This window comes from Conyzicola sp., from assembly GCF_057073975.1.
Genome location: NZ_JBXMIS010000138.1, coordinates 1 through 53293, shown reverse-complemented (window position 1 = coordinate 53293; position 53293 = coordinate 1). Strand labels below are relative to the sequence as shown.

Below are 53293 nucleotides of genomic sequence, written 5' to 3'. Positions count from 1 at the left end.
CCCCCCCCCCGCTCCACCTCGAGGGTCGGGTCGGCGACCGGGCTCACTCCGCGTCCTTCCGCTCTACGCCGGCGAAGACGAGCGGGTAGTTGTCGAGGGTGGTCCAGCGGTTGGCCGGCCAGCTGATGAGCAGCGCGCGGCCCACGACGTTGTCGATGGGCACGAAGCCGCCGCTCGGGTCGTTGCGGTGGAACGCCGAGTCGGCCGACTGGTAGCGGTTGTCGCCCATGACCCAGAGGTAGCCGTCTGGCACGGTGACCTCGAAGTCGTCGCGCGTCGCCTTCGTCGTGTCGGGCGGCAGGTGCGTGTACGGCTCGTCGATCGGCACGCCGTTGATGGTGAGCTGGCCGAAGTCGTTGCAGCAGACGATGGTGTCGCCGGGGAGTCCGATGACGCGCTTGATGAGGTGGTCGTTGCTGTCGGGGGCACTCAGCCCCACGAAGGCGAGCACGGCATCCACACCCTCGATGAGCGGGCCGCGGTCTGGCTCTGGGGTCGGGGTCAGCCACCCGCCCGGGTCGCGGAACACGACGACGTCGCCATGCTGGATCGGCGTCACCTCCGGCACGAGCTGGTTGACGATGATGCGGTCGTTGATCAGCAGCGTCGTCTCCATCGACGACGAGGGAATGTAGAACGAGCGAATGAGGAAGGTCTTGATGAGGAAGGAGATGAGCAGCGCGGCAACGAAAATGACGAGGATGTCGCGAATGAACAGCCGCACGCTGCGGGTCCGGCGCTCCCGGTCGGTCATCGCGGGCGGCACATCGCGGTGACCGCGAAGCCCGAGACGCGACCGCACCGTGTCGGCGCGCTCGCCACTGGATGAGCCGGAGCGCTCCGGCTGTACTTCGCTTGTCATTAAACCCCTGAGCTCCCTGCCAAGTGTATTCGGCAGGGAGCTCAGGTACGGGTGAAACGCGAGGCTTAGAAGTCGCGCTTCTCCTTGATCTTGGCCTTCTTGCCGCGAAGGTCGCGGAGGAAGTAGAGCTTGGCGCGACGCACGTCACCGCGGGTGACGACCTCGATGTGGTCGATGACCGGGGAGTGCACCGGGAAGGTGCGCTCGACGCCGACCTGGAAGCTGACCTTGCGAACGCAGAAGGTCTCGCGAACGCCCTCGCCGGAGCGGCCGATGACGATGCCCTGGAACACCTGGATACGCGAGCGCGTGCCTTCGATGATGTTGACGTGCACCTTGACGGTGTCGCCGGCGCGGAAGTCTGGGATGTTGTCGCGAAGCGACGCCTTGTCGAGATCGTCAAGGATGTGCATGGTGATTCGCTCTCTGTAACCGCCACAGGTCGATCACGGGTATAGGTCGTTCAAAGAATGGGAAGGCTTCTCACGAGACCCGGTTCCCCTGTGGCAGAACCGTGCAGAAGCACAAGGGGCAATTATGCCAGAAAGCGGCGGCTAGCGCGAACGCTCGTCGGTGCGCTGCTGATCGGCACGCTCCTGGTCAGCACGCTCCTGGTCAGCACCGACGGCGGGTGGGGGCACGACGATGATGCGGCCGGCATCGCCGGGAGTGCGCATGCGGGCCGACTCCGGGGTGAGGGCGAGGTCGTCGACGAAACCGCGCACACGTCGGCGGGTCTCGTCGGTGAGCTCCCACAGGGCAACCCAGAACAGCGCGACGATCAGAACGACGACCAGCGCGGCGATCACGGGAAACGCAAACAGGCCGTAGACGAGAAGGGATGCCCAGAGCGCCAGCAGGAGTGCGGCATCCAGCCAGGAGACGGCCCTGGCCACCCGCACCGACTTTCGCGCAGAGACGAGAGCAGCGATCACTGCGAGCGAGACGAACAGGACGGGGCAGAGCACGAGGTAGACGAGGAACTCCCACCCGATGCCGTCGGCGAGCACGCCGCGGCCGATGAGCACCCAGCCGGGCAGCACAACGGTCAGCGCGAACTGCGCGATGTAGACGGCACGCCTGATCAGCATGCCTGCAAGGCTAGTCTCGTTGGGTGATAGAACTCCGTACGCCCGCTGAGATCGAGGAGATGAGGCAGCCCGGCCGTTTCGTCGCGAGTGTGCTCGAGGCAACCCGCGCGGCCGCCTCTGTCGGCACCAACCTGCTCGAGCTCGACCGCATTGCTCACGCGATGATCCGCGAGGCCGGCGCAGAGAGCTGCTACATCGACTACCACCCCTCATTCGGCGCCTCCCCGTTCGGCAAGGTGCTGTGCACCTCGGTGAACGACGCCGCCCTGCATGGGCTCCCCTACGACTACGCGCTGCAGGACGGTGATCTCATCACCCTCGACTTCGCGGCATCGGTCGGCGGCTGGGTCGCCGACTCCGCCGTCTCGTTCGTCGTCGGCACCCCGCGCGACGAGGACCTCGCGCTCATCGCCACGGTCGAGGCAGCGCTCGAGGCTGGCATCGCCGCCGCGGTCGTCGGCAACCGCATGGGCGACGTCTCCGCTGCCATCGGCACAGTCGCGCGTGCGGCGGGCTTCGGCGTCAACACCGACTTCGGCGGCCACAGCGTCGGCCGCACGATGCACGGCGACCTCCACGTGCCCAACGACGGCACGGCGGGCCGCGGCTTTCCCCTCAAGCCCGGACTCGTCTTCGCGATCGAGCCGTGGCTCATGCACGGCACCGACCGCATCTACACCGACAACGACGGCTGGACGCTGCGCAGCGCCAACGGCGAGCGCGCCGCCCACGCAGAGCACACGGTCGCGATCACCGACGACGGACCCGTCATCCTCACCGCTCGCGGCTAGCGGTTTCGCACCGCCGCGGCGACGAGGGCGCCCGCGACCGAGAGGACCGCGGCACCGGCGAAGACCCAGCTGAAGCCATTCGCTAGCGCCTCCACCGGCGCGGATCCCGCGGCGACGAGCGACTCGGTGCGTGCGGCGGCGATCGTTGCGAGCGCCGCGAGCCCGACGGCGCCGCCGATCTGCTGGGAGGTGTTGATGAGGCCGCTGGCGAGTCCGGCATCCGACTCGTCGACGTCGGTCACGGCCAGCTGGGTGCCGGCGATGAACGCGCCGACCATGGCGACACCGATGAGGATGGTGGGGCCGAGCAGGTGCTGAACGAAGCCCGCGTCGGCAGGGGCGAGCGCGAGCCAGCCGAGCGCTGCGGCGAGCAGGAGCAGCGAGCCAACGAGTGTGCGGCGGGCGCCGAAGCGCTGCATCACCGTCGGCACGACGGCGGCGAAGAGCACGAGGGAGCCGGCGAGCGGCAGCTGCGACAACCCGGCGGCGAGAGCGTCATAGCCGAGCACCGCCTGGAGGTACACCGACAGCGCGAAGAACAGCGCGACGGTCGCTCCTCCGATGAGCACCAACGCGAGGTTGCCGGCGAGAAGGGAACGGTTTCGGAAGATCGCGAACGGAACGAGCGGCGAGGCGGAGCGGCGCTCGATGACGGCGAAGGCGCAGAGCAGCACGGTCGCGGCTGCCAGCAGCGCGAGGGTGGAGGGGTGGCCGAAGCCGAGCTCCTGCGCCTGTGCGAGGCCGAAGACGAGGGATGCGAGACCGGCGGTCACGGTGATGGCGCCCGGGGCATCCAGCTTCTGTGCCACGCGATTCGGATCGCGCGTGATGAGCAGCGGAATAGCGACGAGCACGAGGATGCCGACCGGCACGTTCACGAGGAACACCGCCTGCCAGCCGAACGCCGCGGTCAGCACTCCCCCGAGTAGCACCCCGGCCGCACTGCCGATGCCGGCGACAGCACCCCAGATGCCGAGCGCCTTGGCGCGGTCGGCCGTTGTGAGGAACAGCTGGGTGACGAGCGCGAGGGATGCTGGCGCGAGCAGCGCTGCCGACGCGCCCTGGAGGGCGCGGGCTGCGAGCAGCATCCCCCCGCTCAGGGAGAGAGCGGCGATGAGCGAGGCGACGACGAAACCCGCCACGCCGACGAGGAAGACCCGTCGGTGCCCGAAGCGGTCGGCGAGACGGCCGCCGAACAGCAGGAGCCCGCCGAACGGGAGGATGTAGGCAGTCAGCACCCAGCTCAGCGCCGCGGTGCCGAGGGCGAGCTGCGACCCGATGGTCGGCAGGGCGATGTTGACGATGGACGCATCGAGAACGACGAGGAACTGCGCCAGCGCGAGAACGGTGAGCGCAAGCCAGCGGCGCGAGCTGCGAGCGGTGGCTGAGGCGACGGTAATGGATGTGGCGGTGAGGGTGGACATTGACGTTCCTTTCAATTGAGTGATTGATCAATCACTTGCGCTGCCATGGGAATAGAGCGAGGTGCGGGATCGCGGGTCTAGTGGCGGAAGCCGTCGGCGAGAACGGCAGCCCACGGACTCTCGAGGTCATCGAGGCCGGCCGTCACAATGAGGTGGCACAGCTGGCCGTAGGCGATGAAGCGCTGCACGGCAGAGTCGGCCGCTCGCGATCGCGTACTCGCATACTCCGTCACCGCGCCGATGCCCCGGCGAAGCGCCTCGCGGATCTCGACGATGTCGGCTGCGGACTGTGCGTGCACCTGCAGCATGAGCAGGTCTCGATCGCCGATGAGGTCGGCGTACGCCTCCCCCATGCCGTCGAGCACATCCTCTGGCGTCTGGCTCGCGGCGGCGTCGGCGCCAGCCGCGAGGGCAGCGATCACTCGCTCGAAGCACCGGTCGAGCGCCGCCACGAAGAGCTTCTCCTTAGTGGGAAACAGCTTGAATACGTAGGCGGTGGAGATCTTCGCCGCTGCCGCAACGCTCGCCGTTGGGGTGCCGAGGTAGCCCGTCTTGGCGAACTCGGCTATCGCAGCGTCGATGACGGTCGCGGTGCGCTGTTCTGCAGTGCTGAGCATGTGAGTGACTGTACACTCACTATCATTACAATCGCAAGCGCCTGCCCGACACGCGACTACTTCGGCCCGGTCGCCGCCCACGGTGCAGGCACAGATGCGGCACGCTGTCGCGTCGATGTCGCAGCAATCACCACGCACGCCGCAATCGCCACTCCCGTCGTGACGAACCAGACAGCCATGACCTCGAGAACCCACTCCTCGACCAGCAGCACCGCGAGGCTCGCGACGATGAGCGCGTACTCGACCGCGAGCAGCACCGACTCCCGACGGGTCACCACGCGCTGCGGACGGGCCCGCAGCACCAGCTGGTTGACCACGAGAGACACTATGAGACCGAGGCCGTAGAGCGGGAGGCCGACGAGGCCGATGACGTTCGCGATCGGAAACCAGAACGCATCGGGGTCGAGGAAGAAGGCGACAGCGAGCACCCCGTAGAGCACGAGCGCCCCAGCGACGACGAACTGCGACCAGAACCAGAGCTTCACTCTGAATCCTTCAGGAGGTCTGGTCGCACCCTCCGGGTGCGCTCGAGCTGCTGGTCGTGCCGCCAGGCGGCGATGGCACCGTGGTTGCCCCCGAGCAGCACCGGCGGAACCTGCAGGCCACGCCACTCCGCGGGCTTGGTGTAGCTGGGGTATTCCAGCAGGCCATCCTCATGGCTCTCCTGGGTGAGGCTCTCTGGATTGCCGACGACCCCGGGCACGAGGCGGCCGATGGCCTCGATCATCGCGGTGACAGCAACCTCTCCCCCGTTGAGCACGTAGTCGCCGAGGCTGATCTCACGCACGCGGGTGCGGCTCGACGCGTAGTCGATGACGCGCTGGTCGATGCCCTCGTAGCGACCGCAGGCGAAGACGAGGTGCCCCTCCCCCGCGAGCTCGCGAGCCGTGGCCTGGGTGAAGCGCTCGCCGGCGGGGCTCGGAAAGATGACGACCGTCGAATCGGCGATGACGGCATCCAGTGCCTCACCCCATGGCTCCGGCTTCATGACCATGCCGGCGCCGCCGCCGTAGGGGGTGTCGTCGACGGTGCGGTGCCTGTCGTGGGTGAAGTCGCGCAGGTCGTGCACGTCGACCTCGATGAGCCCTGACGTGCGGGCCTTGCCGAGGAGGGAGATGTCGAGCACGCCGAAGAACTCCGGGAAGATGCTGACGATGTCGATGCGCACGTGCTCCAGCGTACGGGAGCGCCTCCGCTCTCCCGCCGCAACGACCCTCTCGTGCCCGACCTCGTGCCCGCCGCCTCGTGCCGGTCGAAAATCCGGTTGGATGCGGTGGCCGAGCCTCATAGGCGGCTGCACCACGCATCCAACCGGATTTCCACACCCACCGGCTCAGCAATGGTCGTGCACAGTCGCGCGCCCGGTCCTGCACCTCAGGCTGGAGCTCGACGATACTGCCCGAATGGCACGCACCGCAGACACCGTCGCTACGCTCGGCGGCATCGCGTCCCTCACGCTTCTGCGAGAGCGAGGCATCACAGCGAGACAGGCGGCCGCATCAGTGCAGCGCGGTGAGCTCATCCGGTTGCGCAACGGGTGGTTTGCACTGCCAACCGCCGATTCCGATGCAATGCGTGCCGTGCATATCGGCGGGCAGCTGACCGCAGCGAGCCGGCTGGGCAAGCTCGGCCTCTGGACGATGCCAGGCGATCGCCTTCACGTCTCAGTGGCACGGGACGCAACCCGATTGCGACACGGTGGCGACGCCTGCCTGCACTGGCGCGATCTGCCGTGGGACCCGCCTCGCACCGCCCCGGTGGACTCCGTCCTCTCGTCCATTGCCCGGCTCATCGAGTGCAGCAACGAGGAGGCCGCGATAGTCACGATCGATTCGGCGCTGAACACTCAGCGTGGCAGTCGCCACGTTCTTGAGGAGCACGAGTTGGCCGAGATCCTCGCAGTTCTGCCCCGGCGATTTCAACGCATCGCCCGGCTCGTCGACCCGGCAAGCCAGTCGGGCCTCGAGACGCTGGCGCGGTTGCGACTGCGACGACGAGGTCTGACGGTGCGGACCCAAGTGCACATCCCGGGCGTCGGGTTCGTCGATCTGCTCATCGGCGATCGGCTCGTTCTCGAGCTCGACAGCCGCAGCCATCATCTCGGCACGAACTACGAGAACGACCGGCGGCGCGACCTCGAGTTGTCTCGGCGGGGATACATCGTCATTCGGGTGAGCTACCGCCGGGTCATGGAGGACTGGGCATCGGTCGAGGCGAGCATCCTCGACGTGGTCAGGCGAGGTGAGCACCGTCGTCGCGCGATGCATCGGCGACTCGGGCTGGCGCTGAGCTGAGCTGTGCCGTGCCGTGCCGTGCCGCGGTCGGTGCAGTTTCTCCGGTCAGATCGATACCCCAAGCCACCCCTCGGGCCGGGCGGTGCAATCAGCCGGAGTTTTGACCAAGGGGCTGGGTAGGGGGCTGGGTGAGGGGGCTGGGTGAGCGGGCTGGGCGGTGACGTGGGGGTGAGCCAACTGGAGCTAGGCGAGCGCCCCCGCGTAGCGGTCGAGCACGAGGTCGACGAGCTCGCGCGGCGGCTCGTCGCCGGCACGAAGCAGGGGTTCGGTCGTCACGTCGGCGGCGGTCGCCCGCGCCAGGTCGGCAAAATAGCCGGGCGCGAGCAGGTAGGTGGCCACGACGACTCGGCCGCCGCGCGCTCGCTCCAGCTCCACGGCGTCGTCAAGGCGCGGGGATGCCGCACTGATGAACCCGACACGAACCGTGCGCTTGATGCGCCGCGACAGCCGCGCTCCCATCTCGAGGCAGTCGTCGACCGCGCGCTGATCGCTGGATCCCGCGCAGGCGAGCACGACGCGGTCGTCGCTACGGAGCCCGGCCTGGACCAGGCGGCGCTCGAGCACGGCGACGAGGCGGTCATCCGGTCCGAGGGCCGCGGCCAGAACCGCGCCGGGAGCGTCGCGGATCGAGCGGCGAAGGTCGACGTGCACGTGGTATCCGGCGGAGAGCAGGAGGGGCACGATCGCTGCCGGCCCGGGGTTCGCCTCGAGGGTCGCGGCGACATCCGGCTGCTGCACGTCGACGAAGCCGCCGGCCACGGCAACATCGCCGCGAGCGCGGGCGACGGCGTCCACCAGCGAGGCGACGGCGTGCTGGCCGATCGGCGAGGAGGTTCCGTGGGAGATGGCAAGGAGTGCTGGCGTGAGTGTGCCGGTGCGCGGCCCCTCGAGGAGGAGGCTCACTCGAGCACCTCGACCTCGACGAAGCCACCGACGACGCGGGTGCGGAAGGTCTGCAGCGCGAACTCCGGCTGGGCGAAGCACTCGCCAGTGCCGAGGTCGTAGACGTGCTTGAGCAGCGGGGAGGCGACGGTCGGCCGGTCGCCCTTCGATCCGACGATGCCGCGCGAGATCACGTTGGCGTTGGTGGCAGGATCGCGGTTGTCGACCGCGTAGATCTCCTCCGGCCCGATCATGAACAGTGCGATCTGGCGCATGCGGATCAGCAGCGCCTCGCCCCACGACGGCTCGAGCTCGTCAACGGCGCAGGCCCGCTGCCAGGTTGCTGCAGCACTGGCGGGGGCCTCGAGTTCTGTCGCAATGGTCATGCAGCCACGCTAGGCAGCCCATGTTTCTTCGCGGTCTCCCCGTGTTTCGCCGCCGTGAAACCTCCCTCACACGCTGTGCCCACGACTGTGCGGGGTTCGTGATCCCCGGGATACACCGGGGCAATGGCAGGGAAACCGCGCCTGCATAGGCTGCGGACACGAGCCAAAGGGACAGCTATGACAACAGACTCGACCACCCCAACCCGTGTCGTCGTAATCGGCGGCGGGCCAGCGGCGCACCGCCTCGTCGACGCGATCCGTTCGCGCGACGCCGGCGAGCGCATGCACGTGACCGTCATCATGGAGGAGCGCCACGCCCCCTACGACCGGGTGGCCCTCAGCAAGCGGCTCGGCACCGACCACGACCTCACCCTCGAGCCTCTGTGGCACGACGACCACACGGTGCTGCACGTCAACGCTCGGGCAACGGCCGTCGACACGGCCGCCAAGACCGTGACGACACCCGTCGGGGTGCACGAGTACGACGAGCTCGTGTTCGCCACCGGTTCGAGCGCGACGGTTCCCGAAATCCCGGGCGCAGAGCTCAGTGCCGTGTACCGCACGATCGACGACGTCGACAACCTCGCCTACGACGTCGCCACCCTCTCGAACACCCTCGGCCGCCCGGCGAAGGTCATCGTCGCCGGTGGCGGTCTTCTCGGCCTCGAGGCCGCTGGCGGCGTGCACAAGCTCGGCGCGGAGTCGGCGATCGTGCACTCCGGCTCGTGGCTCATGTCGGCCCAGCTCGACGAGGGCGCAGGCCGCGCCCTCGGTCGCCTCATCGGAGCACAGGGCATCGCCCTGCACCTCGGCACCCGCCCCCGGCGCATCGAGTCGACCGACGGCGTTGTCACCGGGGTCACCTTCACCAATGCCACGCGGGTGGATGCCGACATCGTCGTCTTCTCCATCGGCATCACCGCGCGCGACGAGCTCGCCCGCGCCGCCGGCATCGAGACGGCGGAGCGCGGCGGCATCGTCATCGGCACCGACTGCCGCACCTCGGTCGACCACGTCTGGGCGATCGGCGAGGTCGCCAACTTCGAGGGACGCTGCACCGGCCTCGTCGCCCCAGCCAACGCCATGGCAGAGGTCGTGGCCGACCGCCTCTTCGGCGGAGCAGCGGAGTTCACGAGCGTCGACGACGCGACCAAGCTCAAGCTCAGCGGCGTCGAGGTCGCGAGCTTCGGCGATGCGCGCGCCGAGGCAGAGGGCGCGCTCGAGGTCGTCTACGCCGACCCGGCCCGCGGGCTCTACCAGAAGCTCGTCATGTCGGACGACGCCCGCACCCTCCTCGGCGGCATCTTCGTCGGCGACGCGGAGCCCTACGCCGCGCTTCGCCCCATGCTCGGCCGCGAGCTGACCGCGGAGCCCGGCGCCTACCTCTCTGTCGCGGGCGGGGAGCTGCCCGGCGGCGGCGACCTGCCCGACGACGCCCTCGTGTGCGCGTGCAACAACGTCGATGCCGGGTCTGTGCGGGAGTACGTGCGCGGCGAGCACGGCGAGGCGTGCACCGATCTGGCGAGTCTGAAGACCTGCTCGCGGGCCGGCATCCAGTGCGGGTCGTGTGTTCCTCTCGTCAAGAAGCTGCTCGAGAGCGAGCTAACGGCCGCCGGCATCGAGGTGTCGCGGGCGATGTGCGAGCACATTCCGCTCAGCCGCCAGGAGCTGTTCGAGACGGTTCGCGTGCTCGAGCTGCACTCCTTCGATGAGATCATCGAGCGGGTCGGCACGGGGCGCGGCTGCGACATCTGCAAGCCGGCAGTCGCGTCGGTGCTCGCGAGCCAGTTCAGCAGCGACTACGTGCTCGATGCCGGCCGCGGCACCCTGCAGGACACCAACGACCGTGCCCTTGCCAATATGCAGAAGGACGGCAGCTACTCCGTGGTGCCGCGCATCCCCGGCGGCGAGATCACGCCGGCCAAGCTCGCGGTCATCGCGAAGGTCGCCACCGACTACGGCCTCTACACGAAGATCACCGGCGGTCAGCGCATCGACATGTTCGGCGCGCGGCTCGACCAGCTGCCCGCGATCTGGCGAGAGCTCGTCGAGGCAGGATTCGAGTCTGGGCAGGCCTACGGCAAGGCGCTGCGCAACGTGAAGAGCTGCGTCGGCTCCACGTGGTGCCGCTTCGGCGTGCAGGACTCGGTGGCCATGGCGATCCGCCTCGAGCTGCGGTACCGCGGCCTGCGCGCACCGCACAAGTTCAAGTTCGGGGTCTCGGGATGCGCGCGCGAGTGCGCAGAGGCCCGCGGCAAGGACGTCGGCGTGATCGCCACCGACCAGGGCTGGAACATGTACGTCGGCGGCAACGGCGGGTTCCAGCCTGCACACGCGCAGCTGCTCGCTGGCGACCTCGACGACGAGACCCTCATCAAGTACATCGACCGCTACATGATGTACTACATCCGCACCGCCGACCGCCTGCAGCGCACCGCGCGCTGGATGGAGGAGCTGCCCGGCGGCATCGACCACGTGCGCGAGGTCGTCGTCGAGGACTCGCTCGGGCTCGCCGACGACCTCGAGGCCGCGATGGCGAAGCATGTCGACAACTACGAGGACGAGTGGGCGGCGACCCTGAAAGACCCAGAGCGCCTTCGCCGGTTCCGCAGTTTCGTCAACGCGCCGGACTCGCCGGATGTCGGCCTGCCCCGCGTCGAGGAACGTGGCCAATTGCGTCCTCCCACGGCAGCGGAACTCGCGAACCCGGCTACGGTACTGGTATCCGGTCCAACGATTCCGATGAGAGGGGCTTCCACGTGACAACGGGCAGTGTGACCCTCGTCGGCGGCGGACCTGGCGCCGACGACCTCATCACTGTCGGCGGAGCCCGTGCCCTCGCCGAGGCGGATGTCGTGCTGTACGACCGCCTCGCTCCGCACGACCACCTGGTCTCGCTCGCCCCCAAGGCCCTCCTCATCAACGTCGGCAAGCAGCCGGGCCACCACGCCATCACCCAGCAGGGCATCGAGCAGCTGCTCGTCGAGCACGCGCTCTCCGGCTCGAAGGTCGTTCGCCTCAAGGGCGGCGACCCGTATGTGTTCGGCCGTGGCAGCGAGGAGGTCATCGCGTGCCAGTCCGCCGGCGTGCCGGTGACCGTCATTCCCGGTGTCTCCAGCGCCATTGCGGTGCCGGCGGCAGCGGGCATCCCACTCACCCACCGTGGCGTCAGCCACCTCTTCACCGTTGTCTCCGGCCACGCCGTGCCGTCGGAGAGCGAGCTGGAGCACCTCGCCGGCCTCGGGGGCACGATTGTCGTGCTCATGGGGGTCGCCAACCTCGTGCCCATCGTGCAGGGCCTCGCCCGCTTCGGCCTCGGTGCCGACGTGCCCGTCGCGATGATCGAGCGCGGCTTCAGCGCCGACCAGAAGACCACCATCTCGACCGTCGGCTCCGCCGTCACGGATGCCGCGAACGCGCGCGTCGGCAACCCCGCCGTGCTCGTCATCGGCGAGGTCGTTCGCCTCGCCTACTCCGGCGACCTCGACGCCGCCGCACTCTTTCGACGCGCGACGGCGCTGGCCTCATGAGCGAGACCGACGAGGCACGGGTTCCGGGATTCGGCTCTGAGCAGCTCGTCGGCTTTCGCATCGGCGTCACCTCCGACCGGCGGTCGGAGGACCTCATCGACGCGCTTGAGCGACGCGGGGCGACCGTCATGCACGGCCCGACACTGCGCATCGCGCACGCCCACCTCGACAACCCGATCATCGACGACACCAAGGCGATCATCGAGCACCGCCCCGACGTGCTGCTGGCGACGACGGCATACGGAATCCGCCGCTGGTTCGAGGTGGCGGATGCGGCAGGCATCGGCGACGACCTGACCGAATCGCTCGAGCACGCCCGCATCCTGGTTCGCGGACCGAAGGCACGCGGCGGCATCCGCGCCGCCGGCCTCAACGACTCCGGCATGAGCGAGGTCGAGACGACAGAGTCCCTCGTCTCCAAGGCGCTGGAGGAGTGCGAGCCCGGCCAGACCATCGCCGTGCAGCCGCACGGCAAGACCGACGAGCCACAGCTGGCCCGCCTGCGCGAGAAGCACACCGTGCTCACCGTCGCCCCCTACCGTTGGACGCGGCTCGGCAGCAACGACGACAAGGTGCAGCGCCTCATCGACGCGATCTGCGCGCGGCAGCTCGACGCCGTCACCTTCACGAGCGCGCCAGCCGTGGATGCCCTGCTCGGGGCGGCGGAGAGCATCGGCGTTCTCGACGCCCTCATCGACGCCCTCCGCAGCGACGTGCTCGCTGCGGCCGTCGGCCCGGTGACGGCCGCGCCGTTGCTGGCCCGCGGCGTCGCGCCCATCCAGCCAGAGCGGTTTCGCATGGGGGCGCTCATCCGCCTGCTGTGCGAGTACCTCGAGACGAACCGCGTCACCCGCGTCGAGACGCGACACGGCGAGCTCGCGCTGCGGGGCCAGCTCGCCGTGGTCGCCGGCAAGCGCATCTCGCTGCCGCCGACATCCATCACCCTCCTCCGCCAGCTCATGGCGACTCCCGGCGCGGTGCTCTCGCGGGCGGAGCTCGCCAGTGCGCTGCCCGGAATCCAGGACGACCACGCCATGGAGGTCGCCATCAGCCGCCTCCGCCAGTCGCTTGCCGTGCCCGGCCTCGTGGCAACCGTGGTCAAGCGCGGCTACCGTCTCGACGTCTAGACCTCTCCGGCCGCCCGCACACGTGTGAGGCGCGGGTCACGAGCGTTTACATCGGGGCAATGGAGGGGAAACGGCGCTCACCTAGCCTGAGGCTATGACTGAGTGGAATGCCATCGTTCTCGCCGGCGGTCGCGCCTCGCGGCTGGGCGGTATCGACAAGACCGCGCTCGTATTCGAGGGCGCGACGCTGCTCGAGCGAGCACTCGCCGCAGCCAGAGGCGCCGTCACGACGGTCGTTGTCGGCACCGAGGTCGTCGAGTCTCCGCGCCACGCTGGTCCCGCTGCCGCCACCATCGCCGGCCTCGACGCTCTCGCCCGGCCGCGCGCGCCGTTCACCGCGGTCATCGCCGCCGACCTCCCCTACGTCGAGGTCGCCATGCCGCTCCTGCTCTGCGCCCTCGAGGCCGCGCCGTTCGCCGGCGGGGTCATTGCCGTGGATGACGACGGCCGCCGCCAGCCGCTCCTCGCCATCTACAGCACCGCCGCCCTCGCTCTCGCTGGCGCGGAGTGCCGCGGATCGCTCGAGAACCTCGGCATGATGCGCCTCATCGCCCCGATCCAGCTCATCGAGGTGCCCGTGCCGTCGCGGCTCTGCGCCGACATCGACACTCCGGAGGCAGCCGCCGCCCACGGAATCCAGCTGACGGAGGTGCTCGTTGGAGTCTGAGCCGATCTCGATCGAGGAGTACATCACGACCCTCGCTGTCTCCCTCGGCCTTCCGCCGGGCGAGGTCGACATCACCGCCCTCCTCGACCTCGCGCGCGATGCCGCCCACGGCGTCGCGCGACCGAGCGCACCCCTGACCACCTTCCTCGTCGGCCTCGCCGCCGGCAGGGCGGGAGGTTCACCGCAGGATGTCGCTGCCGCCATCGCGACGGCCAACACCACCCTGGAGACGCTGTGACCACCACGCTCAGCCCCACCCGTCGGCACGCCCTGCCCCTGGTGGACTGGCACGACGCGCGCACGATCGCCCGAGAGCATGGCGCGGCCCTCGCCGACTCCTGCCCCGACATCGTGCCGGTGAGCACCGCTGGCGGTCGAACGCTCGCCCACGACCTGTTCGCACTCACCGACCTCCCCCACTACTCGTCGTCGGCGATGGACGGCTGGGCCGTGTGCGGTGACGGGCCGTGGGAGCTCGGCGAGCCGATCCGCGCCGGTGCCGGGGCCGCACTTGCCCCTCTCGTACCCGGCACCGCGCGGGCGATCGCCACGGGGGCTCCGGTGCCTCCCGGCACGTCCACGATCGTGCGGCGCGAGCAGGGCGACACCCGCTGGTCGGCGGGGGGCATGCGCCTCGAGCTCTGCGACCCGGCTTTTCCTCCCGCGCCAGGGCGCGACATCCGCCACCGAGGAGAGGAGGCCCGCCACGGCGAGCCGCTGCTGGCGGCGGGCACCGTGCTCTCTGCCCCACGGCTCGCTCTGGCCGCCGTCGCCGGCTACGACGAGGTCAGCGTGCTCCCCGCGCCGAGGGTCGACCTCGTGCTGCTCGGCGACGAGCTGCGCACCGCGGGACTGCCCGCCGACGGGCGCGTGCGCGACGCCTTCCTCCCCTCCCTCCCCACCGCCGTCGCCTCCGCAGGGGGCGCCGCCGGTTCTGTCGCGTTCGGCCGCGACACCCTCGACGCGACCGTTGAGGCGCTCACGGCATCGACGGCTGCCCTCACCCTGACCACGGGCGGAACCGCTCAGGGACCAGCCGACTTCGTGCGCTCCGCCCTCGACGCTCTCGGAGCCACGATCATCATCGACGGGGTCGCGATGCGGCCAGGCCACCCGGTCATCCTCGCCCGCCTCGAGAGCGGGCGGCTGGTGCTCGCCCTTCCCGGCAATCCGCTCGCGGCCATGCTGGCGTTCGCGAGCATCGGGGTGCCAGTGCTCGACGGCATGCTGCGGCGAGAGGCGGGGCCGGTGGCGCGCATCGCCCTCGCTGTCGACGTGGACAACGCGTCGGCATCCACGCGCCTTGTCCCGTGCACCTGGGGTGAGCGTGGCGCGACTCCGACTCGGTGGCAGGACTCCGGGATGCTGCGCGGACTCGCGAGCGCCGACCTCGTCGCCGTCGTTCCCCCCGGAGGCAGCGCCGCCGGGGAGCTCGTAGAGACGCTGCCGCTGCCCTGGTAGGCAGCGACCGCTAGACCTCGACGGGTGCCGCGGACGGCGCCGCAGCAATGAGCTGCGCGATGCGCCCCTTACAGCCACCGCAGCCCGTTCCCGCGCGCGTCTGCGCGCCGACGCCCTCGACGGTCGAGACCCCACGCGATGCGCACGCGCTGATCGTCTTCGCCTGCACCCCGTTGCACCAGCACACGGTGTCGTCGGGTGAGGGCGCCGCACTCGACTCCGCCGCCGCACCGACCGCGTCGAGGCGCAGCAGCACGGCGGGGTCGGCCGGGATGACGCTGCCACGCTCGAACAGCAGCGTCAGCTCCGCGCCCAGCCGCGGCATCCCGACGCTCACGAAGCCCTCGAGCACGCCGTCGCGCGCCACGATCTTCGCGTAGCCGCCGCGGGTGCGGTCGATCCACTGGCTGACCTCGAGGTGCTCGTCCCACGCATCGGCGTCGACCTTGCCGGCCGAGACCACGTGCACGAACTCCGACTTGAGCATGACCGTGCTGCGCCGCTCCGGCTGCAGCAGGTCGGCTCGGCGCGAGCCCGTCGCCTCAGCGGCGAGCGCAGCGGCGAGCCAGTCGGCCTGCCGCCAGCCGGGGCCGATGAGGCCGGAGGGCGCGCCGGCTACATGGTGCGCCTCGATCGACTCGTCGGGTGCGGCCACGTGCGCGCAGTCGCCGATCGCGAAGATGTCTGGGTCGGTCCAGCTGCGCAGCTCGTCGTCGACCAGGATTCCGCGACCGACCGCGAGCCCGGCGCGGGCGGCGAGCTCCGACCTGGCTCCGACGCCGCACGAGAGCACGAGCAGGTCGCCCTCGATCTGCTTGCCGTCGGCACACACCAGGGCGTCGAAGGTGAGGTGGCCGTCGTCTCCGGTGCGAAGCAGCACGCTCTCCGCGCGGGAGTGCCCGACCACCTCGACGCCGGCGGCGCGGGCGGCCTGCGCCAGCATCCGTCCACCGTTCGTGTCGAGGTTGCGTGCCATCGGCCCGTCGCCGTGGTGCACCACGACCACGCGGGCGCCCTGCTCCTGGGCGGCAAGGGCGAGCTCCATGCCGAGAACACCCGCGCCGAGCACGACGATGCGCCGCCCCGACTCGACGGCAGCCCTAATGACGTCGCCGTCGCGAAGATCGCGAAGCACCTCGACGCCACGCGGCAGCCCCGCGGCCACCTGGTCGAGCCCGTTCGGAGCGATGCCGAGGCGCGAGGACTCCATGCCGACGAGCGTCGGGATGTTGGCGCGGGCACCCGTGGCGAGCACGAGCCGGTCGTATGGCACGGTCTCGTCGGTTCCATGGAGGGAGACCGTCTGGCGGCTGCGATTGATCGTCGACGCCGTCTCGCCGAGTCGAAGCTCGACCCCGGCATCGATGAAGGCGGAGTCGTCGGCGATCTCGAGCCGCTCCCGGTCGGTGCGGCCGACGGCGTACTCGGCGAGCAGCACGCGGTTGTACGCGCTGTCGTGCTCTGCACCGAGCACGGTGAGCGACACGGCGCCACTGCGCACGGCGGGCAGCAGCTCCTCGACGAAGCGGGCGCCGACGGGGCCGTAGCCGATGAGCACGATGCGGGTGGGGTGGGTCATGGCTCCCTCTCGTGAACCGGCGCGACGCGCACGCTGGTCTTCTTGAACTCCGGCATACCGGAGATCGGGTCGGTCACGCTCTCGGTGAGCAGGTTGGCGCACTCGGAGTCGGCGTAGTGGAACGGAAGGAAGACGGTGTCGTGCCGCACGTCGTCGGTGAGTTCAGCGAGGCAGTGCACGGTGGCCCGCTCGTTCGAGACGGTCACGGCATGGCCGTGCACGATACCGAGCGCGGATGCCGTGTCGGGGTGGATCTGCACCGTCGCGCGCGGCTTCGCGCCCATGAGCTCTGGCACGCGCCGTGTCTGCGTGCCCGACTGGTAGTGCTCGAGCAACCGCCCGGTGACGAGCGTGAGCGAGTCGGAGGGTGCTGGCTTCGGGCGGGTGGTCACCGGCACCAGTCGCGCGAGTCCGTCGGGGTGTGCGAAGCTCTCGCCGAAGAGCCGCGGCGTGCCGGTCGAGCCGACCGGGTACGGCCAGTAGGCGGCCACCTCGGTGTCGAGCAGCTCGTGGCTGAGTCCGGAGTAGTCGGCGATACCGCCCTCGGACGCGCGAGCGAGCTCGTCGAACACCTCCGACGGAACGACGGAGTAGGTGCCGGGGGCGTCGAGGCGCTTCGCGAGCTCGTGCAGGATCCAGAGCTCGCTGCGCACACCGGGCGGGGCGTCGATGGCCTGGCGGCGGCGGATGACGCGGCCCTCGAGGGAGGTCATCGTGCCCTCCTCCTCTGCCCACTGCGTCACCGGCAGCACGACGTCGGCGAGGGCGGCGGTCTCGCTGAAGAAGAAGTCGCAGACGACGAGCAGGTCCAGTGCCTCCAGCCCCTTCCTTACGCGGGTGACATCGGGCGCGCTCACGACGACGTTCGAGCCGTGCACGAGAAGGCAGCGCACCTTGCCTGGCACGCCGAGCTCGTCGAGCAGCTCGATGGCCGGCACCCCGGCGCCGGGGATGACGGCCGGGTCGACGCCCCAGACGGCGGCGACGTGCTCGCGCGCCGCGGCATCCGTGATCTTGCGGTAGCCAGGGAGCTGGTCGGCCTTCTGTCCATGCTCGCGGCCGCCCTGGCCGTTGCCCTGCCCGGTGAGCGTTCCGTAGCCAGAGCCGGGTCGGCCGACCAGGCCGAGGATGAGCGCCAGGTTGATCGCGGCCGTCGCGGTGTCGGTGCCGTCGACGTGCTGCTCGACGCCACGCCCGGTGAGGATGAAACTGCCCCTGCCGTTGGCCAGGCGCCGTGCCAGCGCACGCAGCTGCGTCACCGGCACCCCGGTCGCCGCCTGAACGGCCTCCGGCCACCACGAGCTCACGCTGCGGCGCAGCTGCTCGAAGCCGGTTGTGCGGTGCGCGACATACTCCGTGTCGACGAGCCCCTCGGCGATCACGATGTGGGTGAGCCCGAGCAGCAGCGCGAGGTCGGTGCCGGGCGCTGGCTGCACGTGCACTCCCCCGCCGTCGGCGGTGAGCTTCGCGGTCTGCGAGCGGCGCGGGTCGACCACGATGAGGCCGCCCGCAGCCCGGGTGTTCTCGAGGTGCCCGATGAACGGCGGCATGGTCGCCGCGACGTTCGAGCCGAGCAGCAGGATGGTGTCGGCGTCGTCGAGGTCGGTCACCGGGAAGGGCAGACCCCGGTCGACCCCGAAGGCGCGGTTGCCCGCGGCCGCCGCGGACGACATGCAGAACCGCCCGTTGTAGTCGATGCGGCTCGTGCCGAGCGCGAGCCTGGCGAACTTGCCGAGCTGGTAGGCCTTCTCGTTGGTGAGGCCGCCGCCGCCGAAGACCCCGACGGAGTCGGCGCCGAAGCGCTGCCGGCTGTCTTTCACCGTCGAGGCGATGAGGTCGAGCGCGTGGGCCCAGCTCGTCGGCACGAAGGTTCCGTCGGGCTGGCGGAGCATGGGCTCTGTGATGCGGTCGGATGCGGCGAGAAGCTCCGCCGACGTCCACCCCTTCTTGCACATGCCGCCGCGGTTCGTTGGAAATTCTCGCCCGATCACCGTGAGCGGGATGGCTGGCACGGCCGATGGCCCCGCGTCCCCGGAGGGGCGAAGGGCCATCGCGCACTGGAGTGCGCAGTACGGGCAGTGGGTGTCGACCGCTGCCGTGCTGGCGGTGAGTGTCACTAGATCCGCTGTCCTGTCGTTCCGGCGCCACGGCGGAGGTAGAAGACCGCGGTGATGGCGATGAACAGCACGTAGGCGGCGACGAAGCCCCAGATGGCGTTGGCGTAGCTGCCGGTCTGGGCGAGGCTCGCGCCGAGCAGCTGCGGGATGATGAAGCCGCCGTACGCGCCGATCGCGGAGATGATGCCGATGGCGGCACTCGTCTTGCGCTGCACGCTGACGTCGCCCGAGTTGTTGTGCGCGTCGTGCACGCCGGCTCGTGCCGCGAAGATGCTCGGGATCATGCGGTAGGTCGAGCCGTTGCCGATGCCCGTCGCACCGAAGATCACCATGAAGATGCCGAGGAAAATCCAGAAGTTGCCGAGGGGCAGCGTGTAGATGACGGCCATGGCGCCGATGGCCATGACGCTGAACGCGGCGACGGTGACCTTCGCGCCGCCGAAGCGGTCGGCGAGCTTGCCGCCGAACGGGCGGGCGACCGAGCCGCACAGCGCGCCGAGGAACGCGAGCGAGATCGCAGCGGCTCCGACGTGGATGGCAGAGAACTCGGGGAACTGCGTCGCGATCACCTTGGGGAAGACGCCGGCGAAGCCGATGAAGGAACCGAAGGTGCCGATGTAGAGCACCGCCATGATCCAGGTGTGCGGCTCCCGAAGGGCAGCAGCGGAGGCTGCGAAGTCTGCCTTGGCGTTCGAGAGGTTGTTCATGAAGCGGCGGGCGCCCCAGATGGCGACGAGGATGAGCGGGATCCAGAACCACCCGGCGAGCGACAGGTTGACCGTCGACCCGATCGCGCCGACCGTGATGACGATGGGAACCAGGATCTGCGCGACCGACACACCGAGATTGCCGCCGGCGGCGTTGAGACCGAGCGCGTATCCCTTCTCCTTCTGCGGGAAGAAGAAGTTGATGTTCGACATCGAGCTCGCGAAGTTGCCGCCACCGAAGCCGGCGAGGGCTGCGACGAAGAGCATGACGCCGAACGGGGTCTCTGGGTTGCCGACGGCGAAGCCGAGCGAGATAGCCGGGATCAGCAGCAGAGCCGCCGAGATCATGGTCCAGTTGCGGCCGCCGAACTTCGGCACGAGGAAGGTGTAGGGAAGGCGGAGGGTCGCGCCGACGAGGGCCGGCATCGAGATGAGCCAGAAGGTCTGGCTGATGTCGAAGGTGAAGCCGGCGGCGGGCAGCTGCACGACGACGATGCTCCAGAGCTGCCAGACGACGAAGCCGAGGAACTCGGCGAAGATCGACCAGCGCAGGTTGCGGGTGGCGATGGCCTTGCCCTCCGAGGCCCACTGCTGCGGGTTCTCCGGGTCCCATCCGTCGATCCAGCCCTTGGGGCGGTGAGTGAGGGTGGACGAGGGTGTCACTTCTGGTGGTGCGGTGAGCGTTGCAGACATCGATACTCCCCTGTGATGGACTGGTGCGATGTGACCACGGTAGGGATCCTTTGTTTCCCCTCCCGTCGATTCGCACGACAGCGGAGTAACAAAGACCTCACCGGTGCCGAGGCGCGGGGTGAGGTCGGCGGCTGGCCGTAGTGTCAGGCGCATGATCGAGATCGCCCGCGTCGCCGCCACCTCCTCCGTTGCCCCCCAGCGCTTCTTCGAGCGGTGGTGCGACCTCGACACCCACCCAGAGTGGGCTCCCGGCATGGACTACCTTCGACTCGACGAGCCCTTCGCCCTCGGGGCGAGGGGCATGCTCAAGGTCGGCGGGGAGGATCCGCGCCCGTTCGAGGTCAGCGGAGTCGTCGCGGGGCGGCTCTACGCCGACACCACGATCCTCGACGGTGCGCGCATGCAGGTCACCCACGAGGCGGTTGCCCGCGGCACGGGCAGCGCGCTCGAGCTCGTCGCAACCCTCGAGGGTGATCGGGCACAGCACTATGCATCCGAGTTCGCCGGCATCGGGGAAGCCCTCGCGGGCGACCTCGCGCGGCTGGTTGCGCTGCTCGAGCGCGAGGCTGCTAGTCGGCGGTAGGGGCGTCAGGCTCTCTCCCTCACCTGCCGCGAGAAATTCAGGCTTCAGCCGCATCCATCGTCATATGCGGCCCGGATGCCGCGTACGCCTGAATTTGCTGTCGAGCCCACTCGCTCCCAGTCGAGGTGCGCACCGGGATTCCACCGGAACCGTGGATGCGGCACTCAGCCCGCACCATCGAGCGCAGCATCCCGACATGCTCCCAACAACATCGCTTGCGCGACACGGAGGTGTGGCCAGCCTCTCAGAGTTGCGCAAGGACGGCGTCTCGGATGCCTCGCGCGAGGCGTCCCTGCGCCGCGGCGAGATCTACCGAATTCGGAACGGGTGGTTCTGCCTCCCTCATGCCGAGCCCGATGTGATCGCGGCCGCACGGGTTGGCGGCCGGCTGACGTGCGTATCGCTTCTTCGATCACTCGGGCTGTGGACCATGCCAGACGACCGACTGCACGTCGCTGTCGCTGGCAACGCTGCGCGTCTTCGCTCGCCGCTCGATAGGCATCGACGGCTCGATCTCGCTGAGCCGACGGTAGCGCTGCATTGGAATCACTACGACTGGGCACCTCCCCGCACCGCTGGCGTCGATGTCCTTGACGCGGCAATCGCTCACCTCATCCGGTGCGTTCCTCGCACGAGCGCGATGGTGACGATCGATTCTGCGCTCAACAAGAAGCTCCTGACTCTCGGTGCGCTGAACGACATCGCCACCCGGGTTCCTGGTAATCACGACTGGTTTCTCCGACATGCTGATGCCAAGTCTCAGTCCGGACTCGAGACGCTCGCCCGCTGCGGGCTGCAAAAGCACCAGATCAGGGTGAGAACGCAGGTGGAGATTCCGCGTGTTGGAACCGTCGACTGCCTGATCGGCGACCGTCTCATCCTCGAGTTAGACAGCAGAGCGCATCACCTCGGCGACAACTACGAGAAGGATCGCACCCGTGATCTGCACGCGATCGAGCAGGGCTACCTCGTGCTCCGGGTGAGCTATAAGCGCATCATGGAGGACTGGGAGTCGGTTGAGCGGGTCATCCTGTCGCTCGTTCGACGCCGAGAGCACGAATGGCGGCGAGGGCAGCGGCGCTGATGCACGAAATTCAGGCTGGTGCGGCATCCATCCAGATATGAACGATGGATGCGGGCTGGGCCTGAGTTTTGTGGCGCTAGTCGGTGCTGGGAGCCTCAGTGTCGGTTGAGGCCGGAGCCGCAGCCTCTGGCTCCTCGTCGGCGATCTCCTCGAACAAGCCGAGGGGAGGGTCGACCGTCAGGGTTCCGGCCGTCACATCGACGGCGGTGACGATGGCCTTGACGAAAGGAACGAGAACATCGCCGGATGCCGTGGCGACCGTCAGCAGATCCTGCGCCGGGAAGTGGTCGATCTGCGACACCGTGCCGACCTCCACGCCGTCGCGGATGACCGTGAGTCCGACCAGCTGGTGGTCGAACCAGGCGTCCTCCTCGCCGGAGTCCTCGTCGTCGTCGTGGTCGATCCAGAGGATCGCCTTGATGAGGGTCTCGGCGACCGAGCGGTCGGGAACGTCCTTGAAGAAGGCAACGGGGTGCGAGTTGTACCACTTGAGCTCGATGAGCTCGAGGTTCTTGCCGTGCCACGGTGAGCTCGTCGGCACCTGCAGGGTGAAAATCGCTCCCGGGGTGAACCGCCGTGCTGGATCGTCGGTGTACATCTCGATCTTGATGGCGCCCTTGAGGCCGTGGGCCTTCGTGAGGCGGCCGACTCGCAGCTGCGAGCGATCAGGGCGTGCTGTCGATGCCACCGTTAGTAGTCGGTGTCGACGACGTCGACGCGCACCTTGCGGCCGTCGGCAAGAGCCGAGACCAGGGTGCGCAGCGCCTTCGCGGTGCGGCCGGCGCGGCCGATCACGCGACCGAGGTCCTCGGGGTGCCCGCGCACCTCGAGGACCTCGCCACGCGATGAGCTCTTCGCCGCGACCTGAACCTCATCCGGGTGATCGACGATCCCCTTGACGAGGTGTTCTAGTGCGGGAGCGAGCATGGGTTAGGCCTTGTCTGCTTCTGCGTCGGCGGCAGGTGCGTCCTCGGCGGGAGCCTCGGCAGCAGTCTCGGCGGGAGCCTCAGCAGCGGCCTCGACAGGTGCCTCGGCCGGCGTCTCGACGACCGACTCGGCGGGAGCGTCAACGGCGGCCTCCTCGGCGACCGGTGCGGCCTCCTCGACGGGAACGACCTTCTCAGCCTTCGGCTTGAGAACGGGCTTCTTCTTCTCGTCGGCCTGGAAGACCGGCTTGTCGGCCTTCACGCGAACCGTGCTCTTGGCGTTCTTGTCACCCTTGAAGATGCCCCAGTCGCCCGTGAGCTTGAGGATGGCCTCGACCTGCGGCGACGGCTGAGCGCCAACGCCGAGCCAGTACTGCGCACGGTCGGACTTGACCTCGATGAACGAGGGCTCCTCGGTGGGGTGGTACTTGCCGATCTCCTCGATGACACGACCATCGCGCTTGGTGCGCGAGTCGGCAACGACGATGCGGTAGTAGGGCGCACGGATCTTGCCGAGGCGCTTCAAACGAATCTTTACAGCCACAATTACTCCTGATTAATGCACTGGTGGCGAACAACTACTCCGAGGACGTGGGGTGCACACCCGGAGTGAAAGCTCTGATGGATTCCTATCGGGCCGATTAGAGGGTCGGGCGTCGATGGATTCAACTCGCTATTCTGCCAGACTTTTAGAGGCAGCGGTGACGCGCGGCCGGATTCGCGAGAGGGCGACCCCGGCGAGGCACAGCACTCCCCCCGCGATGGCAAGAGCGGCCGGCACCTCGGCGAAGACGAGGAAGCCAAGCAGCACCGCGATGGGCGGAACGATGTAGGTGCTGACGCCGAGCTGACCGGCCGGCATCCTCGACAGTGCGAAGGCCCAGGTGCTGAAGGCGAGGGCGGTCGGGATGGCGCCGAGGTAGACGACGCCGGCGATGGCCTGCGGCGGGGCGGCCTGCAGGTCGCGCGCGAGATCGCCGGCAAAGGGAAGGCACGCCACGAGCCCGACGGCGGCCCCGATGAAGGTCACCTGGCCGTTGGGGATGCGCCGAAGGGTCGGCTTCTGCAACAGAACGCCGGCGGCGTAGGTGAGCGCCGCGAGCAGCGCCCAGAGCACGCCGGTGCCGTCGCCGAAACCGGATGCACCCGTGCCGAGCCCGATGAGCACGACACCGAGGAATGCGACGCCAGCACCGATCGCGAGCCAGCGCGGAATGCCCTCCCGAAGGAACACACCGGCGCCGAGGGCGATGAGCAGCGGCCCGATGTTGACGATCATCGCCGTGGTTCCGGCGTCGATGGTCTGCTCTGCGATGTTGAGGGCGACGTTGTATGCCCCGAACCACAGCACGCCGAACCCGATGAGCTGCAGCCACTCCCGGCGGTTCGGTGCAACCCACCGGCCGGGCCGCACAACGCCGATGAGCACGACAAGCCCGAGCAGCACGGTGCCGACGGCGAGCCTGCCGAGGGCCAGCGCACCACCGGAGAAGTGCTCCCCCGTGCCGCGGATGACGATGAATGCACTCGCCCAGGCGAGGATCGTGACGCCGATCGCGACGTAGACGAGCGGTGTCGGGCGGGTGGGAGTCATATGGCAACGCTAGGCCCGACGGGTGACACGACCGCAACCTCTGGCAGCTTCTGGTGCACAGCACGCAGGATTGGGTCATGGAGATCCCCTTCGGCACCTCGCGTCGCTCGAATATCGGCCTGGAGTGGGAGCTCGCCTGCGTCGACCACACGAGTGGGGAGCTGACACCGGCTGGTCCCCGCATCCTCGAGGCGCTCAATCCGAACCACGACGACGGCTTTCCCCAGGTGACGGCAGAGCTGCTCACCAACACCGTCGAGGTGGTCAGCGGCCCCCACGACCGGGTCGGCGATGCCGTGGCCGACCTGCGCGCGATGGTCGCGCGGGTGCGGGAGGTCGCAGACCCGATGGGGGTCGACCTCATGTGCTCAGGCACGCATCCGTTCAGCCAGTGGTTCCAGCAGCACGTCACGCCAGACAACGAGCGCTATGCGACCCTCATCGACCGCACGCAGTGGTGGGGGCGGCAGATGATGATCTGGGGCGTGCACATGCACGTCGGGGTCGAGTCGCGCGAGAAGGTGCTGCCGATCGTCAACGGCCTGCTCGCGTACTACCCGCACTTCCAGGCGCTCTCGGCATCGAGCCCGTTCTGGGTCGGCGAGGCGACGGGCTACGCCTCGAACCGCGCCATGCTCTTCCAGCAGCTGCCGACCGCTGGCCTCCCTCCGCAGCTCGGGGCGTGGGCCAACTACGAGGAGGTCGTCTCCGACCTCACCCACATCGGCGTGATCGACGATCACTCCGAGCTGCGGTGGGACGTTCGGCCGTCGCCGAAGTGGGGAACGGTCGAGATCCGCTTCTGCGACGGGCTGTCGAACTTCACCGAGGTCGGGGCGCTGTCGGCATTGGCGCAGTGCCTCGTCGAGGAGATGTCGACGCAGCTCGACGACGGCCACGACATCCCGACGATGCAGCCGTGGTTCGTTCGCGAGAACAAGTGGCGTGCCGCCCGCTACGGGCTCGACGCCATCATCATCACCGACGCGGCGGGCAACGAGGCACTCGTGACCGATGAGCTGCGCGCGCTGCTCGAGCGACTGCGGCCGATCGCCGAGCGCCTTGGCTGCGCGAGCGAGCTCGCCGACATCCATTCGATCATGGATGCCGGAGCCGGCTACCAGCGCCAGCTCGCCGTGGCAGCCGCCAACGGCGGCAGCCTGAAGGCCGTCGTCGCCTCTCTCGTTGCCGAGCTGCGCGACGGCCTCCCGAGCTAGGCGCGCCTGCGCGCCAAGAGCACGCCGCCGCCGATGAGCAACAGCAGCACGAGCAGGATCACAAGCCAGATGGCCCACGGCAGTTCGAACGTCGAGGGTGCGCTGTCATCGGTGCCGGTGTCAGAGCCGCCCGCGGTGTCGTCGCCGTCGCCGGTCGAGGGTGGCTCATTGCCCTCCTCCGCGTCTGTCGTGTCCTCGGAGGGGGTGCCCTCCTCGACCTCGGTCGCGGCGCCTGTCGTGTCAGAATCTGCCGCGCCGGGGCGCGGAACGAACGCGGGCTTCGCAGGCGTGACCGGCGGCACGTAGACCGCTGGCTCTGCGCCGCAGCTCACGGCAGACGCAGCGTTCACCTCGATGTTCACCTCGTACTCCGCGCCGGCAGAAGCGGGCGTGAAGTCGAGAACGCACACGTTCGGCACCGGGCTCGTTGTGCCTCCGGAGTTCTCTGCCGGGTAGGCATCGTTGCTCCATTCGTAGGAGCCGATGGCCATCCAGTCGGCGCCATCCGAGACACGGATGCGGTAGGACCCGCCGACATTCGTCGCAAGGTAGGTCATCGCGCCGGAATCGGTCGCGACCTCCTGCCACCCGCCAGAGACCTGGCGGTACAGGTGCACGGTGGCACTCGGGAGCGTCGTGAGCGGTCCGTCGAACACTGCACTGAGGAAGGTCGCGTAGTGCATGTCGAGGAGCAGGCCGCTCTCTGGCGAGTTCGCCACGGGCACCGTCGTGATGAGGCCACGCACGAGTCCGGCCTTCGTCGACTCGACGGTGTAGGTGCCGCCGGCTGGCACGGCGATGCTGAAGCTGCCGTCAACGCCGGTGGTTGCCGGGAACACCCAGCCTCCCGACCAGGCCTCGATGGAGACCGCAGCCGAGCCGACGGGGTCGGCACCGAGGCGCACGGAGCCGCTGACCGTCGTGAACGCGAGGGTGCTGAGCTGTTCGTCGTTCTCTGCGACCAGGGCGGCCTCCAGAGTGGCTGTCGGGTCGTAGTAGTCAGAGGCGTAGCCATCGACGAACCCGCTCGGGTAGTCCACCCAGACGCGGTAGTTGCCCGTCTCTGTCACGCCGGGGAGCATGAACTCGCCGCTGCCGTCGACAGTGTCGCTGGCGATCGGCGTCCAGACGCTCACCGGGTCCTCGAACAGCAGCTGCGCCACTGCTCCGGCCATGGCGGGGTCCCAGTTCTCGATGTCGAGTTCAACGGTGCCGATGCGGGTGAGCTCGATCGGGTCGAGCGCCACATCGGCGCTCACGGTGACGACCTGGCCGGTGGCGACGTAGGCATATCCGTCCGTGCCGACCATGCTCGGCACGTCGAGCGTGTAGACACCGTCGGAGACACCGGTGAACGAGAACGTTCCCGCGGCATCCGTCGTTCGCGTGAAGACGTATCCGGTCGTGGTGTTGGTCAGCGTCACCGTCTGGCCAGCCACCGCCGAGTTGGCGAAGCCGTCTGTGCGCACCGTGGCACCGACGACCTCACGGTGCTCGGCGAGCACCTCCGGCCCACAGCCGGAGTTGGCTCCGTCGGCGTCGAGGGTGGCCTCGACCCAGAACTCGCTGCCGTGGTCGACGTCGTCGAAGTCGATGTAGCAGGCGTCGACGCCGACCGTGCCATCGGTCGAGTCGAACGGCGGGAGGTCGTTCTCCCAGCTCGTCTGGTCGACTCGCAGCCACTCGCCGTCCTTGGAGAAGCGCAGGCGGTAGTCGCCTCCGTCAGACGAGTAGAGGTCGGCGTACGGCGCCGAGGCGTAGCTGTCGACCTCCACCCACCCGTCGACGACGTACTTGTACAGGTGCACGTCGACATCGAAGAGTGAGTATGGACCGAATCCCTCGTCAGCCTGGGTGTAGACCTGGAAGTGGTCGGTCTGCGAGGCGATCAGCGAGAAGTTGATGCCTGCAATCGCGCTCGTTCCTACCGGAACCGTGGTGCCCGTCCAGGGTCCCTGGTCGTCGAGCTCGTAGTTCACCCCGTCGTAGTACTGCACCATGAGCGGCTCGTAGTAGGCGCTGAGGAGATAGTCGGCGTTCGGCGGCACCTCCAGCTCGTAGTTGCCGTCTTCGTCGACCTCGGCGTAGAAGTAGTCGTCGGCTGTCTCTGCATAGATCTCGGCGCCCTCGAGCGGGAAGGTGCCGTAGAACGCAGTGCCGGTGATGGTGACCATCTCGACGAGGTCGAGGGTGATCGGCGGATAGCTGTAGTCCATCTCTGCAACACCGGTGAACGGCGCTGTCGGGGTGCCTGACCCGCCGCCGATGAAGGTGTCGACGTAGCTGTGCTCGAAGTCGATGAAAACGCTGTACTGGCCGTCCTCGCCGATGGCCGGCAGCTCGAAGTGGCCGTCGGAGTCGATCCCGACGTCGGCGCTGGCCTCGTGCCACGACGAGTCGCAGGTGCAGTACGAGTAGACCGTCGCGGTGGCGCCGCTCATCGTTGCGTCATCCCAGTTGCCGATGGTGCCGGTGACGTTGCCGAGCCGCAGCGCGACCACGTCGCCGAGCTCAAGGCCGCCGGTGATGGTGTAGCCAGCAGCGAAGTAGTAATCGTGGGTGCCGTTGACGTGGGGGCCGGTGGAGTACGCCGCGAGCGTGTAGTCGCCGTTCCTCACGTCGGCAAAGGTGAACTCGCCGTTGGCGTCGGTCACGGTCTCCACGAACTCGAAGGTGTTGTTGTTCTGCAGGTAGACGGCGGCGCCGCCCACGTCGACGCTGCCCGTTGCGACCGAGGAGATCACGTGCCCTGTGACATCGCCACGAGTAGCGGGCTCTGCAGCACAGGCCAGCGACGGCATGTCGGAGTCGATGGTGGCCTCGATGAAGGAGGGGAACCCGGCACCGACGTTCTCGATGTCGACGAAGCAGGACGGCACGGTGGTCAGGGGCGTGTTGCCATCGGGCAGTGTGCCGATTCGGTAGCTCTCTGCACTGAACCACACGCCGTTGCGCTCGAAGCGCATGCGGTAGTCGCCCTCGTCCAGGTCGGTGAAGTGCACCTGCTCGAAGGAGGACTCCTGGGTGCCGACGGCCTGCCACAACCCGTAGGCGTCCTTGTGGAACAGGTGAACGGTGAGCGGCGTTATCTGAGCAACGTCGGAGACGAAGCCGAACAACGCGGGCGGGGTTGGAGACAGGGTGAACGGATACGTGCCGAAAGCACCAGCGGTCAGGGGGCCGACCGTCTCGGCATCAGCGGAGCTGGTTGCACCCTCCCAGTACTCCTCCGTGTAGTCGCCATCGACGCTCGTAGCCAGAAGGGTGTAGCTGCCCCCGACCGGGAGCACAACCGAGAATCCGCCGTAGTAGTTGAGGGGAACGTAGAGGCTGTTGGATGAGTCGGTCACGTCGGTGATGACGAGGCCCGCATTGATCCATCCGCCGCTCTCCGACTGGATGTAGCCGTCGAGAAGAGCGCCGGCGGTGAGCGTCACATCGTGTCCGGTGAGTCCCGTCGATGTCGCGGGGTCGACCGCGAAGGCGTGGTCGGCGGAGAAGTCGACCTCCGCCTGCAGATCACGCGCCCATGCGGTCTCTCCGCCCGCTCCGAGGAGTGTCGGCAGGTACGCCTCGTCCTCGTAGGGAACGATCTTGATGTAGTAGCTGCCGGCCTCGCGCACTCCCGACAGAGTGAAGCTGCCGTCCGCCTCCAGCTGCGAGGTGTCGACGACGGTGCCGCCCGACGGCCCTGCCTTGTAGAGCTTCGCGAACACGATATAGGTCATGTCGTCGTAGTTGAGCACCGAGCCGGTGACACTGGCGTCAGACCCATCCGCGTAGGCGGGCGTGTCGCAGCTGGCGGGGTAGCGCTGCTCCTCAGCGAGGGAGACGCTGCCGAGCACGCGCGACCCGCTTCCGGCGCTCATCGTGAACGCGTAGTAGCACAGCCCCTCGCTCGTCGGGGCGTACTGCGGTGAACCGTTGTCGGTGAGGCTGTTCCAGATCAGGGTGCGCTCGGTGTCGCGGCTGCGGAACGCGATGCGGTAGTCGCCGTCGGGAAGGTCGGTGAAGGAGAACGACGTGCTGTTCGGCGCGGTTCCGTATGGCGTCTGGGCGAACTTGCCCGTGCCGTCCTTCTTGTAGAGGAAGGTGTCGACCGCATAGGGGTCACCGCCACCGCCGACCGTGGTGCCGGTGAGGTTGATGGGAAGGCGCTCGAGAGCCAGGTCGATCGACGTTGCCGTGTAGCTGTTGCCCGCGGTGAGGGCAACGGGGTTGCCCGCGTACGACCCGGCGGTGAACCCCGACGACGCGGCAGTGATGGTGAGACTGGCGTTCGTCGCGGCGAGCTTGAGCAGGTAGCTGCCGTCGGAAGCGGTGGTCGCGCTCGTGACGAGGGTGGCGCCGGAATACGCGCTCACGGTTGCGCCGCTGACTGCCGAGCCGCCCGGAGTAGTGGTGACGGTTCCGCTGATGAAGCCGGCGGGAGTGAGGGCCACCGCGCCGACGCTCACGGTGTCGATCGTGCCGTCCACGGTGATCGGGTCGCTGTACGTGTCGAAATACGGGGCGCTGGCGTCTGGCTCGAACTTGAGCCGGTAGGTGCCGGTGCCGGTCTGAAGAAGGTGCGCGAAGCTTCCATCCGCGTTGGTGACGACGAAGTTCGAGACCTCGGCAAAGTAGGTGGTTCCGCTCGGGAACGAGCCCTGGATCTCCACGCGAACGGTGGTGTGACCGCTTCCGGCTGCCGAAGGAATCGAGCCGGCGATCTTCGGCTTGGTGATGGCTATGGATGCCGTGGTCTGCCCCGCGACGAACGTGAAGTACGGGGTCGGAACGTACTGGCCGCCCGGCACGAGCCGGTAGCTTCCCTCGGGGATCGGCCCAACTGTGCCCGTGAAGAACTGCGCGGAGCTGTTGGTTGTGAAGGAGTATGTCGTGCCATTGCTCGCCTCGAGCACGATCGGCCTGTTGGGGTAGATGCCGCCCTGGGCGGCGTCGGTCACGGTGACAGTGACGTTCACGTCTGCTGCAACGGCCGGGGTCACCCCGCCGAGAGCCACGAGAGCCACCACAGTGACTACTGTCGCCGCGAAGCGGGCGCGAACGGAGGAGAAGGCCTTGGAGCGGGGCATGCGGCGTCGCTAACTGTCGGCGGAGCACAGGAAATCGGGGTTGGCTCAGCTTATTGGGAAGACGAAACAGATAGACACGTCTCAGGATCCCCCCATCCGGGGGTGACGGCTAGCCGTTGGCGGCGTCGCGCCAGGCGATCCACTTCTTGACCGGGGTGAGGTCTTTCTCCGCCCCGGGGATCCCGATCGTGAACAGCGATGCCCCGAGCTCGCGCAGCTCGTCGACCTCGGCATCGGTGCGCTCCCGCAGCTCTGTCGAGATCTCGATCTCGCTCGTGTCGCGGCCCACGTCGCGGCCGTGCGCTGCGAGGATGCCGAGCTTGCGGGTGAGGGTCTCCGGGTCGCTGAAGCTGTGCCAGATGTCGGCGTGCTGCGCAACGATGCGCAGGGTCTTCTTCTCTCCCCCGCCGCCGATGAGCACGGGAATCTTACGGGTCGGGGCGGGGTTCAGCTTGCCCCAGCGCTGCTCGATGATGGGAAGGTCGCGCGCGAGGGCGTCGAGGCGCGAGCCCGCCGTTCCGAACTCGTAGCCGTACTCGGTGTAGTCGCGCTCGAACCAGCCAGAGCCGGTGCCGAAGATGAAGCGGCCGGCCGCGCCATCCTTTGCACTGATGTGGTCGATGGTGCGTGCCATGTCGGCCTGGAGGTTGGCGTTGCGGTAGCTGTTGCAGTTGACAAGGGCACCGAGCTCGATGCGGCTGGTCTGCTCTGCGATAGCAGCCAGCATGGTCCACGACTCGAAGTGCAGGCCGTCGCGGTCGCCGCTCAGCGGGTAGAAGTGGTCCCAGTTGAAGACGACGTCGGCGCCGAGGTCTTCTACCTCGCGAACGCGGTCGCGCAGCGTGGCATAGGAGGCGTGCTGGGGTGCGAGCTGTACGCCGATGCGTACCGGGCGAGTGGTCATCCCTCGAGACTAGGGTGCGACCGCCGTGCTCCGCTGGCTAGCGCCCGAGGAACTTCTGCAGGCTCGCGAGCTCCTCTGGCGTCGGAGCGCCCTTCTTCGGCGCGCCGATGCCGAAACCGGAACCGGATGCCGCGGGGGTCAGCGATCCGCCCGCCGCAAGCGCCGCATTCTCTGCCGCGCGCTTGGCCGGGTTGCCCGACTTCGAGCCCTTCTTCTTCTGCTGGCTCTTGGCACCACCGCTGAACTTCTGGCCGGGAATCGGGCCCATGCCGGGAATCTGCGGGGTGCCGCCCTTGGCAACGGTCTTCATCATCTTGGCCGCCTGCTCGAAGCGGTTGACGAGGGCGTTGACCTCGGTGACCGTCGTGCCAGAACCGCGGGCGATGCGCAGTCGGCGCGAGCCGTTGAGCACCTTGGGCTGGTGCCGCTCCTGCTTGGTCATCGACTGGATGATGGCCTCGGTTCGCGTGATCTCCGACTCGTCGAAGTTCTCGAGCTGCTGCCGCATGGCACCGGCGCCCGGGAGCATGCCGAGCATGCTCTTGATCGAGCCCATGTTCTTGAGCTGCTGCATCTGCCCGAGGAAGTCCTCGAGGGTGAAGGTGTCGGTCGCGAACTTCTCTGCAACCTTCTTCGCCTCCTCCTCGTCGAAGTTCTTCTGCGCCTGCTCGATGAGGGTGAGGATGTCGCCGAGGTCGAGGATGCGGCTCGCCATGCGGTCGGGGTGGAACGGCTCGAAGTCGTCGAGCCCCTCACCCGTTGAGGCGAAGATGATCGGGCGGCCCGTGACGCTCGCGACGGAGAGCGCTGCGCCACCGCGGGCGTCACCGTCGAGCTTCGACAGCACGACAGCGGTGAAGTCGACGCCCTTCTGGAAGGCGAGCGCGGTCTGCACCGCGTCTTGGCCGATCATGGCGTCGATGACGAAGAGCACCTCGTCTGGGTCGATGGCCTTGCGGATGTCGGAGGCCTGCTTCATGAGCTCCGCATCGACACCGAGTCGGCCCGCCGTGTCGACGATGACGACGTCGTGCTGCTTCTGGGTGGCGAACTTGACGGCATCCTTCGCGACCTTGACCGGGTTGCCGACGCCGTTGCCCGGCTCTGGCGCGAAGACCGCGACTCCGGCCTGCTCGCCGACGACCTGCAGCTGGGTGACGGCGTTGGGGCGCTGGAGGTCGGCGGCGACGAGCACCGGGGTGTGCCCCTCCGACTTGAGCCACTTGGCGAGCTTGCCGGCCAGGGTCGTCTTTCCTGCACCCTGCAGACCGGCGAGCATGATGATCGTCGGAGCGGTCTTCGCGAACTGCAGACGGCGCTGCTCCCCGCCGAGAATCGTGACGAGCTCGTCGTTGACGATCTGCACCACCTGCTGGGCCGGGTTGAGGGCCTTCGAGACCTCGTCGCCAAGGGCGCGCTCGCGCACCCGCCCTGTGAAGTCCTTGACGACCTCGAGCGCGACGTCGGCGTCGAGCAGGGCGCGACGGATCTCGCGAACCGTGCCGTCGACGTCGGCCGGGCTCAGTTTGCCCTTGCCGCGGAGGTTCTTGAAGGTATCCGCGAGGCGGTCAGAGAGGTTCCCGAAAGTGGCCATGATCGAGCCAGTTTAAGTCATGCGCGAGGCTAGGCGCTCTGTGCCGCTACCCTGAGGGAATGCCGCTTATTGTTCCCTTCGGAGGCCAGGCCCCGAAAGTCGATGCGACCGCCTGGGCGGCGCCAAACGCGACCCTCATCGGCAACGTCACGATGGAGCCGCACTCGAGTGTCTTCTACGGTGCCGTCGTGCGCGCCGACGTCGATTCCATCCGCATCGGCGCGGGCAGCAACGTGCAGGACAACGCCGTGATGCACACGGATGCCGGCCTGCAGCTGATCATCGGAAGCCGCGTCTCGATCGGCCACGGCGCCGTCATCCACGGCTGCCACATCGAAGACGACTGCCTCATCGGCATGAACGCCACCATCCTCAACGGAGCCGTCATCGGCGCCGGCAGCCTCGTCGCCGCCGGCAGCGTCGTGCTAGAGAACACCGTCGTCTCCCCCGGCTCGCTCGTCGCCGGCGTTCCCGCCCAGACGGTGCGCATGCTCGCCCCCGACGAGCAGCTCTCGCTCATCGAGAACGCGCGACACTATGCAGAGCTCAGCCACGCGCACGAGCAGGCGGCTGGGTAGCCGCTACAGGCTCAGCGCCACAAGGAAAACAATCGGCGCGAGGCTCACCGCGATCGCGGCGATCGGCAGTAGCTTCGGCGCGCCCTTCACGAGGCTCCAGATCGCGAGCCCGATGGCGATCGCGCTGAGGGTGAGCCCGACGAAGAACAGCACCTGCCCGATGCCCGTGCCCTCGCCGGTGCCATTGAGGGCGGCGATGATCCACGCGTAGAAGCCCACGATCGTGAGCACGCTGCCGGCGACGGCGGCGGCGAGCGCTACGAGGGATCGCGGCTTGCGCCCCGCCGTGATCGTCTGGATGGGGCCGGTGAGCGGTGCGTTGTTCTGTGTGCTCATGGGGGTCAGGGTAGCGCACGGGGCGCGAACCGTCGCTCGCATCGCCTCAGCGGGACTCCCGCTGCTGCAGGTGGTCAAGCCGGAGCTGCTCGTCGGGTCGGAGAGGTAGTCTGCGAAAAAGGTCGTGTGCTACGCCGCCACGAGTCGCGCCGCAAGGGCGCGGCGGCCGCGGAAGAGGTGCGTCTTCACCGCACCGCTCGAGACGTCGAGCCTGCCGGCGATGGTGGCGACAGACTCGTCGAGCACGTAGTGGAGCACGCAGATCTCGCGCTGCCGGGTCGGCAGCGCACCAATCGCGGCACGCATGTCGGCGTCGAGTGAGGCGGGTTCGGCGGCGGTTTCGGCCGGAAGGCCGAAGCGGGCGAGGGCCCTGCCCTCCGCGAGACTGCGGCGGCGGCGGTCGCGCTGCTTGTTCACAGCGACGACGGTGAGCCAGGCAGCGAGATTGTCCACCGGATGACGCGGCGGGTTCTCGAGGAAGCCGACCACGGCATCCTGCACAGCATCGCTCGCGCCGCCGGAGTCCCCCGTGATGCGGGCCACCGCGGCCACCACGTGGTCGTAGTCGAAGCGCGCGAAGTCATCCAATGCTGAAGTGCCCTCACGAGTGACCACGAGCTAAAGCTAGTGGTGCCCGCGCCCCCGTGTCACTGGGGGAAATCGCTACATCAGCCGACCAGTTTGGCCGCGAAACCGTGCGGGGTGAAGCCCGTGAGGTCGTTGATGCCCTCGCCCTCGCCGACCAGCTTGATCGGCACGCCCGTGCGCTCCTGCACGGCGAGCACGAAGCCGCCCTTCGCCGAGCCGTCGAGCTTCGTGATGACGAGCCCGGTGACACCCGCGTGCTCGAGAAAAGCCTCCGCCTGAGCAACGCCGTTCTGACCCGTCGTCGCGTCGAGCACGAGCAGCACCTCGGCGATCTCCGCCTGCTTCTCAATCACCCGGCGGATCTTGCTGAGCTCGTCCATGAGCCCGCTCTTGGTCTGCAGGCGGCCGGCCGTGTCGATGATCGCGATGTCGATGCCCTCGCGCTGGGCGCGCTCCACCGTCTGAAATGCGACGGAAGCCGGATCCTGCCCCTGCTGCTGCGGCCGCTGGATGACCGCTCCCCCACGCTCCGCCCACGTCGCCAACTGCTCGACGGCGGCCGCCCGGAACGTGTCGGCCGCCCCCACGATCACCGAGCGGCCGTGGTTCACCAGGAACTTAGAGAACTTGCCGATCGTCGTCGTCTTGCCAACGCCATTGACCCCGACGACGAGCACGACCGCCGGGCGGTTGCTGAGAACGAGAGTCGGGTCGTACTTCGCGAGGCGATCCTCGATAGTCTCGCGCAGCATCCGCTGCAGGTCTGTCGGGTCGGTGGTACGGAACTGGCGCACCTTGCCCCGCAGCTCCTCGACGATGCTGTCGGCGGTGTCAGGCCCGAAGTCGGCCCTGATCAGGGCATCCTCGAGCGACTCCCACGTGTCGTCGTCGATCGTCTTCGCGGCGAAGAGGCCCCTGAGGGTGCCGCCGAGGGACCACGGGGTTGCGCGCTCTGCCATGGGTAACAGGGTAGTCGGGGTTCTCCGCCCCTCCGCCAAGGCCAGCATTTCAGCCACTTCTGCACAGATTGGTCGGCGACTCTTTCGAACGTATGTTCGATTCTGGGAGAATGAATCCATGTCCAGCTCCCTCGATTCCAGCTTCGCGGCGGCGATCGTCGCGCTCGCTGCGATCCCCATGGATGCGGGTGCACTCAGCGAGATCACCGACACCGCACTGCTCGAACTCGCACGCCGCTCGGCCGAGGTCGAGCGGGCCGCTCGCGCTCGCAGCGCCCTCATCGCCGGCGAGATCGCGCGCCGCTCGCACGCGTCCCTCGGGCATTCCGGCCTCGCCCAGGCTGCTGGTTTTCGCACGGCCGCAGAGATGGTGCGGGTCATCACGGGCTCGACGGCGCGCGAGTCAGCGACGGCGGTGAGTGCCGGTGTGCTCGCCCATGCCGCTGCTGGCACCACGCCCGATGAGCGACCGTGGCTCGCCCCCGTCGGCACGACCTTCGTTTCTGGCAGCCTGAGCGTCGAGGCGGCACAGTCAATCGCGAACGGTCTTGGAGGTCCGTCCTCTGCGATCTCCGCCGACCAGCTCGCATCGGCCGCGCTCCAGCTCTGCATCGAGGCTGCTTCCACCGACGCTGACCGCCTCTACCGTCGCGCCCGCGAGGTACGCGACGAGCTAGATGTCGCCGATATCTCCACCCGCGAGGCCGCCCGTCGCGATCAGCGCGCGCTGCGATTCCGCCGCCGGCCCGACGGCATGAGCACACTGACCTGGCTCCTCGACCCAGAGAGTGCGGCCGTGGTGTGCGAGGTCTACGACCGCATCACCTCGCCGCGGCGCGGTGGCCCGAGGTTTGCCGACCCTGCCTCCGTCGCCGCGGCAAGAGCCATTGCCGACGATTCGCGAACCACGCAGCAACTCGCCTCCGACGTGTTCGTCGAGCTGGTGCGGCAGGGAGCAGCGGCCGACTCGTCGATGCTCCTCGGCAGTGGCGCGCCCTCCGTTCGTGTCATCGTGTCGCTGACGGCGCTCACAGACCGCCACGGATCAGCGCGCATAGAGGGTCAGACCGACCCCGTCTCGATCGAGACGGCTGAGCGGCTCACCTGCGCCGGTTCCACCATCGAGATCGCGGTCGCCGACGGACAGCCGCTCGATGTGGGCCGGGAGCAGCGGCTCTACACGCGCAGGCAGCGCATCGCACTCGCGGTTCGCGACGGTGGATGCCGCTGGCCCGGATGCGACCGCCCTCCCTCCTGGACGGAGGCGCACCACATCAACCACTGGGCGCGTGATCGCGGCAGGACGGATGTGGCCGACGGCATCCTGCTCTGTCGGCATCATCATCTGCTCTCGCACAACAACGGGTGGGAGGTGACCCGATCCGGCGCGGACTACTGGTTACTCCCGCCACCGGCCATCGATCCAGAGCAGCACCCTGTCGCCATGGCTCCGCCGCGGCTGGAGCACGACCGTGTTGCGTGACGCGGCGACGGCAGAGCCCTCCGTGGCTGCCACGGGAGTCGACGGCAAACGACCCCGACAAGCTGGCGGTTCGCTGAGCGCGGGCTGCACGATTCTCTGCCGTTTGCCAAGAACGCTTGGCAGGGTGGCGCCATGGCGGTCATCGGCTTTCACGCGTCCCATGAACAGGTGCACCCGACGAAGCTGCTCGAGGCAGTCGTGCTCGCCGAGCAGGTCGGTTTCGGTGCCGCCATGTGCTCAGACCACCTCGCCCCGTGGAGCGAGCGACAGGGCCACTCCGCCTTCGCCTGGACCTGGCTCGGGGCCGCACTCCAGGCGACCACCCTGCGGTTCGGCATCGTCAATGCTCCGGGCCAGCGCTACCACCCGGCCGTCATCGCGCAGGCGATCGCGACGATTGAGGCCATGTATCCGGGGCGGTTCTGGGCGGCGCTCGGGTCTGGCGAGGCATCCAACGAGCACGTCACGGGCGACGGATGGCCGAGCAAGGTCGACCGCAACGCGCGCCTTGAAGAGAGCGTCGGCGTCATCCGCCGCCTCCTCCGCGGGGAGGAGGTCAGCCACCACGGCCACGTGACGGTCGACCGCGCCAAGGTGTGGACGCTGCCTGAGCAGCCACCCCCGCTCATCGGGGCTGCCGTGAGCACCGAGACGGCCAGCTGGCTCGCTGGCTGGGCCGACGGGCTGGCGACGGTCGCCGGGCCGAGCATGCAAGACGTGCGCACCGCCTACCGCGACGCCGGCGGCACCGGCCCGACCGTCGCGCAGCTGCACCTGAGCTGGGCGCCGACCGACGACGAGGCCCTCGCGATCGCCCATGACCAGTGGCGCACCAACGTCTTCCCTCCCCCGATCTGCTGGGACCTCGACACCCCGCAGGCCTTCGACAACGCCGCAGCGCACGTCACGCCAGAGGCGATGCGAGAGCACGTCGCCGTCTCATCCGACCCGTCCTTGCATGTGCAGCGCATCGAGGAGTGCCTCGAGGCGGGCTTCGACGAGGTGTACCTGCACCACGTCGGCCAGGAGCAAGTCGCATTCATCGAGACCTTCGGCGAGCATGTGCTGCCGAGAATTGGAGCCCGCCCGTGAGAATCACCGACACCAGCGACCTGTGGTGGAAGAGCGCCGTCATCTACTGCCTCGACGTCGAGACGTTCATGGACTGGAACGACGACGGCATCGGCGACTTCGAGGGGCTGTCGCACCGGCTCGACTACCTCAGCGAGCTCGGGGTGACGTGCCTGTGGCTCATGCCCTTCCAGCCGACGCCCGACCGCGATGACGGCTACGACATCGAGGACTACTACGGCGTGGATCCGCGCCTCGGCAACCACGGCGACTTCGTCGAGTTCGTGCGCACCGCCCGCGATCGCGGCATGCGGGTCATCGTCGACCTCGTGGTCAACCACACCTCCGACACGCATCCGTGGTTCGTCGAGGCCCGCAAGAGCAAAGACAACCCGTTCCGCGACTTCTACGTCTGGCGCGACACGAAGCCGCGCAGCGAGCCAGAGCCCGTCTTTCCCGATGTGGAAGACAGCGTGTGGGAGCTCGACCCGAAGACCAACCAGTACTACCTGCACAGCTTCTACTCGTTCCAGCCAGACCTCAACGTGACCAACCAGAAGGTGCGCGACGAGATCGCGAAGGTGATGGGCTTCTGGCTGGAGCTCGGTGTCTCCGGCTTCCGGGTCGACGCCGTTCCGTTCCTCATCGACCCGACCGGCGCCACGCGCTCGAAGGGCGACATGCCAAAGCCCCTCGAGTACCTCCGCTCACTGCGCGCGTTCCTCGGGCGCCGCTCCGGCGAGGCGATCCTGCTCGGCGAGGCCAACCTGCCGCGCAAAGACCAGGTGCAGTACTTCGGCGGCGGCGACGGGGATGCCCTCACCATGCAGTTCGACTTCATCACGATGCAGAACCTGTGGCTCTCCCTCGCCCGGCAGGACGCGCGCCCTCTTGCCAAGGCCGTGCTGGGGCGCCCCAAGATCTACCCCGACTCGCAGTGGGCGAACTTCGTGCGCAACCACGACGAGCTGACCCTCGACAAGCTCACCGACGAGGAGAAGCTCGAGGTGTTCGAGGCGTTCGCCCCAGAGCCAGACCAGCGCGTGTACGACCGCGGCATCATCCGGCGCCTTCCCCCGATGCTCGATGGAGACCCGCGCCGCATCCGCATGGTCTACAGCCTGATGTTCTCGCTTCCCGGCACCCCCGTGCTCTTCTACGGCGAGGAGATCGGCATGGGAGAGAGCACGACCATCAAAGACCGCACGGCGGTGCGCACCCCGATGCAGTGGAACGTCGACGCCAACGGAGGCTTCTCGAACGCGAAGCCGTCGAAGCTCGCCATGCCCGTGGTCGAGGGAGGCTACTCGCCAGAGCACGTCAACGTGTCGAGCCAGCGGCACGATCCGGAGTCGCTGCTCATGTTCATCCGCACGCTCACCGAGCGCTACCGCGCCTCTGCGGAGATCGGCTGGGGCGACTTCGCGGTGCTAGAGCAGACCACGCGCAACAACGCCGTGCTCGCCCACTCGGTGTCGAACGGGCACGGGCGCATGATCGCCGTGCACAACTTCTCGCCAGACTCGGCCGTCGTCGACCTCGTCGTCGACGGCACCGACGAGACCTACCGCCTGGTCGACCTGCTCGAGGACGGATCGATGGTGCAGATCGGGGCGGGCGGTGCCGCATCCATCACGCTGGATGGATATGGCTACCGCTGGCTGCGCGTGCTCGCCGAGGACGAGAAACGGCTGAGCTGAGATGCCGGCTACTCGCCCGTGGTGGTCGCCATGACGATCACGAGGGAGTCGCCGAGGCCGAGCTGGGCGATCTCGGTGGCGCTCATCATGCCCTCGCTCGAGAACACGAAGACCCCAGACTTCTCGGAGAGGGTGAAGATGCCGTCGGTCACCTTCGTGTAGCCACCGGCCTCGAGGTTCGCCGAGATAGCCGCGACCGTGGCCGCATCGCCGGGCAGGTAGCCGATGTCGGTCGTGGTCGGGGTGCCCTCGTTGTCGACGGAGACACGGAACAGGCAGCCGCCCGCGAGGAACTCCGGGCCGACGACGGGAGCCGCGAAGTCTGCGGCCGCGATGAACGCGATCTCGCCGTCGACTCCCGCCATGGCGGCCGTCGACTCGGTGAGCGAGTCGGGGCAGCTGCTGGATGCGGCGTCGTCATCCTCTGACTCGTCTGTCGGGTCGGCAGAGGCGCTGCTGCTGGCACTGCTCGACGGTGTCGGCGTGCCACCGGGCAGCAGGGAACAGGCACCGAGGGCCAGCGAGCCGAGCACGATGACGACGGGAACGAGCAGCAGACGGTGGATGGGGCGGGTGGCCATGGTGGCATTCCTTCGAACGTGGGTGGTCACAACTAGACGCCGGCCTCTGCCCCGACCCGTTGGCCGACGACCGCGCTGACGCCGTCCTGGCGCATCGAGACGCCGTAGAGGGCATCCGCGATCTCCATCGTGCGCTTCTGGTGCGTGATGACGATGAGCTGCGAGTTCTCGCGAAGGTCGCGGAAGATCGTGAGAAGACGACCGAGGTTGGCGTCGTCGAGCGCCGCCTCCACCTCGTCGAGGATGTAGAAGGGGCTCGGCCGCGCCTTGAAGATCGCGACGAGAAGGGCGACCGCCGCGAGCGACCGCTCGCCGCCGCTCAGCAGGGAGAGCCGCTCGATCTTCTTGCCAGCGGGACGCACGCTGACCTCGATACCGGTGGTCAGCAGGTCGCCAGGGTCGGTGAGCTCGATACTGCCGGTGCCACCGGGGAAGAGCACGGGGAAGACCTCGGCGAAGGCCGTCTTCGTGTCTTCGAAGGCATCGCGGAAGATCTCCTGCATCTTGCCGTCGATCTCCTCGATGATGGTCAGCAGGTCGGCGCGGGTCGTCGTGAGGTCGGTGAGCTGCTCTGTGAGGAACTTGTGGCGCTCCTCGAGCGCGGCGAACTCCTCGAGGGCGAGCGGGTTGACCCGGCCGAGCTCTGCGAGCTTGCGCTCGGCTCGCGCAAGGCGCTGCTGTTGCTCCGCACGGTTGAAGAGAACGGGCTCTGCCTCTGGGTCGTCGACCGGCACCGGCACGAGCGGTCCGTACTCCGCCACCAGAACATCCTCGACGAGGCCGAGCTCATCGCCCGCCCGCTCGAGCAGGGTCGAGAGGTGCAGCTTCTTCTCGTAGACCTGCATCTCGAGGCCGTGCACGTTCTCGCTGACGACCGACAGCCGCTCGCGCAGCGAGCTCTCCTGGCGCCGAAGCTCTGCGAGCTCCTCGTTCTGCTGCACTCGCTCCGCCTCTGCGGCAGTGAGCCGCACGCGAGCCTCTGACACCGAGCGGTCGACGGCGTCGAGCACGGGCGGTAGCGCCTCGATCACGCGGCGTGCTGCAGCGACCTGGTGTCGGCGGATGACGGCGAGGCGCGCGTGCTCCTCAGCCGCCGCGCGCTCCGCCTCGAGCTGGGTGGCGAGGGATGCCGCTCGCTCCTGCTCGATGCGCACGCGCTCGCGCGCCGTCTCGACGCGAATGCGCTCGTCGACGACGGCGGCGCGGGCCGCCTCGAGCTCTGCATAGAGCGCGTCGCGGTTCGAGACATCGAGCATGGGCCGCGGGGTCGAGGCGAAGCGGTCGTGCTCAGCCGACGCGCGCTCGACCTCCGCCTCCGCAGTGCGCACGGCTTCGGCCGAGATGCCGAGGGTCGCCGACAGGCGCTCCCACTCCGACTGGGCCGCGTCGAGCTGCACGCGAAGGCGACCGAGCTGCTCGCTGTGCGAGGCGCGCGCCGCGTCGTGCTCGTTGAGGGCGTCAAGGGCCGACTTGGCATCGGCGCGAGCGCTCTCGAGGGCCGCGCGCTTCTCGCCAAACTCGAAGCTCGTGCGCTCGATCGCCGTGCTGACCTCCTGCAGGCGGCCGGCCGCGGTGTCGCGCTCTGCCACGAGCTCGAGGCGGGAGCGCTTGGCCCCCGATCCGCCACGCAGCACGTACTCGGTGAGCACGTCGCCGTTGACCGTGATGACCGTCACGTCGTTCGGCAGCGAGCGCCACGCCGCCCGTGCCGCGTCGAGGTCGTCGACGACAACGACGTGGGCAAGAATGCCGACGATACCCGCCGGGGCGGTGACGAGGTCGACTGCGGCGATGGCGCCATCCGGCAGCGATCCGATGGATGCCGCAGCAGCACCAGAGGCGACGACGATCTCGACGCGCCCAGCATCCGATGCGCGCGCGTGTGCGAGGCCTGCGACGGCCGAGTCGTGGTCGTCGGCGAGCACGGCATCCGCGAGGGAGCCGAGGGCAGCGGCGATCGCCGCCTCGTAGCCGGGACGCACCTTGACGTGCTCTGCCACGAGACCGCGTATTCCGCTGATGCCCGCCTCGACGATCGCCGTCGAGCCGTCTTTCTGGTCGACGGCCATCGAGAGGGCAGAGGTGCGGGCGGCGAGGGCGTCGCGCTCGCGCTCCGACACGTGCATGGCGTCGCGGGCGGCCTCGACCTCGGTCACGAGCGTGGCGACGCGGGCCTCGGCGGCCTCGTAGGCAGTCGTGAGGGTGTCGTCGGAATCCCCGGTGGTCTCACCGAGCTCGTCGAGGTCGGCGCGAGCCGACTCGCGCCGCGCCTCCGCTTGCTCGAGGGCAGCCTGCTGGCGCACGAGCTCACCCTGCGCGGCGGTCAGCTTGGAGCGCGCAACATCGACGCGCGAGACATGTCCGGCGAGCTCGAGGCTGTGCCGGGAGACGAGGGCGCTCTGCGCAGCGATCTCCTCGTCGAGGGAGTCGAGAGACGCCTTCGCGGTGGCGGCGAGAGCGCTGGCGCGACCGACGGCCTCCTCTGCGGTGGCGATGTCGGCGGTGAGGCGCTTCGCCTCATCCAGTGCGTCCTGCACCGACTGCGTGGAGATGCCAGAGCTCACCGAGGAGCCCTCGGCCTGCTGGCCGAGCAGCGCGAGACGCTGGTTGGCGAGGGAGTACAGACCGCGAAGGCGCTCCTGCACCGACTCGAGGCCGAACGCCGTTCGACGCGCAACGTCGACGGCGTCGCCGACCTGCGCCTGCTCGATGCGCCCCTCGCGCAGCTTGGCCTGGTCGAGCTGCTCCTGCAGCACGATGCGCTCGGTCTTGCGCTCGCTCTCAGAGCGGGTGGATGCCGTGATCGCCTCGCGAAGCTCGACCACCTCGTCGGCCAGCAGTCGCGCCCTGGCGTCGCGCACCGTCGCCGCGATGGACTGCGCCTCCTTGGCGATCTCCGCCTGGTGCCCGAGCGGCTTCAGCTGGCGCCGAATCTCGCCGGCGAGGTCGCTGAGGCGCGTGAGGTTGGCCTGCATGGCGTCGAGTTTGCGCAGCGTCTTCTCTTTGCGGCGACGGTGCTTGAGGATTCCGGCGGCCTCCTCGATGAAGCCGCGCCGCCCCTCCGGGGTCGCGTGCAGCACCGCGTCGAGCTGCCCCTGCCCGACGATGACGTGCATCTCGCGCCCGAGGCCGGAGTCGCTCAGCAGCTCCTGCACGTCGAGAAGGCGGCACGCCTCGCCGTTAATGGCGTACTCGCTCGCGCCGTTGCGAAACAGCGTGCGGCTGATGGTGACCTCGGAGTACTCGATCGGCAGCGCGCCATCCGCGTTGTCGATGGTGAGCAGCACCTCGGCGCGGCCGAGCGGCCCCTTGGTGGCGGTGCCGGCGAAGATGACGTCTTCCATCTTGCCGCCGCGGAGGGTCTTGGCGCCCTGCTCGCCCATGACCCAGGCGAGGGCGTCGACGACGTTGCTCTTGCCGGAGCCGTTGGGCCCGACGACGCAGGTCACGCCCTTCTCGAAGGCGAAGGTGGTCGGCTGGGCGAAGGACTTGAATCCCTTGAGGGTGAGGCTCTTGAGATACAACGCCTCCCCCTTCTTCTCCGCGATGGCCTTCGTATACGGTACCGGACAGTTGTACGCTGGTCGGCTGGCCACTCCAGCAGACAGGGGGCGCCATGACCGGGATCACCGTCGAGGAGCTCGTCGTGCCGACCACGGTCGACGACGACGACGCGGGCGACTTCGTCGAGGCCTCGATCCTCGCCAACGATGTCGAGGCCGAGACCTACGGCACCGACGACCTGCGGCTGTCGCCCGCCGAGGTGCTGCCATGGTGGCAGGATCCGCAGAGCCCCCGCCGGCTCTTCGGCGTGCGCGTCGACGGGCGACTCGTCGGGCGCGCCATGTACGACCGGCTCGTCACTGACCCCGACACGGCATGGCTCATGGTCAGCGTGCTCTCGGCGTATCGCAACCGTGGCATCGGCACGGCCATGGCCGACGCGATCGAGCAGCACTGCCGTGCGGAGGCGCGAACCAAGCTGCTCGTCTACGCGGCATCAGCCGATGGCCCCGGCGACCGCATCCCGTCGCCAACAGGCTTCGGCGGCGTGCCAGCGGGCAATGCAGAGGTGCGCTTTCTGCTTAACCGCGGCTACCGGCTGCAGCAGGTCGAGCGGGGCAGTCGCCTTCCGCTGCCTGCAGCCCTCGAGGTTCCAGAGCCGGCTCCTGGCTACCGCCTGCACTCCTGGGTCGGTCGCACACCACCGGAGTGGATGGACGACATGGCGCTGCTGCTCACCCGCATGAGCACCGATGCCCCCTCGGCCGGTCTCGAGGAGCCGGAGGACCTCTGGACGCCAGAGCGCATCGCGGCCGTCGAGGCCGCCCACGAGCTCAGCCCGCGATCGATGCTGACGACCGCCGTCGAGCACATGCCGAGCGGGCGCCTCGCCGGGTTCACCACGCTCTCCGTGCCGGCAGAGGCGAAACGCGCCGTGCACCAGGACGACACCCTTGTGCTGCGCGAGCACCGCGGCAACAGGCTCGGGATGCTGCTGAAGGTCGCGAACCTCGACCACCTGCAGCGGCTTCGCCCCGGCCACCCCTCGGTCGTCACGTTCAACGCGGAGGAGAACCGCTACATGCTCGACGTCAACGAGGCCGTCGGCTTCGTGCCGATGGGCTACGAGGGGGCGTGGCGGCTCGACGTCTAGACCCGTGCTCGGGATGTGGGCGCTGCTCACTCGCGGAGCGCAAGTCCCACCGGTAGACGCGTCGCCTTGATCGCTGGCAAGAGCCCTCCGAGGACCGCCGTGCCCATAGCCGCCACGATGCCCGCAACGCACGCGTCTAGGGGGAACTGGGGCGAGGTGACAGATGACGCGGCAGGAATCAGCTGCGGCACCAGCAGATAGACGGCAGCCACGGTTAGCGACACAGCGATGAGCGATATCAGCACTCCGACCGCAACTGCCCCCGAGATGAGCTGCGCGAAGATGTCTCGTCGGCGGGCGCCTAGAGCTCGTCTCACAACGAGCTCGCGCGCCCGTTCCGACACGGAACTCAGCCCGACGTTGGCTGTGCCGATCGCCGCAATGACGAGGATCGCAAGCGCGCACCCACCGAACACAAGGCGAAGGAACCCGACCTGGGCGCGCACGGACTCCACAGTGTCCACACGCTGCGCTCCCTCGGGAGCGGAGAAGCCGTGCGGGGTGAGTTGAGCAACCACGCGTCCGGCATCGGATTCTTGCAGCGCGACCCCCTGCATTCGAAGAGTCATGCTCTCATCTGCGAGCGTGAGCGGGAAGAACTGGAGTGCGAGGTCCATGTCACCGTATGCGGTCGGCTCCGTCAATCCGTCGCCGACGACTCCGGTGATCACGACAGACAAGGGCTGGCTGTCGATAGAGGAAAGGAGGAACGCCTGCTGCACGTCGGGATACCCGATTGCGCTTGCCGCTGATTCGTTGAGGGCCAGACCAGGAGGGTAGATGCCCGAGGGCAGCGTTCCGTCAATGACGGGCAGTCTCTGAAGCTCGCCGATGCTGCCGTCTGTCCACTTCACCAGCAGGCTATCCCCTGGTTCATTTGCCGCGTGTTGCGACGGTGATTCGAGCGCCATCGTGCGGTCTGCCTGGATTGCGATGCTGATGGAATCCGATGCAAAGCGAGAGATCAGGTCGTCATGCAGCCCGGCCAGGCTGTTCACGGGGTCGAGATCCCCGTTCAGCTGCGCGGGGGTTACGGCGAAGTTCGCCGCGTAACTAGCCTCGCGACCGTGCAGCTGCTCCTGCTGGGCGACGAGCATATCGAGAGCGACCGAGTTGACGATCGCGATCGATGAGATACCAAGAACACCGATCAGCATCGAGAGTCCGGCCAGTCCGTAGCGGAGCGACTGGGTGCGTAGTTCGCGCCAGGCTCGTGCGACCGGGCGCATCAGGCGCCCTCGATGCGGAGTACTCCGTCGACAAGGTGAAGCCGGCGATCCATCTGGTTTGCGACGGCTGCGTCGTGGGTCACCATCACTAGGCAGCTGTCTGCAGCGCTGGCTGCGCTCTTTAGCGATCGAATGACGTCGTCCCTCGTCGAGAAGTCGAGCGCGCCGGTCGGCTCATCGGCAAGCACGACCTTGGGACGACGCACAAGGGCGCGGGCAATTGCCACGCGTTGCTGCTCCCCGCCCGAAAGGCGCGCTGGCCGAGATCGCGCGAATCGCTGCAACCCAACAAGTTCAAGCATCTCCATGACTCGAGAGCGCTGCTGCGAGCGGGGTGAAGCCGTTCCGTACTGAAGCGGCAGCGCGACATTGTCGAAAACCGTGAGGTCTGCGATGAGCGAGTAGTTCTGAAACACGAAGCCGATGAGCTCGTTGCGCAGCCGCGCTGCTTCCGACTCGCTCACCCTCGCGACGTCGCGACCGCCGATTGCCAGTGATCCGGTGTCTGCGCGCTGCATCAGTCCAAGAATGGACAGCAGACTGGTCTTGCCCGACCCCGACCTGCCAAGGATGGCCACTGACTCGGATGCCTCAACGGTGAGGTCGACGCCCTGCAGCAGCGGCTGGTCTGTGCGCGGTATGACGGAGGAGAGTCCCCGTGCCTCAATGACGGCCACGAGCTACTGGATGCCGGGCGCGCGCGCTAGAACCAGGTCACCCTTACTCAACCCGCCAACGATCTCTACGTATGCGCCATCGCTGATGCCGAGCTCGACGTCCACGGTCGATGTGAGGGAGCCGTCGACCAGCGAAACCTGACCGCTGCCCGCGAAGCCCGAGACGGCGGACACGGGAAGGGCGAGGACCCCCGGGTGCGAGGCAGTCGGCACGCCGACCTTTGCGGGAAGGGCGGCAGTCACATCGACATCGAGCGGCAGAAGGCACAGCGATGGGCGATACCCATCGTCAGGTACTGCCACGACATCACCGCCTGTCGAGGTCGGCACCAGAGTGCACGCCACACCCGACGGCCCACCGGTGATGTTCGCCTTCGCGACGACCGGCATCGGGCCATAAATGCGGTAGAGCAGCTCTGCCGGTACTTCCACGGGAATCCCGAAACCCGAATACGCAAGCTCAGCCACTGGCGAGTTCTTCGCAACCGTCTCTCCGCTCGACCGCAACCACTGGACGACTTGGCCGAGTGCGGGCGTCGCGATCTTCGTGCCAGCCACGTCGGCGATATTCGTGCCGGGAGCAAGCGTCTTTGTCGTTGCCACATAGGTGAGCACCCCGGCGACTGGCGCCGTGGCGAGATAGTGCGGATTGGAGGCCACGTCTCCCGACACCACCACGACTGACGTAATGTCGCGAAGAACTACCTCGGTGGTGGCGGCAATGGCAGGCGTCTTCGCGGGCTCGTCAGGGGCGGTCGCGGTGCATCCGGCAAGCGTGAGCACGAGCGCCGCGCATGCAAAGGCTCGGCTCATCATTTGGGAGGGCAGCCGCCGTCTACCAGGAGTTGAACCCCGCTGGGGTCTCCTAGCTGGCCGTTGGCTACGGCCTCCTCGAACAACGGGTACGCGCTCGCGGGGTCGTAGTGGAGCTTGTATACCTCGGTGTCCATGATGGCAGCGAATTGCACAAGGGCCGCATCAGCGGCGACGGGGTCTACACCCTGAGCGGCGAGGAAGGTGCGGCCCCACGCGCAGTTCCAGTAGTTCACCGCAGCAGAGGCGCCGTAGCCCGCCTGATAGGAGCCCGTTGAGTCTCCGAAAGGCGCTTCGGGGAAGGCGTCGCCCTCGGGCAACACAAGCTCACCGGCAGTCGCCGCGTATTCTTCCGTCACACCGGAGATGCCGGTGAAGCCGGTGTCCGAGTCGAGCTCGGTTGGCGCAGCGTCGTGCGTGGCCGTTGACCCTGCGCAACCAGACAGCATGGTGGCCGCAAGAATAAACGCGGCCACCATGCTGGAACCGCGACGCGCGGAGACGATAGACATTGCCGAGTCGCGGGTCATCTGGCTAATAGTAGAGGGTGCCTGAGAAGTGGTTGTCGCAGACTCCAAGCGATGCGTCCATGTGGCCGTAAAGCGTGAATGACGTTCCCTTGACGTAGTAGGGGCTCAGCACTGCCGTCGGGCTCTGGATCGTCATGCTCTTCTGGCCAAGGTATGTGTTCGATGTGTTCAGGTGCACTCCGAGGTAAGTGCCAGACAGTCCCTCGCTGCTGCCCGCCGAGTTCGACAGCGTGTACTGGATGCGGGTGCTATTGGCCGAGACGTATCGAGTGGTGCTGTAGTAGACGTTGTAGCCATTGCAGTTGACGTCTCCTCCAACGGTTGCCGAAACAGCTTGGGCAGAAACAGCGCTTCCGAGCACGAGGGCGATTACAGCCCCCACGCCGAGCAGACCGCTGCCAATTCGGGATTTCTTGATCATGAGGACCTTTCAGACTGCGACAATGGTGAGAAAAACTTCTCAGCCGCGCCAAGCTAGCAGAACGGTCGGTACGCAGTCAATGTCAACGCGTGGATTGCTCACAAAACGCGCTTCGGCGGCTTCTGGCAGTGCGGGCAGAAGTGCGAGCCGCGATTCATGAACTGCTCGCGCACGACGAGACGCCCGCACCGCGGGCATGGCGTGCCCTGCTGCGCATAGACCTTGAGCGAGTGCTCGAAGTAGCCGGAATTGCCGTTGACGTTCTTGTACTGGTCGTCGAAGCTCGTGCCGCCCTCCGACAGCGCCTGCCGCAGCACCGCCCGCACCTCGGCGAGCAGTGCACGCGCACGCGGGCGCGTGATCGTCGAGGCGAGCTGCTCGTAGTGGATGCGGGCCGCCCATAGCGACTCATCGGCATAGATGTTGCCGATGCCGCTGATGAGGCCCTGGTCGAGCAGCGCGCGCTTGATGCCGGAGTTGCGTCGGGCAAGCCGGTCGAGGAACAGCGCCTCGTCGAACAGCGGGTCGAGGGGGTCGCGGGCGATGTGCGCGACTGCCGTCGGCACAAACTGGGCGGAGCCGGCATCCATGTCACTCACCGGCACGAGCTCGTCGATCGCCATGGATCCGAAGATGCGCTGGTCGACGAAGTTCATGCGCACCTGACCGTGAACCGGATGCTGCAGCTCGAACCGGATGCGCGTCAGCCTGTCGTCGACACCCGGCGGTCGCAGCAGCACCTGGCCAGACATTCCGAGGTGGGTGACGAGCGCCTCGGTGTGCACGGGCTCGTCCACCGGACGCAGCGGTAGCCACATGAACTTGCCGCGGCGCTGCGGCACCTCGAGCGTGCGGCCGACAAGGCGGTGCACGAAGTCCTCGCTCGGTCCGTCGTGGCGTCGAAGGGAGCGCTCGTCGAGCACGCTGACGGACGCGATTCTCGCCCCGGTGACGATCGGCTCGAGGCCGGCGCGAACGACCTCGACCTCTGGCAGCTCTGGCACGCTACGGCGCCGAGAGCATTGTCCAGGCGTCGAGGGCCGCGGCCATCTCCGCCTGCTTCTTGCTCGAGCCGACACCGGTGGCCACCGGCTCGCCGTCGATCACGACGGTCGCGCTGAAGCGCTTGAGATGATCTGGCCCGCTGTCGGTCACGAGGTAGGAGGGCAGCCCGTGCCCCTGGCGCGCGACGAGCTCCTGCAGGCTCGTCTTCGGGTCCATGGCCGCACCGAAGCGGTCGGGGTTGTCCATGAGCGGCCGGATGAGGCGCAGCACGAGCTCCGTCGCCGCATCGGCGCCGAGCGAGAGGAAGGCGGCGCCGATGATGGCCTCGACCGCATCCGCGAGGATCGAGGACTTGTCGTGCCCGCCGGTGAGCTGTTCTCCGCGACCGAGGCGGATGTGCGGGCCGATGCCGATCGACCGTGCCACCTCGGCCAGGGCGACCGACGACACGAGGCTTGCCCGGCGCTTGGCGAGGTCTCCCTCGTCGAGGGTCGGGTTCTCTGTGTAGAGCATGACCGTGACGGCCTGCCCGAGGATCGAGTCGCCGAGAAACTCGAGGCGCTCGTTGTTGGCAGAGCCACCGTGCTCGTACGAGTACGAGCGGTGCGTGAGCGCGAGCTCGAGAAGCTCCTCGCCGATCTCGACGCCGAGCGCCAACGACAAAGAGACTCGCGACGAGGTACTACCTGTCACGAGCCGCTCCCGTCGCTATCCGGGGTGGAGCTTCATACGGCGCCGCCGGAAGGGCGGGCCAGGAAGCATTAAACGTCGGCGACCTTCCGGCCCTTGTACTCGAGGTACAGGGGGGTGCCGGTGGAGTCTTCGACGACCTTCGCGCGGTGCGGAAGGCTGTAGGTGACCTTGCCGTTCTCGACGGTCTTGACCAGGGTGGGGGCTTCAGCCTTCCACTGGGCGCGGCGCATGCGGGTGGATGCCCGCGACATCTTGCGCTTCGGTACAGCCATGGCTATCTCTTCTCTTCTTCAGCGGTGTCGCCACCGTCAGTAGTCTCTGTGTCGGCTGTCGTGAACCCCGCGAGCGCAGACCATCTCGGATCAACTATCTCGGCGGGTTTCCTGTCTGGAAAATCTTCCAGTCGCTCGCCCGTTTCTGGGTCGAGGCCTGGGCAATCCGGACGACAGACCGGCTGGAACGGCAGTGAGAGCACCACCGCGTCCCTGACCAGCGGTTCGAGATCCAGAGAATCGTCGACAACCGCGTAGTCAAAAGCTTCGTCAAGAGAATACGCGAAAAGTTCCGCGATATCGACCCGCACCGGCAGGGCCACGTCGGTGAGGCACCGCACGCACTCCCCCGTGGCCACCGTGTCGACGTCTGCGGTCACGAGGATTCCGTCGTGAAGCGACTCGAGACGCACGTCGAGGTGCACCTCTGTGCCCTCGGTGACGGCGATCACGGCGTTGCCGAAGGACTCGATGGCGGGAGCATCGATCGCGATCTCGCGCATCTCACCGGGTCGGTGCATCAGGTCGAAGACCGGGATGACGTAGGGGCTGGCAGTGGGCGTTGGCACGGCGTCCAAGTCTACGCGGTGGGGATGGGAGCCTGCTTCTGCAGGTAGATCAGCTCGACGCCCTCCCGCAGCGGCATCCGCATCGTCTGCCGGTATCCCTCCCGCTCGTACAGGCGCAGGTTCGCCGCGCTCAGGTGCCCGGTGAACAGCTCGAAGCTGGCTGCGCCGCTTCGACGCTCGGCCTCGCGCAGCAGCTGGGTGCCAAGGCCGCGGCCCTGCATATCGGGGGCGACGGTGATGCGCCCGATGTGCGCGATGCTCCCCTCGACAAACCACCGCAGTGCGGCGACGAGGCGCCCGCCATCGCGAATGCCGAGGCTCGGCCCGGCAAGCTCCTCGCGCAGCTCGTCGAGCGTCTGCGTGAGAGCCGGCAGGAAGGGGTCGCTGTAGATCTGCGCCTCGGTGGAGTAGGCCGCGCGCTGCAGGGTGAGCAGCTCGCCGGCGTCATCGCTGCCGAGCGTGACGAACTCGGTCACGTGTCGTACTCTCCCGAGTCCCATGGATCGTTGAACGCCATGTAGTCGCCCGGCATGAGGTTGACGGAGATGTGCCCGGAGAACTCCTGCGGAATGAAGCCGAAGCTCGTGCCGTGCGACTCTGCGACGAACGGCGCGACGCTGATCGGCTCGATTCGGAACCCGCCGAGCTGGGCGATGCGGCGCTCGATCGCGTCTTCGACATCCGTCTCGGCGAGCAGCTCGCGTGGTCCGAACGCGTCGACGTCGATCGCATCGAACTCGCCATCGGGCGTCCACCAGAACAGGGCGACGTACTCCTCCCCCGGCTCGAACGGCGTGGTGATGAAGAAGCGGCGGCCGTCGCCGGCCGTGCCGACGAGCTGGGCCTGGTAGTCATCCGGTTCGATGAGGAAGCGCTGCGGCACCCCGGGCGCCCCTGGGGCGAGTCTTCTCGGCTGCGTGTCGTCGCTCACGCGCGTGCTTCGAACTCGGTGAGCACCTGGTCGTAGATCTCGACAGCACGCGACACCTCGTCTGCCGTGACGACGCACGGGGGAACGACATGGATGCGGTTGTCGGCCACGAAGGGAAGCAGCCCCGTGGCCATGAGCGCCTTCTTGAGCTCGCCCATGACGGCACCGGTGACCGGCTCCCGCGACTGCGGGTTGCTCACGAGGTCGAGAGCCCAGAACACGCCGAGGCCGCGAACGTCGCCGATGATCTCGTGCTTCTCTGCCAGCTCCCGCAGGGCGGGGCCGAGGGTGTCGCGGCCGATGGCCGCCGCGTTCTCGATGATGCCCTCCGACTCCATCGCATCGATGGACGCGACGATCGACGCCATCGCAAGGGGGTGGCCGGAGTAGGTGAGCCCGCCGGGAAAGACCTGCGTGTCGAAGGCCTGCGCGATGGACTCGGAGATGACGACACCGCCGACCGGCACGTAGCCGGAGTTGACGCCCTTGGCGAAGGTGATGAGATCGGGCACGACACCGCCGTCACTGCCGCTTATCGACGCGTCCTGCCACGCGAACCACGAGCCCGTGCGCCCGAAGCCGCACATGACCTCGTCGAAGATGAGAACGATGCCGTAGCGGTCGCACAGGGCGCGCACTCCCGCGAGATACCCCGGGGGCGGAACAAGCACTCCCGCGGTTCCCGGAACGGTCTCCAGCAAGATGGCCGCGATGGATGACGCCCCCTCCACCTCGATGATGCGGGCGAGGTGGCGCAGCGCGCGCTCCGACTCCTGCTCCGGCGAGTCCGACCAGAACTCGGAGCGGTACTCGAACGGGCCGAAGAAGTGGGCGTGGCCGCGCGCGTACTCGTTCGGCATCCGTCGCCAGTCGCCGGTCGCGACGATCGCTGCCCCCGTGTTGCCGTGGTACGAGCGGTAGGTCGAGAGCACCTTGTCGCGCCCGGTGGTGAGCCGTGCCATGCGGATGGCGTTCTCGTTGGCGTCGGCGCC

52 protein-coding genes are annotated in these 53293 nt (G+C 68.1%); 16 read left to right on the top strand and 36 right to left on the bottom strand.

The window, feature by feature from the left end; genetic code table 11:
- Nucleotides 1–43 precede the first annotated feature (43 nt).
- From lepB to AC14A7_RS12725, 3 genes are all read right to left on the bottom strand, one after another.
- Entirely contained in the window at nt 44–754 is a 711-nt protein-coding gene (gene lepB, locus AC14A7_RS12735; RefSeq protein WP_484009619.1) for a signal peptidase I, read from the bottom strand.
- 173 nt (nt 755–927) lie between these two features.
- Entirely contained in the window at nt 928–1275 is a 348-nt protein-coding gene (gene rplS / locus AC14A7_RS12730) for a 50S ribosomal protein L19 (protein WP_484009611.1), read from the bottom strand.
- Between the two features lie 141 nt (nt 1276–1416).
- The gene (locus AC14A7_RS12725; RefSeq protein ID WP_484009609.1) at nt 1417–1953 is read right to left on the bottom strand and encodes an MFS transporter; all 537 of its coding nucleotides are present in this window, start codon (nt 1951–1953) and stop codon (nt 1417–1419) included.
- Between the two features lie 23 nt (nt 1954–1976).
- Here AC14A7_RS12725 and map point away from each other — a divergent pair, with 23 nt between their 5' ends.
- On the top strand, nt 1977–2744 hold the full coding sequence (gene map, locus AC14A7_RS12720; RefSeq protein WP_484009607.1) for a type I methionyl aminopeptidase: 768 nt from the start codon (nt 1977–1979) through the stop codon (nt 2742–2744).
- On the opposite strand, the gene AC14A7_RS12715 is transcribed toward map, so the two are convergent.
- The 4 genes from AC14A7_RS12715 to trmD form a co-directional block, all read right to left on the bottom strand.
- Nucleotides 2741–4168 (bottom strand): MFS transporter, encoded by a 1428-nt coding sequence (locus AC14A7_RS12715; protein ID WP_484009605.1) that lies wholly within the window; start codon nt 4166–4168, stop codon nt 2741–2743. The genes map and AC14A7_RS12715 overlap by 4 nt on opposite strands.
- A 77-nt stretch (nt 4169–4245) precedes the next feature.
- A complete protein-coding gene (locus AC14A7_RS12710; protein ID WP_484009603.1) occupies nt 4246–4785 on the bottom strand; it encodes a TetR/AcrR family transcriptional regulator in 540 nt (179 codons plus the stop codon).
- A gap of 56 nt (nt 4786–4841) precedes the next feature.
- Entirely contained in the window at nt 4842–5270 is a 429-nt protein-coding gene (locus AC14A7_RS12705; protein ID WP_484009601.1) for a hypothetical protein, read from the bottom strand.
- Nucleotides 5267–5953, bottom strand: a complete 687-nt coding sequence (gene trmD / locus AC14A7_RS12700) for a tRNA (guanosine(37)-N1)-methyltransferase TrmD (RefSeq protein WP_484009599.1) — start codon at nt 5951–5953, stop codon at nt 5267–5269. The genes AC14A7_RS12705 and trmD overlap by 4 nt, the downstream gene beginning before the upstream one ends.
- A gap of 235 nt (nt 5954–6188) precedes the next feature.
- Between trmD and AC14A7_RS12695 the strand changes: the two genes are divergently transcribed.
- Complete coding sequence (locus AC14A7_RS12695; protein WP_484009597.1) at nt 6189–7079, top strand: endonuclease domain-containing protein; 891 nt, start codon at nt 6189–6191, stop codon at nt 7077–7079.
- A 183-nt stretch (nt 7080–7262) separates the two neighbouring features.
- Here the strand turns inward: AC14A7_RS12695 and AC14A7_RS12690 are convergent, their stop codons facing one another.
- A complete protein-coding gene (locus tag AC14A7_RS12690; RefSeq protein WP_484009595.1) occupies nt 7263–7982 on the bottom strand; it encodes a sirohydrochlorin chelatase in 720 nt (239 codons plus the stop codon).
- Nucleotides 7979–8347, bottom strand: a complete 369-nt coding sequence (nirD, locus tag AC14A7_RS12685; protein ID WP_484009593.1) for a nitrite reductase small subunit NirD — start codon at nt 8345–8347, stop codon at nt 7979–7981. The genes AC14A7_RS12690 and nirD overlap by 4 nt, the downstream gene beginning before the upstream one ends.
- 177 nt (nt 8348–8524) lie before the next feature.
- Between nirD and nirB the strand changes: the two genes are divergently transcribed.
- From nirB to AC14A7_RS12655, 6 genes are all read left to right on the top strand, one after another.
- Nucleotides 8525–11110 (top strand): nitrite reductase large subunit NirB, encoded by a 2586-nt coding sequence (gene nirB / locus AC14A7_RS12680; protein ID WP_484009591.1) that lies wholly within the window; start codon nt 8525–8527, stop codon nt 11108–11110.
- Complete coding sequence (cobA, locus tag AC14A7_RS12675; protein WP_484009617.1) at nt 11071–11877, top strand: uroporphyrinogen-III C-methyltransferase; 807 nt, start codon at nt 11071–11073, stop codon at nt 11875–11877. Before nirB ends, cobA begins: the two co-directional genes overlap by 40 nt.
- Nucleotides 11874–13004, top strand: coding sequence for a uroporphyrinogen-III synthase (locus AC14A7_RS12670; protein WP_484009589.1), 1131 nt, complete (start codon nt 11874–11876; stop codon nt 13002–13004). The genes cobA and AC14A7_RS12670 overlap by 4 nt, the downstream gene beginning before the upstream one ends.
- Before the next feature lie 94 nt (nt 13005–13098).
- Nucleotides 13099–13671 carry a molybdenum cofactor guanylyltransferase gene (gene mobA, locus AC14A7_RS12665; protein WP_484009588.1) on the top strand — a complete coding sequence of 191 codons (573 nt, stop codon included), beginning with the start codon at nt 13099–13101 and terminating at the stop codon, nt 13669–13671.
- Nucleotides 13661–13909, top strand: coding sequence for a DUF6457 domain-containing protein (locus tag AC14A7_RS12660; protein WP_484009586.1), 249 nt, complete (start codon nt 13661–13663; stop codon nt 13907–13909). Before mobA ends, AC14A7_RS12660 begins: the two co-directional genes overlap by 11 nt.
- Nucleotides 13906–15132: a molybdopterin molybdotransferase MoeA gene (locus tag AC14A7_RS12655; protein ID WP_484009584.1), complete on the top strand. Its 1227-nt coding sequence runs from the start codon at nt 13906–13908 to the stop codon at nt 15130–15132. The genes AC14A7_RS12660 and AC14A7_RS12655 overlap by 4 nt, the downstream gene beginning before the upstream one ends.
- Before the next feature lie 10 nt (nt 15133–15142).
- Here the strand turns inward: AC14A7_RS12655 and AC14A7_RS12650 are convergent, their stop codons facing one another.
- The 3 genes from AC14A7_RS12650 to AC14A7_RS12640 all read right to left on the bottom strand — a co-directional run bounded on the left by AC14A7_RS12650 (nt 15143) and on the right by AC14A7_RS12640 (nt 20228).
- Entirely contained in the window at nt 15143–16711 is a 1569-nt protein-coding gene (locus AC14A7_RS12650; protein WP_484009582.1) for an FAD-dependent oxidoreductase, read from the bottom strand.
- Nucleotides 16708–18762, bottom strand: a complete 2055-nt coding sequence (locus AC14A7_RS12645) for a molybdopterin oxidoreductase family protein (protein WP_484009615.1) — start codon at nt 18760–18762, stop codon at nt 16708–16710. Before AC14A7_RS12645 ends, AC14A7_RS12650 begins: the two co-directional genes overlap by 4 nt.
- 65 nt (nt 18763–18827) lie before the next feature.
- The gene (locus tag AC14A7_RS12640) at nt 18828–20228 is read right to left on the bottom strand and encodes an MFS transporter (RefSeq protein WP_484009580.1); all 1401 of its coding nucleotides are present in this window, start codon (nt 20226–20228) and stop codon (nt 18828–18830) included.
- Between the two features lie 151 nt (nt 20229–20379).
- Between AC14A7_RS12640 and AC14A7_RS12635 the strand changes: the two genes are divergently transcribed.
- Together AC14A7_RS12635 and AC14A7_RS12630 are read left to right on the top strand one after the other, a co-directional pair.
- On the top strand, nt 20380–20811 hold the full coding sequence (locus tag AC14A7_RS12635) for a hypothetical protein (RefSeq protein WP_484009578.1): 432 nt from the start codon (nt 20380–20382) through the stop codon (nt 20809–20811).
- 196 nt (nt 20812–21007) lie between these two features.
- Complete coding sequence (locus AC14A7_RS12630; RefSeq protein WP_484009576.1) at nt 21008–21895, top strand: endonuclease domain-containing protein; 888 nt, start codon at nt 21008–21010, stop codon at nt 21893–21895.
- A 76-nt stretch (nt 21896–21971) separates the two neighbouring features.
- On the opposite strand, the gene rimM is transcribed toward AC14A7_RS12630, so the two are convergent.
- The 4 genes from rimM to AC14A7_RS12610 all read right to left on the bottom strand — a co-directional run bounded on the left by rimM (nt 21972) and on the right by AC14A7_RS12610 (nt 24415).
- Entirely contained in the window at nt 21972–22583 is a 612-nt protein-coding gene (rimM, locus tag AC14A7_RS12625; protein WP_484009574.1) for a ribosome maturation factor RimM, read from the bottom strand.
- A 2-nt stretch (nt 22584–22585) separates the two neighbouring features.
- Entirely contained in the window at nt 22586–22822 is a 237-nt protein-coding gene (locus tag AC14A7_RS12620; RefSeq protein WP_484009572.1) for an RNA-binding protein, read from the bottom strand.
- Between the two features lie 3 nt (nt 22823–22825).
- Nucleotides 22826–23365, bottom strand: a complete 540-nt coding sequence (rpsP, locus tag AC14A7_RS12615; RefSeq protein ID WP_484009570.1) for a 30S ribosomal protein S16 — start codon at nt 23363–23365, stop codon at nt 22826–22828.
- A 129-nt stretch (nt 23366–23494) separates the two neighbouring features.
- Nucleotides 23495–24415, bottom strand: a complete 921-nt coding sequence (locus AC14A7_RS12610) for a DMT family transporter (protein ID WP_484009568.1) — start codon at nt 24413–24415, stop codon at nt 23495–23497.
- A gap of 77 nt (nt 24416–24492) precedes the next feature.
- On the opposite strand from AC14A7_RS12610, the gene AC14A7_RS12605 reads away from it, so the two are divergent.
- Nucleotides 24493–25632 carry a glutamate--cysteine ligase gene (locus AC14A7_RS12605; RefSeq protein WP_484009566.1) on the top strand — a complete coding sequence of 380 codons (1140 nt, stop codon included), beginning with the start codon at nt 24493–24495 and terminating at the stop codon, nt 25630–25632.
- Here AC14A7_RS12605 and AC14A7_RS12600 read toward each other — a convergent pair.
- The 3 genes from AC14A7_RS12600 to ffh form a co-directional block, all read right to left on the bottom strand.
- Nucleotides 25629–30710 carry a hypothetical protein gene (locus AC14A7_RS12600; RefSeq protein WP_484009564.1) on the bottom strand — a complete coding sequence of 1694 codons (5082 nt, stop codon included), beginning with the start codon at nt 30708–30710 and terminating at the stop codon, nt 25629–25631. The genes AC14A7_RS12605 and AC14A7_RS12600 overlap by 4 nt on opposite strands.
- Nucleotides 30711–30819: 109 nt before the next feature.
- Nucleotides 30820–31614: an LLM class F420-dependent oxidoreductase gene (locus tag AC14A7_RS12595; protein WP_484009562.1), complete on the bottom strand. Its 795-nt coding sequence runs from the start codon at nt 31612–31614 to the stop codon at nt 30820–30822.
- Nucleotides 31615–31651: 37 nt separating this feature from the next.
- Nucleotides 31652–33208 carry a signal recognition particle protein gene (ffh, locus tag AC14A7_RS12590; RefSeq protein ID WP_484009560.1) on the bottom strand — a complete coding sequence of 519 codons (1557 nt, stop codon included), beginning with the start codon at nt 33206–33208 and terminating at the stop codon, nt 31652–31654.
- Between the two features lie 59 nt (nt 33209–33267).
- Between ffh and AC14A7_RS12585 the strand changes: the two genes are divergently transcribed.
- Nucleotides 33268–33786 carry a gamma carbonic anhydrase family protein gene (locus tag AC14A7_RS12585; protein WP_484009558.1) on the top strand — a complete coding sequence of 173 codons (519 nt, stop codon included), beginning with the start codon at nt 33268–33270 and terminating at the stop codon, nt 33784–33786.
- A 3-nt stretch (nt 33787–33789) separates the two neighbouring features.
- Here the strand turns inward: AC14A7_RS12585 and AC14A7_RS12580 are convergent, their stop codons facing one another.
- From AC14A7_RS12580 to ftsY, 3 genes are all read right to left on the bottom strand, one after another.
- On the bottom strand, nt 33790–34122 hold the full coding sequence (locus tag AC14A7_RS12580; protein WP_484009556.1) for a hypothetical protein: 333 nt from the start codon (nt 34120–34122) through the stop codon (nt 33790–33792).
- Nucleotides 34123–34251: 129 nt separating this feature from the next.
- Nucleotides 34252–34710: an RNA polymerase sigma factor gene (locus AC14A7_RS12575; protein ID WP_484009554.1), complete on the bottom strand. Its 459-nt coding sequence runs from the start codon at nt 34708–34710 to the stop codon at nt 34252–34254.
- 80 nt (nt 34711–34790) lie between these two features.
- On the bottom strand, nt 34791–35669 hold the full coding sequence (gene ftsY, locus AC14A7_RS12570) for a signal recognition particle-docking protein FtsY (RefSeq protein WP_484009552.1): 879 nt from the start codon (nt 35667–35669) through the stop codon (nt 34791–34793).
- 118 nt (nt 35670–35787) lie between these two features.
- Between ftsY and AC14A7_RS12565 the strand changes: the two genes are divergently transcribed.
- The 3 genes from AC14A7_RS12565 (at nt 35788) to AC14A7_RS12555 (ending at nt 39923) form a co-directional block, all read left to right on the top strand.
- Nucleotides 35788–37152, top strand: a complete 1365-nt coding sequence (locus AC14A7_RS12565; protein ID WP_484009550.1) for an HNH endonuclease signature motif containing protein — start codon at nt 35788–35790, stop codon at nt 37150–37152.
- Nucleotides 37153–37284: 132 nt separating this feature from the next.
- Nucleotides 37285–38244, top strand: coding sequence for a TIGR03885 family FMN-dependent LLM class oxidoreductase (locus AC14A7_RS12560; RefSeq protein ID WP_484009548.1), 960 nt, complete (start codon nt 37285–37287; stop codon nt 38242–38244).
- On the top strand, nt 38241–39923 hold the full coding sequence (locus AC14A7_RS12555; protein WP_484009546.1) for an alpha-amylase family protein: 1683 nt from the start codon (nt 38241–38243) through the stop codon (nt 39921–39923). Before AC14A7_RS12560 ends, AC14A7_RS12555 begins: the two co-directional genes overlap by 4 nt.
- Before the next feature lie 8 nt (nt 39924–39931).
- Here the strand turns inward: AC14A7_RS12555 and AC14A7_RS12550 are convergent, their stop codons facing one another.
- Nucleotides 39932–40504 (bottom strand): hypothetical protein, encoded by a 573-nt coding sequence (locus tag AC14A7_RS12550; protein WP_484009545.1) that lies wholly within the window; start codon nt 40502–40504, stop codon nt 39932–39934.
- Between the two features lie 32 nt (nt 40505–40536).
- A complete protein-coding gene (smc, locus tag AC14A7_RS12545; protein ID WP_484009543.1) occupies nt 40537–44028 on the bottom strand; it encodes a chromosome segregation protein SMC in 3492 nt (1163 codons plus the stop codon).
- A 92-nt stretch (nt 44029–44120) separates the two neighbouring features.
- Here smc and AC14A7_RS12540 point away from each other — a divergent pair, with 92 nt between their 5' ends.
- Nucleotides 44121–45161 (top strand): GNAT family N-acetyltransferase, encoded by a 1041-nt coding sequence (locus tag AC14A7_RS12540; RefSeq protein ID WP_484009541.1) that lies wholly within the window; start codon nt 44121–44123, stop codon nt 45159–45161.
- A gap of 26 nt (nt 45162–45187) precedes the next feature.
- Here AC14A7_RS12540 and AC14A7_RS12535 read toward each other — a convergent pair whose 3' ends face one another.
- From AC14A7_RS12535 to AC14A7_RS12480, 12 genes are all read right to left on the bottom strand, one after another.
- Nucleotides 45188–46390 carry an ABC transporter permease gene (locus AC14A7_RS12535; RefSeq protein ID WP_484009539.1) on the bottom strand — a complete coding sequence of 401 codons (1203 nt, stop codon included), beginning with the start codon at nt 46388–46390 and terminating at the stop codon, nt 45188–45190.
- Complete coding sequence (locus AC14A7_RS12530) at nt 46390–47067, bottom strand: ABC transporter ATP-binding protein (RefSeq protein WP_484009538.1); 678 nt, start codon at nt 47065–47067, stop codon at nt 46390–46392. Before AC14A7_RS12530 ends, AC14A7_RS12535 begins: the two co-directional genes overlap by 1 nt.
- A 3-nt stretch (nt 47068–47070) precedes the next feature.
- Nucleotides 47071–47880, bottom strand: coding sequence for an efflux RND transporter periplasmic adaptor subunit (locus AC14A7_RS12525; protein WP_484009536.1), 810 nt, complete (start codon nt 47878–47880; stop codon nt 47071–47073).
- Nucleotides 47880–48410 carry a hypothetical protein gene (locus tag AC14A7_RS12520; protein ID WP_484009535.1) on the bottom strand — a complete coding sequence of 177 codons (531 nt, stop codon included), beginning with the start codon at nt 48408–48410 and terminating at the stop codon, nt 47880–47882. The genes AC14A7_RS12525 and AC14A7_RS12520 overlap by 1 nt, the downstream gene beginning before the upstream one ends.
- Nucleotides 48411–48414: 4 nt before the next feature.
- Nucleotides 48415–48831, bottom strand: coding sequence for a hypothetical protein (locus AC14A7_RS12515; RefSeq protein WP_484009533.1), 417 nt, complete (start codon nt 48829–48831; stop codon nt 48415–48417).
- A gap of 98 nt (nt 48832–48929) precedes the next feature.
- Nucleotides 48930–49835, bottom strand: a complete 906-nt coding sequence (gene mutM / locus AC14A7_RS12510) for a bifunctional DNA-formamidopyrimidine glycosylase/DNA-(apurinic or apyrimidinic site) lyase (protein WP_484009531.1) — start codon at nt 49833–49835, stop codon at nt 48930–48932.
- A 1-nt stretch (nt 49836) separates the two neighbouring features.
- Entirely contained in the window at nt 49837–50529 is a 693-nt protein-coding gene (rnc, locus tag AC14A7_RS12505) for a ribonuclease III (RefSeq protein ID WP_484009529.1), read from the bottom strand.
- Between the two features lie 68 nt (nt 50530–50597).
- Complete coding sequence (gene rpmF, locus AC14A7_RS12500) at nt 50598–50801, bottom strand: 50S ribosomal protein L32 (RefSeq protein ID WP_484009527.1); 204 nt, start codon at nt 50799–50801, stop codon at nt 50598–50600.
- A 2-nt stretch (nt 50802–50803) separates the two neighbouring features.
- The gene (locus tag AC14A7_RS12495) at nt 50804–51322 is read right to left on the bottom strand and encodes a YceD family protein (protein ID WP_484009613.1); all 519 of its coding nucleotides are present in this window, start codon (nt 51320–51322) and stop codon (nt 50804–50806) included.
- A 59-nt stretch (nt 51323–51381) separates the two neighbouring features.
- Nucleotides 51382–51846 carry a GNAT family N-acetyltransferase gene (locus AC14A7_RS12490; protein WP_484009525.1) on the bottom strand — a complete coding sequence of 155 codons (465 nt, stop codon included), beginning with the start codon at nt 51844–51846 and terminating at the stop codon, nt 51382–51384.
- On the bottom strand, nt 51843–52301 hold the full coding sequence (locus AC14A7_RS12485; RefSeq protein ID WP_484009523.1) for a hypothetical protein: 459 nt from the start codon (nt 52299–52301) through the stop codon (nt 51843–51845). The genes AC14A7_RS12490 and AC14A7_RS12485 overlap by 4 nt, the downstream gene beginning before the upstream one ends.
- On the bottom strand, nt 52298–53293 hold a 996-nt coding region (locus AC14A7_RS12480), incomplete at its 5' end, for an aminotransferase class III-fold pyridoxal phosphate-dependent enzyme (protein WP_484009521.1). The genes AC14A7_RS12480 and AC14A7_RS12485, both read right to left, overlap by 4 nt.

What these genes read in the sequence shown, in the direction of transcription:
- lepB (WP_484009619.1), bottom strand. Translation starts at nt 754, where the DNA reads ATGACCGACCGGGAGCGCCGGACCCGCAGCGTGCGGCTGTTCATTCGC.
- rplS (WP_484009611.1), bottom strand. Translation starts at nt 1,275, where the DNA reads ATGCACATCCTTGACGATCTCGACAAGGCGTCGCTTCGCGACAACATC.
- AC14A7_RS12725 (WP_484009609.1), bottom strand. Translation starts at nt 1,953, where the DNA reads ATGCTGATCAGGCGTGCCGTCTACATCGCGCAGTTCGCGCTGACCGTT.
- AC14A7_RS12715 (WP_484009605.1), bottom strand. Translation starts at nt 4,168, where the DNA reads ATGTCCACCCTCACCGCCACATCCATTACCGTCGCCTCAGCCACCGCT.
- AC14A7_RS12710 (WP_484009603.1), bottom strand. Translation starts at nt 4,785, where the DNA reads ATGCTCAGCACTGCAGAACAGCGCACCGCGACCGTCATCGACGCTGCG.
- AC14A7_RS12695 (WP_484009597.1), top strand. Translation starts at nt 6,189, where the DNA reads ATGGCACGCACCGCAGACACCGTCGCTACGCTCGGCGGCATCGCGTCC.
- nirD (WP_484009593.1), bottom strand. Translation starts at nt 8,347, where the DNA reads ATGACCATTGCGACAGAACTCGAGGCCCCCGCCAGTGCTGCAGCAACC.
- nirB (WP_484009591.1), top strand. Translation starts at nt 8,525, where the DNA reads ATGACAACAGACTCGACCACCCCAACCCGTGTCGTCGTAATCGGCGGC.
- AC14A7_RS12670 (WP_484009589.1), top strand. Translation starts at nt 11,874, where the DNA reads ATGAGCGAGACCGACGAGGCACGGGTTCCGGGATTCGGCTCTGAGCAG.
- mobA (WP_484009588.1), top strand. Translation starts at nt 13,099, where the DNA reads ATGACTGAGTGGAATGCCATCGTTCTCGCCGGCGGTCGCGCCTCGCGG.
- AC14A7_RS12650 (WP_484009582.1), bottom strand. Translation starts at nt 16,711, where the DNA reads ATGACCCACCCCACCCGCATCGTGCTCATCGGCTACGGCCCCGTCGGC.
- AC14A7_RS12645 (WP_484009615.1), bottom strand. Translation starts at nt 18,762, where the DNA reads ATGGCCCTTCGCCCCTCCGGGGACGCGGGGCCATCGGCCGTGCCAGCC.
- AC14A7_RS12640 (WP_484009580.1), bottom strand. Translation starts at nt 20,228, where the DNA reads ATGTCTGCAACGCTCACCGCACCACCAGAAGTGACACCCTCGTCCACC.
- AC14A7_RS12635 (WP_484009578.1), top strand. Translation starts at nt 20,380, where the DNA reads ATGATCGAGATCGCCCGCGTCGCCGCCACCTCCTCCGTTGCCCCCCAG.
- AC14A7_RS12630 (WP_484009576.1), top strand. Translation starts at nt 21,008, where the DNA reads ATGCTCCCAACAACATCGCTTGCGCGACACGGAGGTGTGGCCAGCCTC.
- AC14A7_RS12620 (WP_484009572.1), bottom strand. Translation starts at nt 22,822, where the DNA reads ATGCTCGCTCCCGCACTAGAACACCTCGTCAAGGGGATCGTCGATCAC.
- AC14A7_RS12610 (WP_484009568.1), bottom strand. Translation starts at nt 24,415, where the DNA reads ATGACTCCCACCCGCCCGACACCGCTCGTCTACGTCGCGATCGGCGTC.
- AC14A7_RS12605 (WP_484009566.1), top strand. Translation starts at nt 24,493, where the DNA reads ATGGAGATCCCCTTCGGCACCTCGCGTCGCTCGAATATCGGCCTGGAG.
- AC14A7_RS12600 (WP_484009564.1), bottom strand. Translation starts at nt 30,710, where the DNA reads ATGCCCCGCTCCAAGGCCTTCTCCTCCGTTCGCGCCCGCTTCGCGGCG.
- AC14A7_RS12595 (WP_484009562.1), bottom strand. Translation starts at nt 31,614, where the DNA reads ATGACCACTCGCCCGGTACGCATCGGCGTACAGCTCGCACCCCAGCAC.
- ffh (WP_484009560.1), bottom strand. Translation starts at nt 33,208, where the DNA reads ATGGCCACTTTCGGGAACCTCTCTGACCGCCTCGCGGATACCTTCAAG.
- AC14A7_RS12585 (WP_484009558.1), top strand. Translation starts at nt 33,268, where the DNA reads ATGCCGCTTATTGTTCCCTTCGGAGGCCAGGCCCCGAAAGTCGATGCG.
- AC14A7_RS12580 (WP_484009556.1), bottom strand. Translation starts at nt 34,122, where the DNA reads ATGAGCACACAGAACAACGCACCGCTCACCGGCCCCATCCAGACGATC.
- ftsY (WP_484009552.1), bottom strand. Translation starts at nt 35,669, where the DNA reads ATGGCAGAGCGCGCAACCCCGTGGTCCCTCGGCGGCACCCTCAGGGGC.
- AC14A7_RS12565 (WP_484009550.1), top strand. Translation starts at nt 35,788, where the DNA reads ATGTCCAGCTCCCTCGATTCCAGCTTCGCGGCGGCGATCGTCGCGCTC.
- AC14A7_RS12560 (WP_484009548.1), top strand. Translation starts at nt 37,285, where the DNA reads ATGGCGGTCATCGGCTTTCACGCGTCCCATGAACAGGTGCACCCGACG.
- AC14A7_RS12550 (WP_484009545.1), bottom strand. Translation starts at nt 40,504, where the DNA reads ATGGCCACCCGCCCCATCCACCGTCTGCTGCTCGTTCCCGTCGTCATC.
- AC14A7_RS12540 (WP_484009541.1), top strand. Translation starts at nt 44,121, where the DNA reads ATGACCGGGATCACCGTCGAGGAGCTCGTCGTGCCGACCACGGTCGAC.
- AC14A7_RS12535 (WP_484009539.1), bottom strand. Translation starts at nt 46,390, where the DNA reads ATGCGCCCGGTCGCACGAGCCTGGCGCGAACTACGCACCCAGTCGCTC.
- AC14A7_RS12525 (WP_484009536.1), bottom strand. Translation starts at nt 47,880, where the DNA reads ATGAGCCGAGCCTTTGCATGCGCGGCGCTCGTGCTCACGCTTGCCGGA.
- AC14A7_RS12520 (WP_484009535.1), bottom strand. Translation starts at nt 48,410, where the DNA reads ATGACCCGCGACTCGGCAATGTCTATCGTCTCCGCGCGTCGCGGTTCC.
- AC14A7_RS12515 (WP_484009533.1), bottom strand. Translation starts at nt 48,831, where the DNA reads ATGATCAAGAAATCCCGAATTGGCAGCGGTCTGCTCGGCGTGGGGGCT.
- rpmF (WP_484009527.1), bottom strand. Translation starts at nt 50,801, where the DNA reads ATGGCTGTACCGAAGCGCAAGATGTCGCGGGCATCCACCCGCATGCGC.
- AC14A7_RS12495 (WP_484009613.1), bottom strand. Translation starts at nt 51,322, where the DNA reads ATGCACCGACCCGGTGAGATGCGCGAGATCGCGATCGATGCTCCCGCC.